53 protein-coding genes are annotated in these 55,837 nt (G+C 59.1%); 26 read left to right on the top strand and 27 right to left on the bottom strand.

Annotated features, from left to right (window positions below; genetic code table 11):
• Window positions 1–444 precede the first annotated feature (444 nt).
• Entirely contained in the window at window positions 445–990 is a 546-nt protein-coding gene (locus ACTZWY_RS12870) for a YaeQ family protein (protein WP_444791134.1), read from the top strand.
• 279 nt (window positions 991–1,269) lie between these two features.
• On the opposite strand, the gene ACTZWY_RS12865 is transcribed toward ACTZWY_RS12870, so the two are convergent.
• Window positions 1,270–1,629, bottom strand: coding sequence for a hypothetical protein (locus tag ACTZWY_RS12865; RefSeq protein WP_444791117.1), 360 nt, complete (start codon window positions 1,627–1,629; stop codon window positions 1,270–1,272).
• A 219-nt stretch (window positions 1,630–1,848) separates the two neighbouring features.
• On the opposite strand from ACTZWY_RS12865, the gene ACTZWY_RS12860 reads away from it, so the two are divergent.
• Window positions 1,849–2,064 carry a hypothetical protein gene (locus tag ACTZWY_RS12860; protein ID WP_444791116.1) on the top strand — a complete coding sequence of 72 codons (216 nt, stop codon included), beginning with the start codon at window positions 1,849–1,851 and terminating at the stop codon, window positions 2,062–2,064.
• 19 nt (window positions 2,065–2,083) lie between these two features.
• On the opposite strand, the gene ACTZWY_RS12855 is transcribed toward ACTZWY_RS12860, so the two are convergent.
• From ACTZWY_RS12855 to ACTZWY_RS12845, 3 genes are all read right to left on the bottom strand, one after another.
• Window positions 2,084–3,073 (bottom strand): LacI family DNA-binding transcriptional regulator, encoded by a 990-nt coding sequence (locus ACTZWY_RS12855; protein WP_444791133.1) that lies wholly within the window; start codon window positions 3,071–3,073, stop codon window positions 2,084–2,086.
• 83 nt (window positions 3,074–3,156) lie between these two features.
• Window positions 3,157–4,050, bottom strand: coding sequence for an NAD(P)-dependent oxidoreductase (locus tag ACTZWY_RS12850; protein WP_444791115.1), 894 nt, complete (start codon window positions 4,048–4,050; stop codon window positions 3,157–3,159).
• Between the two features lie 24 nt (window positions 4,051–4,074).
• Complete coding sequence (locus tag ACTZWY_RS12845) at window positions 4,075–4,830, bottom strand: SDR family oxidoreductase (RefSeq protein WP_444791114.1); 756 nt, start codon at window positions 4,828–4,830, stop codon at window positions 4,075–4,077.
• Between the two features lie 106 nt (window positions 4,831–4,936).
• On the opposite strand from ACTZWY_RS12845, the gene ACTZWY_RS12840 reads away from it, so the two are divergent.
• From ACTZWY_RS12840 to ACTZWY_RS12820, 5 genes are all read left to right on the top strand, one after another.
• Window positions 4,937–5,887, top strand: coding sequence for a 2-hydroxyacid dehydrogenase (locus ACTZWY_RS12840; protein ID WP_444791113.1), 951 nt, complete (start codon window positions 4,937–4,939; stop codon window positions 5,885–5,887).
• Complete coding sequence (locus ACTZWY_RS12835; RefSeq protein WP_444791112.1) at window positions 5,884–6,921, top strand: L-idonate 5-dehydrogenase; 1,038 nt, start codon at window positions 5,884–5,886, stop codon at window positions 6,919–6,921. Before ACTZWY_RS12840 ends, ACTZWY_RS12835 begins: the two co-directional genes overlap by 4 nt.
• A 954-nt stretch (window positions 6,922–7,875) precedes the next feature.
• Window positions 7,876–8,370: a TRAP transporter small permease gene (locus ACTZWY_RS12830; RefSeq protein ID WP_444791111.1), complete on the top strand. Its 495-nt coding sequence runs from the start codon at window positions 7,876–7,878 to the stop codon at window positions 8,368–8,370.
• A complete protein-coding gene (locus ACTZWY_RS12825; protein ID WP_444791110.1) occupies window positions 8,367–9,647 on the top strand; it encodes a TRAP transporter large permease subunit in 1,281 nt (426 codons plus the stop codon). The genes ACTZWY_RS12830 and ACTZWY_RS12825 overlap by 4 nt, the downstream gene beginning before the upstream one ends.
• 21 nt (window positions 9,648–9,668) lie before the next feature.
• Complete coding sequence (locus ACTZWY_RS12820) at window positions 9,669–10,643, top strand: DctP family TRAP transporter solute-binding subunit (RefSeq protein WP_444791109.1); 975 nt, start codon at window positions 9,669–9,671, stop codon at window positions 10,641–10,643.
• Window positions 10,644–10,959: 316 nt separating this feature from the next.
• Here the strand turns inward: ACTZWY_RS12820 and cysG are convergent, their stop codons facing one another.
• The 12 genes from cysG to ACTZWY_RS12760 form a co-directional block, all read right to left on the bottom strand.
• Window positions 10,960–12,381 carry a siroheme synthase CysG gene (cysG, locus tag ACTZWY_RS12815; protein WP_444791108.1) on the bottom strand — a complete coding sequence of 474 codons (1,422 nt, stop codon included), beginning with the start codon at window positions 12,379–12,381 and terminating at the stop codon, window positions 10,960–10,962.
• Window positions 12,378–13,370 carry a glycosyl transferase family protein gene (locus ACTZWY_RS12810; protein ID WP_444791107.1) on the bottom strand — a complete coding sequence of 331 codons (993 nt, stop codon included), beginning with the start codon at window positions 13,368–13,370 and terminating at the stop codon, window positions 12,378–12,380. Before ACTZWY_RS12810 ends, cysG begins: the two co-directional genes overlap by 4 nt.
• A complete protein-coding gene (locus ACTZWY_RS12805) occupies window positions 13,367–15,967 on the bottom strand; it encodes a molybdopterin-dependent oxidoreductase (RefSeq protein WP_444791106.1) in 2,601 nt (866 codons plus the stop codon). The genes ACTZWY_RS12810 and ACTZWY_RS12805 overlap by 4 nt, the downstream gene beginning before the upstream one ends.
• Window positions 15,964–16,296: a nitrite reductase small subunit NirD gene (gene nirD, locus ACTZWY_RS12800; protein ID WP_444791105.1), complete on the bottom strand. Its 333-nt coding sequence runs from the start codon at window positions 16,294–16,296 to the stop codon at window positions 15,964–15,966. Before nirD ends, ACTZWY_RS12805 begins: the two co-directional genes overlap by 4 nt.
• Entirely contained in the window at window positions 16,293–18,734 is a 2,442-nt protein-coding gene (gene nirB / locus ACTZWY_RS12795; protein WP_444791104.1) for a nitrite reductase large subunit NirB, read from the bottom strand. Before nirB ends, nirD begins: the two co-directional genes overlap by 4 nt.
• Window positions 18,734–20,395 (bottom strand): ABC transporter ATP-binding protein, encoded by a 1,662-nt coding sequence (locus tag ACTZWY_RS12790; RefSeq protein WP_444791103.1) that lies wholly within the window; start codon window positions 20,393–20,395, stop codon window positions 18,734–18,736. The genes nirB and ACTZWY_RS12790 overlap by 1 nt, the downstream gene beginning before the upstream one ends.
• A 5-nt stretch (window positions 20,396–20,400) precedes the next feature.
• Window positions 20,401–21,471, bottom strand: coding sequence for an ABC transporter permease (locus tag ACTZWY_RS12785; protein ID WP_444791102.1), 1,071 nt, complete (start codon window positions 21,469–21,471; stop codon window positions 20,401–20,403).
• A 24-nt stretch (window positions 21,472–21,495) separates the two neighbouring features.
• Window positions 21,496–22,860 carry a CmpA/NrtA family ABC transporter substrate-binding protein gene (locus ACTZWY_RS12780; RefSeq protein WP_444791101.1) on the bottom strand — a complete coding sequence of 455 codons (1,365 nt, stop codon included), beginning with the start codon at window positions 22,858–22,860 and terminating at the stop codon, window positions 21,496–21,498.
• 258 nt (window positions 22,861–23,118) lie between these two features.
• The gene (locus ACTZWY_RS12775) at window positions 23,119–24,288 is read right to left on the bottom strand and encodes a CmpA/NrtA family ABC transporter substrate-binding protein (RefSeq protein ID WP_444791100.1); all 1,170 of its coding nucleotides are present in this window, start codon (window positions 24,286–24,288) and stop codon (window positions 23,119–23,121) included.
• Window positions 24,285–24,860 carry an ANTAR domain-containing response regulator gene (locus tag ACTZWY_RS12770; protein WP_444791099.1) on the bottom strand — a complete coding sequence of 192 codons (576 nt, stop codon included), beginning with the start codon at window positions 24,858–24,860 and terminating at the stop codon, window positions 24,285–24,287. The genes ACTZWY_RS12775 and ACTZWY_RS12770 overlap by 4 nt, the downstream gene beginning before the upstream one ends.
• Before the next feature lie 318 nt (window positions 24,861–25,178).
• The gene (locus tag ACTZWY_RS12765; protein ID WP_444791098.1) at window positions 25,179–26,543 is read right to left on the bottom strand and encodes a flavin monoamine oxidase family protein; all 1,365 of its coding nucleotides are present in this window, start codon (window positions 26,541–26,543) and stop codon (window positions 25,179–25,181) included.
• A 556-nt stretch (window positions 26,544–27,099) separates the two neighbouring features.
• Window positions 27,100–27,561, bottom strand: coding sequence for an Lrp/AsnC family transcriptional regulator (locus tag ACTZWY_RS12760; protein WP_444791132.1), 462 nt, complete (start codon window positions 27,559–27,561; stop codon window positions 27,100–27,102).
• Between the two features lie 175 nt (window positions 27,562–27,736).
• On the opposite strand from ACTZWY_RS12760, the gene ACTZWY_RS12755 reads away from it, so the two are divergent.
• From ACTZWY_RS12755 to ACTZWY_RS12745, 3 genes are read left to right on the top strand one after another with little or no spacing between them, the layout of a single operon-like run.
• Window positions 27,737–28,777, top strand: a complete 1,041-nt coding sequence (locus tag ACTZWY_RS12755) for a pyridoxal-phosphate dependent enzyme (protein WP_444791097.1) — start codon at window positions 27,737–27,739, stop codon at window positions 28,775–28,777.
• Entirely contained in the window at window positions 28,770–29,936 is a 1,167-nt protein-coding gene (locus tag ACTZWY_RS12750; protein WP_444791096.1) for a M24 family metallopeptidase, read from the top strand. The genes ACTZWY_RS12755 and ACTZWY_RS12750 overlap by 8 nt, the downstream gene beginning before the upstream one ends.
• A complete protein-coding gene (locus ACTZWY_RS12745) occupies window positions 29,933–30,652 on the top strand; it encodes a maleate cis-trans isomerase family protein (protein ID WP_444791095.1) in 720 nt (239 codons plus the stop codon). The genes ACTZWY_RS12750 and ACTZWY_RS12745 overlap by 4 nt, the downstream gene beginning before the upstream one ends.
• Window positions 30,653–31,023: 371 nt before the next feature.
• Here the strand turns inward: ACTZWY_RS12745 and ACTZWY_RS12740 are convergent, their stop codons facing one another.
• Window positions 31,024–31,467 (bottom strand): winged helix-turn-helix transcriptional regulator, encoded by a 444-nt coding sequence (locus ACTZWY_RS12740; protein WP_444791094.1) that lies wholly within the window; start codon window positions 31,465–31,467, stop codon window positions 31,024–31,026.
• 47 nt (window positions 31,468–31,514) lie between these two features.
• Here ACTZWY_RS12740 and ACTZWY_RS12735 point away from each other — a divergent pair, with 47 nt between their 5' ends.
• Window positions 31,515–32,360 carry an SDR family oxidoreductase gene (locus ACTZWY_RS12735; RefSeq protein WP_444791093.1) on the top strand — a complete coding sequence of 282 codons (846 nt, stop codon included), beginning with the start codon at window positions 31,515–31,517 and terminating at the stop codon, window positions 32,358–32,360.
• 221 nt (window positions 32,361–32,581) lie between these two features.
• Window positions 32,582–33,082, top strand: a complete 501-nt coding sequence (locus tag ACTZWY_RS12730; protein WP_444791092.1) for a hypothetical protein — start codon at window positions 32,582–32,584, stop codon at window positions 33,080–33,082.
• A 141-nt stretch (window positions 33,083–33,223) separates the two neighbouring features.
• Here ACTZWY_RS12730 and ACTZWY_RS12725 read toward each other — a convergent pair whose 3' ends face one another.
• The 6 genes from ACTZWY_RS12725 to ACTZWY_RS12700 all read right to left on the bottom strand — a co-directional run bounded on the left by ACTZWY_RS12725 (window position 33,224) and on the right by ACTZWY_RS12700 (window position 39,691).
• Complete coding sequence (locus ACTZWY_RS12725; RefSeq protein WP_444791091.1) at window positions 33,224–35,572, bottom strand: hybrid sensor histidine kinase/response regulator; 2,349 nt, start codon at window positions 35,570–35,572, stop codon at window positions 33,224–33,226.
• Between the two features lie 491 nt (window positions 35,573–36,063).
• Entirely contained in the window at window positions 36,064–36,738 is a 675-nt protein-coding gene (locus ACTZWY_RS12720) for an NAD(P)-dependent oxidoreductase (RefSeq protein WP_444791090.1), read from the bottom strand.
• 111 nt (window positions 36,739–36,849) lie between these two features.
• Window positions 36,850–37,248, bottom strand: coding sequence for a DUF4149 domain-containing protein (locus ACTZWY_RS12715; RefSeq protein WP_444791089.1), 399 nt, complete (start codon window positions 37,246–37,248; stop codon window positions 36,850–36,852).
• Window positions 37,245–37,952, bottom strand: coding sequence for a bifunctional 2-polyprenyl-6-hydroxyphenol methylase/3-demethylubiquinol 3-O-methyltransferase UbiG (gene ubiG / locus ACTZWY_RS12710; RefSeq protein WP_444791088.1), 708 nt, complete (start codon window positions 37,950–37,952; stop codon window positions 37,245–37,247). Before ubiG ends, ACTZWY_RS12715 begins: the two co-directional genes overlap by 4 nt.
• Complete coding sequence (locus ACTZWY_RS12705) at window positions 37,942–38,757, bottom strand: methyltransferase family protein (protein ID WP_444791087.1); 816 nt, start codon at window positions 38,755–38,757, stop codon at window positions 37,942–37,944. The genes ubiG and ACTZWY_RS12705 overlap by 11 nt, the downstream gene beginning before the upstream one ends.
• Window positions 38,747–39,691 (bottom strand): NAD(P)/FAD-dependent oxidoreductase, encoded by a 945-nt coding sequence (locus ACTZWY_RS12700; protein ID WP_444791086.1) that lies wholly within the window; start codon window positions 39,689–39,691, stop codon window positions 38,747–38,749. Before ACTZWY_RS12700 ends, ACTZWY_RS12705 begins: the two co-directional genes overlap by 11 nt.
• A gap of 118 nt (window positions 39,692–39,809) precedes the next feature.
• Between ACTZWY_RS12700 and ACTZWY_RS12695 the strand changes: the two genes are divergently transcribed.
• Both ACTZWY_RS12695 and ACTZWY_RS12690 read left to right on the top strand, forming a co-directional pair.
• Window positions 39,810–40,022 carry a DUF2805 domain-containing protein gene (locus tag ACTZWY_RS12695; protein WP_444791085.1) on the top strand — a complete coding sequence of 71 codons (213 nt, stop codon included), beginning with the start codon at window positions 39,810–39,812 and terminating at the stop codon, window positions 40,020–40,022.
• Window positions 40,019–40,588, top strand: coding sequence for a pyridoxamine 5'-phosphate oxidase family protein (locus ACTZWY_RS12690; RefSeq protein ID WP_444791084.1), 570 nt, complete (start codon window positions 40,019–40,021; stop codon window positions 40,586–40,588). Before ACTZWY_RS12695 ends, ACTZWY_RS12690 begins: the two co-directional genes overlap by 4 nt.
• Here the strand turns inward: ACTZWY_RS12690 and ACTZWY_RS12685 are convergent.
• From ACTZWY_RS12685 to ACTZWY_RS12675, 3 genes are all read right to left on the bottom strand, one after another.
• Window positions 40,570–40,995 (bottom strand): dihydroneopterin aldolase, encoded by a 426-nt coding sequence (locus ACTZWY_RS12685; RefSeq protein WP_444791083.1) that lies wholly within the window; start codon window positions 40,993–40,995, stop codon window positions 40,570–40,572. The two genes, ACTZWY_RS12690 and ACTZWY_RS12685, sit on opposite strands and share 19 nt — an antisense overlap.
• A complete protein-coding gene (locus ACTZWY_RS12680; protein ID WP_444791082.1) occupies window positions 40,992–41,189 on the bottom strand; it encodes a hypothetical protein in 198 nt (65 codons plus the stop codon). The genes ACTZWY_RS12685 and ACTZWY_RS12680 overlap by 4 nt, the downstream gene beginning before the upstream one ends.
• Window positions 41,190–41,460: 271 nt before the next feature.
• Window positions 41,461–42,369 carry a LysR family transcriptional regulator gene (locus tag ACTZWY_RS12675; protein WP_444791081.1) on the bottom strand — a complete coding sequence of 303 codons (909 nt, stop codon included), beginning with the start codon at window positions 42,367–42,369 and terminating at the stop codon, window positions 41,461–41,463.
• A gap of 173 nt (window positions 42,370–42,542) precedes the next feature.
• Here ACTZWY_RS12675 and ACTZWY_RS12670 point away from each other — a divergent pair, with 173 nt between their 5' ends.
• The 5 genes from ACTZWY_RS12670 to ACTZWY_RS12650 all read left to right on the top strand — a co-directional run bounded on the left by ACTZWY_RS12670 (window position 42,543) and on the right by ACTZWY_RS12650 (window position 47,267).
• Window positions 42,543–43,544, top strand: coding sequence for a hydroxyacid dehydrogenase (locus ACTZWY_RS12670; RefSeq protein ID WP_444791080.1), 1,002 nt, complete (start codon window positions 42,543–42,545; stop codon window positions 43,542–43,544).
• A 1-nt stretch (window position 43,545) separates the two neighbouring features.
• Entirely contained in the window at window positions 43,546–44,226 is a 681-nt protein-coding gene (locus tag ACTZWY_RS12665; protein ID WP_444791079.1) for an RraA family protein, read from the top strand.
• A 37-nt stretch (window positions 44,227–44,263) separates the two neighbouring features.
• On the top strand, window positions 44,264–45,226 hold the full coding sequence (locus ACTZWY_RS12660; protein ID WP_444791078.1) for a Bug family tripartite tricarboxylate transporter substrate binding protein: 963 nt from the start codon (window positions 44,264–44,266) through the stop codon (window positions 45,224–45,226).
• 74 nt (window positions 45,227–45,300) lie between these two features.
• The gene (locus ACTZWY_RS12655; RefSeq protein WP_444791077.1) at window positions 45,301–45,774 is read left to right on the top strand and encodes a tripartite tricarboxylate transporter TctB family protein; all 474 of its coding nucleotides are present in this window, start codon (window positions 45,301–45,303) and stop codon (window positions 45,772–45,774) included.
• Window positions 45,771–47,267 (top strand): tripartite tricarboxylate transporter permease, encoded by a 1,497-nt coding sequence (locus ACTZWY_RS12650; RefSeq protein ID WP_444791076.1) that lies wholly within the window; start codon window positions 45,771–45,773, stop codon window positions 47,265–47,267. Before ACTZWY_RS12655 ends, ACTZWY_RS12650 begins: the two co-directional genes overlap by 4 nt.
• 293 nt (window positions 47,268–47,560) lie before the next feature.
• On the opposite strand, the gene ACTZWY_RS12645 is transcribed toward ACTZWY_RS12650, so the two are convergent.
• A complete protein-coding gene (locus tag ACTZWY_RS12645) occupies window positions 47,561–48,178 on the bottom strand; it encodes a TetR/AcrR family transcriptional regulator (RefSeq protein ID WP_444791075.1) in 618 nt (205 codons plus the stop codon).
• A 178-nt stretch (window positions 48,179–48,356) separates the two neighbouring features.
• Here ACTZWY_RS12645 and ACTZWY_RS12640 point away from each other — a divergent pair, with 178 nt between their 5' ends.
• The 7 genes from ACTZWY_RS12640 to ACTZWY_RS12610 all read left to right on the top strand — a co-directional run bounded on the left by ACTZWY_RS12640 (window position 48,357) and on the right by ACTZWY_RS12610 (window position 55,681).
• Window positions 48,357–49,187: an FAD binding domain-containing protein gene (locus tag ACTZWY_RS12640; RefSeq protein WP_444791074.1), complete on the top strand. Its 831-nt coding sequence runs from the start codon at window positions 48,357–48,359 to the stop codon at window positions 49,185–49,187.
• Between the two features lie 19 nt (window positions 49,188–49,206).
• Window positions 49,207–49,719 carry a (2Fe-2S)-binding protein gene (locus ACTZWY_RS12635; RefSeq protein WP_444791073.1) on the top strand — a complete coding sequence of 171 codons (513 nt, stop codon included), beginning with the start codon at window positions 49,207–49,209 and terminating at the stop codon, window positions 49,717–49,719.
• Window positions 49,716–52,097, top strand: a complete 2,382-nt coding sequence (locus tag ACTZWY_RS12630) for a xanthine dehydrogenase family protein molybdopterin-binding subunit (protein WP_444791072.1) — start codon at window positions 49,716–49,718, stop codon at window positions 52,095–52,097. The genes ACTZWY_RS12635 and ACTZWY_RS12630 overlap by 4 nt, the downstream gene beginning before the upstream one ends.
• Window positions 52,098–52,153: 56 nt before the next feature.
• The gene (locus ACTZWY_RS12625; RefSeq protein WP_444791071.1) at window positions 52,154–53,218 is read left to right on the top strand and encodes a C4-dicarboxylate TRAP transporter substrate-binding protein; all 1,065 of its coding nucleotides are present in this window, start codon (window positions 52,154–52,156) and stop codon (window positions 53,216–53,218) included.
• Between the two features lie 93 nt (window positions 53,219–53,311).
• Complete coding sequence (locus tag ACTZWY_RS12620) at window positions 53,312–53,854, top strand: TRAP transporter small permease subunit (RefSeq protein ID WP_444791070.1); 543 nt, start codon at window positions 53,312–53,314, stop codon at window positions 53,852–53,854.
• Entirely contained in the window at window positions 53,851–55,182 is a 1,332-nt protein-coding gene (locus ACTZWY_RS12615; RefSeq protein WP_444791069.1) for a TRAP transporter large permease, read from the top strand. Before ACTZWY_RS12620 ends, ACTZWY_RS12615 begins: the two co-directional genes overlap by 4 nt.
• Window positions 55,183–55,210: 28 nt before the next feature.
• Complete coding sequence (locus tag ACTZWY_RS12610) at window positions 55,211–55,681, top strand: CoxG family protein (RefSeq protein WP_444791068.1); 471 nt, start codon at window positions 55,211–55,213, stop codon at window positions 55,679–55,681.
• Window positions 55,682–55,837: the final 156 nt, after the last annotated feature.

Raw genomic sequence — 55,837 nt, 5'->3', positions numbered from 1 at the left:
GGCAGCCTGATTGCCTGATCCTTTTGTAAGTGCCCAAGAGGGCGCTGTTTAGGAATACCCCGTTCGTGGTATTGCCTGTCTGAAAGCATTCCTGGCAGCCCATCTCAGCGCCTGATGAGCGGACCGATCCATGTGCCTGCTTGGTGGGGCGCCACTCATCGGGCCCTCTCATGATGATTTTGCGATGATATCTCTTCGCCTTTTCCCTCTGCGCCACGGCACCAGACGCGGATCGAAAGGCAGCTCTGGACCAGGCTCGTCAACGCCAAGCCCACCAGCGCACCGGGCGTCAAGCAGCCTCGCAACAGGGCAGCCGCGCCATGCAGCGGAAGCGGTCAGTCATTCTTCCCTGTTCGCCCTTTCACCGTCGTGAAACCGTTATCTGCTTTCACAACGTCGCCAGACGCAGTAGGTAGCGCAATGTCCGAAAAACTGGGACCAGTCATGGCGCAAAATGCTACCATTTATAAAGTTGAACTTTCCGTCTCCGACATGGATCGTCACTACTATGAGACGCATAAACTGACCGTTGCCAAACATCCCTCGGAAACAGATGAACGCCTGATGGTGCGCCTTGTTGCTTTTGCGCTGAATGCGCATGAAAACTTGGAAATGACCAAGGGTCTTTCAACAGATGATGAGCCGGACATCTGGCAAAAAAGCCTGAGCGGCGAACTTGATGTGTGGGTGGCTCTGGGCCTTCCGAGCGAGAAGGTGATGCGTCAATCCTGCAGCAAAGCGGTAAAGGTGATTGTCTATCCTTATGGCGGCAGGACGGCCGAGATTTGGTGGGACAAGATCAAGAATACCGCAACCCGTTTTGACAACCTTCAAGTCATCAATTTTTCCGCCAGCGACACTGGCGCGCTCGCTCAGCTGGCAAGCCGGGGGATGAAACTCAATGTCAACATTCAGGACGGCGAAGTGATGGTCAGTGTCGGCGACAGCGTCCTTTACCTTACCCCGTTGAAGTGGAAAACTGCTGCGTAACGCCAGGATCCGGCAACCCAGATCGCAGACCTCACCACGACCAGCCGTTCGGTAGACGAATCCGGCGACGATTACCCTGAATATACATATCGCCATCGACAGCCCGGCCTGGCCCGCTTTTTACCTGCAGGCTCAAACGCCTACTTCGGGCCGCGTGTGGACGACAGGAATGACTTTGCGACCAGCCTATAAGAATGCACTCGCGGCAGCCCGACCAATTCCTTGACTGGTCCCAGGGAAAAGCACAACTTTCGCCGTCGTCATGGTATATTTTCCTGTTCAGGTCGGGCGCATTATCAGTTCCCCCGCGGGAATAGGAAGCTGATCACCTGAAAACACTGTGTGGAATACATCACCGTCAAACATCTCAAACAGCGGCATTGAAGCGGCCTTGCTGGCATGTCTTGTGTCTGACGCCAATGCTTCGGCAATCGCCTCGCGCGACGGGAATTTCAAAGCGATGATCAGTTCAAAATGCACATCTGGCCGGTCACTCTCCACTTCGCGCAGCAGACGCACTTCCTCGACATGAGGAAAGCGTGTCCACAATGCATGCAACTCGTCCCTGATATGGGCATCAAAGGCTTCTTGCTGTCCGGGTTTGACATGACCCTGAAAAAAGGCACAGCGAATATACACGGGCGAGTCCTTCTTGATTGGGTCAACTTCTTGCCAAGCGCTTATCGTCGGAATTTTAGCATTGATAACCTATATGATAACGATATCATATGATCAAGTTCAAGCTTCGGGGGTTTTGTGTTCACACGCAGTGCAATTTTTTGCGGTCGCATACATACAGGCATGGAGGAAGCTTTTTTTGACGCGGTGCGCGCGCGTCTGATACCTGCATGGCAACAAATGCTGCACGCACAAAATGTTCGGGTCTATCGTCCTTGGAGTATTGAAGCGCCCGGCGCAGATGTGTTTCTGGTGCAGGAAATAGACTACCCCACGCGCGAGTCAATTTCGGAAGCACTTGCCTCTGACCGGCGCATCATGGCTATGAAGGCACTTGCGTCAGTGCAGCATATGTATACGGGCAGCCATTATCATATCATTTATGAGCGGCTTTGATCTTGGCATTTGTCCAGGCCTACAGCGTCGATTCTCTGATCAAAAGCTGTGGCAGGATTTCGCGGCGCACTGGAATCAATGCGCCTTGATCCAGAATTTCGCAAAGCAATTCTGCGGCCTGTTGACCAATTTTGCGCGGCGAAGGGTCGATGGTGGTGATTGATGGGACACAAATCGAGCCAAGCTCATAATTGCCGAAACCCGCGATCGAAATCTGTTCAGGCACACGCACGCCACGTCGCTGACATGCGCTGAGTGCGCCGAAAGCGGACAAGTCAGACACGCAAATGACAGCTTCTGTGTCCGGATCGGTGTCAAGCAGGTGACTCATTGCATCCGCCCCTTCCCGCATTGAAATTGGTGGGGGTCCAGCCGCAACAAGTCGGTTTGCATTCAGTCCATGCCGCTGCATCGCCGCAACAAATCCGCGACGCCGGTCAAGCCCGCGCGTATCACGATCCGCATCGCCGCCGATAAACGCTATCCGTGTCAGCCCCTTGGCCACAAAATGATCGACCATGACCTGCACTGCCTGAGCGTTGGAAAACCCGATAACATGGTTAATTGGCGCATCGGGCAGATCCCATGTTTCGATTACCGGAACAAGGGCGTTCTCCAGCATTCGCCGTGTGCGAGGTGTGTGTTTCCCACCAGTGACAACTATTGCTTGTGGCTTGCGGCGCAGCAATTGTTCGATCAAGCGTTCTTCTTCTTGAATGTCGTAATTCGTGTATCCAAGCAGAATTTGCAACCCACGCGCCTTCAGCCCCTCGTTCAAAGCCCCGACCGTATCGGCAAAATTGGCATTGTTGATCGATGGAATGGTGACCGCGACAAAGTCGGTTTTCTGCGATCGCAAGCTTGAGGCAGTACTGTCGAGCAGATAGCCCAATTCCTCGGCCGCAGACAATATGCGTGCGCGTGTCTGATGGTTAACCAGACGGTCCGATTTCAATGCCCGACTGACTGTCATGGGCGACACGCCCGCAAGCCGGGCTACATCGGTCATTGTCGGAGGCTTGCGTGCGGTGTTCATGGCTATGCAATACCCTGAGAGCCGTGCAGAATCCAGTCTGTTGCGCCTGCGCCGGTTTATGACATGTCTGGTAGATATCGCCCCGCACCAGAGAAGTATTCCATCACCGCAGCCTGATCTTCCCCACCCAGTCCCGCAGCTGTCAGCATACGGTGAATTTCAGCACATAGGGCCGTAAGGGGCATGGATGTATTGCCCAGCCTTGCAAGATCCTGCGCACCATTCAGATCCTTGACCATGTTATCAATACGACCGGTGCGCTGGTAATCGCGTGCGACAAAGCGTGGCATATACTCTTGCAATATTGCTGAATCCGCCCGCCCGCCGCGCAACGCGTCTGGGATGCGGGTAGCATCGACGCCTGCGGCCTCGGCCAAGGCTGTCGCTTCGGCCACAGCAATAAAGCCCAGGCCGCACAATACCTGGTTAATCAATTTGGTGGTCTGACCTGTCCCTGCAGGCCCCATATGGGTCTGGTTTGCTGCAATATTAGCAAGCAGGCGTTGCGCCTTGGCGACATCCGCTTCTGCCCCGCCCTGCATCAATGTCAGCGCGCCAGTGGCAACTTTGGGAATGCCACCGGAAAGCGGGCTGTCAACCCATGCAAGACCACGCTGTGCCGCGCGCTCGGCAAGCGCTTTTGTCGCCGTCGGATCTATTGAGGACATATCGATGACAAGTGTGCCCGGACCCGCGCCTTCGGCCACACCGCCCGATCCGAACACTGCTGCCTCTACAATTCCGGGGCTGTTCAAACTCAGGATAACCGCCGCAGCACCCTTTGCGGCTTCGGCCGCACTTTGCGCCGCCACAGCGCCTTTCTGAACCAGTGCATCCAGCTTTTGCGGGTCAAGATCGAACACGGCCAAGGATGTGCCTGTTTCCACCAGACGCGCGCCAATTGCTCCGCCCATCGCGCCTGCCCCGATCAGTGCAAGTTTCTCAGACATCAACCTCTCCTGATTGTGTTGCGGCTACAATGCCGATGTTATACCGCCATCCACATAAAGCGTATGGCCGTTCACGAAGCTTGCCGCATCCGAGGCAAGAAAAATGCATGCGCCCTGCAGTTCCTCAACATTGCCCCAGCGCCCTGCGGGGGTGCGCTTTTCCAGCCAAGCAGAAAACTCCGGGTCTGCAACAAGGGCAGCATTCAAGGGGGTGTCGAAATAACCCGGCGCAATGGCGTTGCAATTCAACCCATGTGGTGCCCAATCGGTCGCCATGCCTTTGGTCAGGTTGGTCACTGCGCCCTTGGTGGCCGTGTAGGGCGCGATTCCGGGGCGGGCCAGCAGGGATTGAACGCTGGCAATGTTGATGATGCGCCCTGCGCCGCGCGCGATCATGTGGCGCGCGACGGCTTGTCCGACATGGAACACACTGGCGATGTTTGTCTGCAACAATTTCTCGAACATTGCGGCGGGGAAGTCCTGCAAGGGCGCGCGATGCTGCATGCCCGCATTATTGACCAGAATGTCGATGGCCCCTTGCTGCGCTTCAAATCCGTCGATGGCCGTGCGCGCGGCGTCGTGATCGGTTACGTCAAAGGCCAGCGTTTGAGCATTGTGCAATTTCGCTGCGGCTGCGGACAACTTGCTTTCATCGCGCCCATTCAGCACAACATTCGCACCGGCCGCCGCCAATCCACTCGCCAAGGCAAAGCCAATGCCTTGAGAGGATCCGGTGATCAGAGCGCGTTTGCCAGTCAGGTTAAAGAGTTCAAGACTCATCTGTTCCTCCGCTGTGTTTCTGCTGGACAAGCCAGTTTCTCCTTGTTTATGTTATCGTTATCATACAAGGTCAACACCAAACTTTCTCAGTGAAATGGATAGTCTCATGACGAAGCCACAAATTCTGCAAATGGGCGCACTTCCCGAATGGGATGAAACACCGTTGAATGACACCTATGAAGTACATCGTTATTTTGACGCCACTGACAAGGCCAGTTTTCTGGCGCAGGTTGGGCCCGGAATACAAGCCATTGCCACCCGAGGAGATCTGGGTGCAAGCGACGATGTAATTGCGGCCTGTCCCGCGCTGAAAGTGATTTCTGTCTACGGTGTAGGCTATGATGCGGTCGATCTGGCGGCCTGTGAGGCGCGCGGTATCGCCGTGACAAACACCCCAGATGTGCTGACCGATGATTGCGCTGATCTTGCCCTTGGGATGTGGCTTGCACTGTCGCGGGGCATTGTCGCAGCGGAAGCGTGGGCGCGGTCGGGCGATTGGGCGCGCAAAGGCGGCTTTCCGTTGCAGCATCGCGCATGCGCCAAGCGCGCGGGTGTCCTTGGGCTGGGGCGCATCGGTATGGCAGTTGCGCAGCGCCTTGAAGGCTTTGGCATGCAGATTTCCTATACCACTCGCACCCCGCGCGCCGAAGCGGGTTCATGGCAGTATATTCCAGATGCAAAACAGCTGGCAGCGCAATCTGACGTTTTGTTTGTAACGCTGGCGGCCACGCCACAGACCCATCATATTGTGGATGCGGATGTGCTGCAGGCGTTGGGGGCAGAGGGGCTGCTGATCAATATCTCGCGCGCACAGAATATAGATGAACGCGCCCTTCTGGATGCGCTTGAACAGGGCCGCTTGCGCGGCGCTGCGCTGGATGTTCTCGAGGGCGAGCCAGCACTCGACCCTCGCTTTACCCGGCTGAGCAACGTGCTGCTGCAGCCCCACCATGCCAGCGGCACGTTCGAGACGCGCCGTGCAATGGGGCAATTGCTGCGCGATAATCTTGCGGCACATTTCGCTGGCCGCCCGCTGCTGACGCAGGTTAACACATGAAAGCGATCGTCATTCATGATGCAAGGGATCTAAGGATAGAAGCCTTTCCCACAGCCCCGCTTGGTAACGGCCAATTGCGCCTGCGACTAGCTTCAGGTGGGGTGTGCGGGTCGGACCTGCATTACTATAACCACGGCGGTTTTGGTGCTGTGCGCCTGCGCGAACCTATGGTGCTTGGGCATGAGGTGTCGGCCTATGTAGCGGAGTTGGGCGCAGGCGTGACAGGATTTTCGGTCGGCCAGCTTGTGTCGGTTTCACCCAGCCGCCCCTGCGGCGCATGCGCCTATTGTTTCGAAGGGCTGCCCAATCAATGCCTGAATATGCAGTTTTATGGCTCTGCCATGCCATTTCCCCATATTCAGGGCGCATTTCGTGAGGAACTGATTGCCGATGCCTCGCAATGTGTCGATGCAACGGGATTGACTGCAGGTGAAGCGGCCATGGCCGAACCCTTGGCCGTGACGCTTCATGCCACGGCGCGCGCAGGCCAGATGATGGGAAAACGCGTGCTGGTCACAGGCTGTGGCCCGATTGGTGTGCTCTCAATCCTATGTGCGCGGCGTTCAGGTGCCGCTGAAATTGTGGCAACGGACCTGTCTGATTTCACCTTGGACTTGGCGCGTGCCTGCGGGGCAGATGTTGCATTGAACATAGCCAATACCCCTGATGCCCTGAACGACTATACGTCTGATAAGGGCTATTTCGATGTGCTTTATGAATGCACGGGGGCGGCGCAAGCTTTGGCTGGCGCGATCCGGGCGCTGCGTCCGCGCGGTGTAATCCTGCAGCTGGGGCTGGGCGGCGATATGAATCTGCCGATGATGGCCATCACCGCTAAGGAACTTGATCTTCGCGGTTCATTCCGATTTCACGCAGAATTTGCAACAGGCGTTGGGTTGATGCAGAAGGGGCTAATTGATGTAAAGCCGCTTATCACGCAGACTGTTCCAATGGCAGATGCGGAAGTCGCGTTCCAACTTGCCTCGGATCGCAGCCAGGCGATGAAGGCACAGATCGTGTTCTCGGAGGGGTGATCCGCGTCATGTCACAAAAGGCAGATTCGTGTATTGGGCCGGATTGGCCGTATGGTCGCGCTAGGTTTTAGAGTGTGTCGCGTTGATCCGCATGCACGCGACACACTATAACCTTATGATGTCGCATGTCTTTTGGCGCAAAACCGGTTCCCAATGTTGCGCGACATACTCTAAGTAGTGGCGCGGGCAGTCAGCGGCACTCCAAATGATGAACAAGCCCGATAACCTTTGAATGGCAGCGCTGCTCTATCTGGAACGGTATTGCCCTCAGGCATATACACGCGGTGCAGTTCACGGTAGACGTCCGGTGATCGGGATTGCCCACACCGGCACCGACCTTGCCGCATATAACAAAATCCACGTCTTTCTGATGGACCGCATCAAGGCCCGAAATCCGCGATGCAGGTGCACGACAGACAGAACTTTTGGTCCATCCGTTTGGGAAATCCGGCCATCAGCCCCAAGCCGCGTTGGACCACAACCTGGCAGATCTGTCGCTGGTTGAAGTCCTGCACGGCTAGACAAACCCTGCCGGGATATTCCGCCCCCCCCCCCCGCGCCGTTCCGCGAGCGGATGACAATGGCTTACGAGGCTGGACGGCGGATCACGATGATAGCGCATGCGCGCCTCAGGCCATCTGATATATAGATCCCGCAATTGATAGGACCAGCATTGCACCGCCCCATCTTCCGGCGATTGCGCGTCATACAGGCGTTGATCTGCATGTAAACAGCCAGCAAAGGCACGGGCTTGATGGGCCGCGATTGTGTCTGGAACATGCCACTGCCTGTAAACGGGTTTGCGACGATCTGCTTGCCCCCCCTGACACAGTGTGACGGGTCAGGGGTGAAAATTCGCAAGGCAGGAAATTTTGCTTGCAGCTATGTTATCGTTATCATATCGTTGTTGTGGCACTGTTGCAATGCAACAGACTTCTGGGGAGGAGAGCAGGAATGTGGCGGTTTATCCGGCTTTTCTGGAAGAGCATTGATGTATTTCTGGCGCTGCTACTGGCCGCGATGATCGCAATGGTTTTCACGAATGTAGTCCTGCGCTATGGATTTTCTTCGGGCATGCGACAATCTGTGGAATTGGCGCGCCTGTTGTTTGTCTGGGTCGTCATGATTGGCGCAGCGGTCACCTTGCGTCGTGGCGAACATCTTGCGCTCAGTGAATTTGCAGAAACATTTGCGCCGCGCGCCATTAAGGTGTTGCGGCGCCTGACATGGCTGGTTGTGCTGGGCGCTGTGGCCATGCTGTTTCAGGGGACATTGAAACAGGTCGGTGCGAACTGGAATAACATCTCGCAACTGACAGGGCTGCCATCGGCACTGTTTTATCTGGCGGGCGCGGTTTCAGCCGTGCTGATGGGCTTTATTGCCGTCATTCGTCTGATTGATCCGATGGGTGTCAGTCGTTTCCTTGATATGGAAGAGGGCGACACATGATCCTTCTTTTGTTCCTTGCGGTGCTGTTTATCGGTATTCTTGCGGGGCTACCTATCGCATTTGCATTGCTGCTGGCCGCCGTCGCGCTGATGGTGCAGATGAATCTTTTCAGCTCGGACATACTCGCGCAGGCACTGATAAACGGCGTCGACAGTTTCCCGCTTCTGGCCATTCCGTTCTTTCTTGTTGCAGGCGAGGTGATGTCACGGGGGGGATTGTCCAATCGTATTGTTCGAATGGCAATGACCCTTGTGGGGCATCGGCGCGGCGGGTTGGGATATGTCGCGATTCTGACGGCGATCTTGTTGGCCGGACTTTCCGGTTCTGCCGTCGCAGACGCTGCCGCACTTGTGTCCATCCTGTATCCGATGATGCGCAATGCGGGCTATCCGGAAGGACGCAGCCTTGGGCTGCTGGCATCTGGCGGGATTATTGCACCGATCATTCCACCATCATTGCCGCTTATTCTTGTTGGGGTGGCGGGCAATATCTCTATCGCAAAACTGTTCATGGCGGGGATATTTCCCGGACTTGTCATGGGCCTGACCCTGATGCTTGTCTGGTCCATTGTCATTCGAGGCGAAGATATTGCGACATTGCCCAAAGCAACCCGGCCGGAGCGCCGCAAGGCCCTTAAGGAAGGGGTCTGGGCACTGATGCTGCCTGTTATTATCATTGGGGGCATTCGCACCGGTGCCTTTACCCCTACAGAAGCGGCAGTGGTTGCTGCTGTCTACGCGATCCTTGTGTCAATGCTTATCTACCGCGAAATGGACTTCCGTCAGTTGTATCTGGCGCTGGTTGTGTCCGCACGCGCGACGGCAATGGTCATGTTTTTGGTCGGTGCGGCTATGGTTGCGGCATGGATGATAACCATAGCCCAACTGCCGCAGCAACTGGCCGTGTTGCTTGGTCCGTTGGTCGAAAGCCCGCGCATGCTGATGCTGACAATCATGATTCTGGTCCTGATGGTCGGCATGGTCATGGATCTTGCACCGACCGTGCTGATCCTGGTGCCACTTCTTATGCCTGTTGTCACGATGGCCGGGATAGACCCTGTTTATTTCGGGCTAATGTTTATTCTGAACTGTTCGATCGGTTTGCTGACCCCGCCTGTGGGCAATGTGCTGAATGTCGTTTGCGGTGTCAGCCGGGTCAAACTCAGCACTGCGATCACAGGCGTTGCGCCATTCATCCTTGCCTATGTGGGGCTAATGGGACTGTTCATCGCCTTTCCAAAAATCATCACGATCCCCGCCAGAATTCTTGGCGGATAACACCTAAGGGAGGAAACGACTATGAACCTTTTGAAATCACTTGGGCTGGCCTCGGCAATGTCCATCGCAGCGTTAACAGCGAATGCACAGACAACGTTGCGCTTCGCTCATCCGGTCGCTGAAGCGGACGTACAGCACACAATGGCACTATTCTTCAAAGAGCAAATCGAAGAGCGTAGCGGTGGCGCGATCAATGTGCAGATCTTTCCGCAAGGCCAATTGGGGAATGACAGTGCCATGATCGATGGCGCGCGCTCTGGCATCATCGATATCGTGCTTGTCGGATTGAATAATTATACGGGTCTTGTGCCGGTTGCCGGGGTATTCGAGCTGCCCTTTATGTTCCCCACACGCGATCTCGCATATCAGGCGCTGGACGGTGAGATCGGTCAGGGCATCGCTGCAAAGTTTTCTTCTTCCGGACTTCATGTTTTGGGCTTTCCGGAGAATGGATATCGCAACATGACAAACAGCCGCGGCCCAATCCGGGTACCGGATGATCTGGCTGGGATCAATATGCGCACCAACAACTCGCGCGCTCTCAATGACATGTTTGCAACCCTTGGCGCAAATCCTATCCAGTTGCCGATCGCAGAACTCTATACAGCATTGGAAACAGGTGTCGTGGATGCGCAGGATCACCCTGTCGGGATCGTTCTGTCGTTCAAGTATGACGAAGTGCAGCAATATCTGACAATGACAAATCACGCTTATTCTGCATTGGGCCTGATGATGAATCAAAACCGCTTCAACGGTCTTGATGAGAGCGAGCAAGTGATCATCAGCGAAGTTGCGGCAGAAGCCGTTGCGATGCAGCGACAACTTGCTGCGGACAATGAAGCAAACATGATTGCCGAATTGGAGAGCCGCGGCATGTCCGTTAACGATGACGTCGATGCAGCAGCCTTTCAGGCCGCGATCACTTCAGTCTGGGATGCGTTCATATCTGAGAATGGAAACGCAGAGGTCGAAGCCATATTGGCGCTGCAACGATAACACAGCCAAGGATTAGCGGGGCAGCTTAGGCTGCCCTTTTCAGAGCATGTCGCGCAAAAGTGGGAACCGGTTTTTCGAAAAAAGACACGCGAAAGCATAAGGTTAGAGTGGGTCGCGTGAATGCGAATAAACGCGACACTCTTTAATATGCGCTTTTCCAACGGTGACCTTGATATGACTGCTAGAATGCTGGGCCACCACACAGATGTGTTGAGACTGACAAAGCTGAGACGAGAACTTCAACAAACCGGGGCAGCACCTCGCCGTTCGGCGCAGAAGACCATTTGGCATCGCTGAATGACCTCGGCTTTGCATATCATTTGGCGAAGCATAGCGCCTGTTCCATGCGCATGATGCGGTCAGGCGGGATTTCCTGATGTTTCCGGTCTGGCGCCTCTTTTGGCCACTTAACCAGAATTACGGCCGGGTTTTCGACCTTCTCATCGTGGATGGTTTCCGCCAACGATTCTAACTGGCAACGGGTGATTTTTTCACGCGGCGTCGAGGCTTGGCTCACAATCTCGACCTCCAGTGACATTGGAACGCGGGCTGCCCGAAGCGACTGCGTAATCGAATGGGCCTGCCGCACGCCCATGTAAATGGCAAGGGATGTGCCGGGCTGAAGCATCTGCGCCCAATCAGGCTCTGGATCACCCGGCTTGCATGCCGCCGTCGCCAACATAAGGCGGTCTGTCATCCCCCGCTCGGTCAGCCCGCGACCAAGGCTGGCGGCAGCACAACTTGCAGCGGTCACGCCCGGTACGATCTGGATCGGAATGTCGGCATCCTGCGCCGCCCTCAGCTCTTCGGTCAGACGGCCAAAAATACCCGGATCACCAGACTTCAGGCGGACCACTTTCTTTCCTTGCCGCGCGGCTGCCACGATCACTGCGTTGATCCGATCTTGCGGCCAGGCGCATGCCCCCACTTCCTTGCCAACGAAGACGCGCTCGGCATCACGACGGGCCAACTCCAAAACACCCGGATCCACAAGGCGATCATAGTAGATCACATCTGCCTCTTGCAGCAGTCGCAATGCGCGAAGGGTCAGCAAATCCGCCGCCCCCGGGCCTGCCCCCACAAGTGCAATGGCACCTTGCACTGCAGGCGTGCAGCCAACGGCAAGCGCATCCTTGACCAAGGTCGCCGCGTCCCGTTCGGCCCCGCGGGCCATGGCTTGGCGCGGCGGGCCATTGAACACCCAGTCCCAGAAGAACCGCCGCGCGCGTTGCGGAATGCGTTGGGCAACTTCGGGCCGCAACCGACCGGCCAGCGCGGCCAGATCGCCCAGCGCCGGTTCCAGAAGCATTTCCATCTTCGACTTGATCTGCCGCGCCAGAACCGGCGCGGTTCCTTCAGTCGAGATCGCCACAACGACGGGGTCGCGGTCCACGATTGAAGGCGTGGTCGCATCGCATAGCGCGGGGCGGTCCACGACATTGACCAGCGCACCCGCTTCCTTGGCCAGCGCATGCGCGGCGTAATCCAGGCCGACACAGCCGGTGGCGACAAAAACCAATGCGGCCTCGCGGAACACGCCAACCGACAAATCGCTTACTTGCGTGGCGCGCCCTTGGGCGACCAGCGCAGAGAGTTCCGCATCCAGTTCAGGCGCAACAAGCACAATCCGGGCTTCGGTTTTCAGAATAAGCCGCGCCTTTTGTGCAGCCTGTTCGCCACCGCCGACGATCACCACATGACGTCCAGCCATTTGCAGGAACATGGGAAAGGTTTTCATGAGATCAGGCTCCTTGCGGTGGCTTGGGGATGGGTGAAGCGTCTGGCCCAAAGATCGTTTGCAAGCGCGTGCGCGGCTTGGGGCGCATGGCCCAGAGCGATCAGTGCGGCGGTGGCCGTGCCTGTGACGATGCTTTCTGCAAATTGATCATGCAGCGTGCCGTCCCACAGCGCGTCCAACGCCCGTGGCGGATAGCTGGCATCGGCAAGTTTGCGCGCCTCTGGCAGCAAGGGCGGCAACAGCGTTTCCAACGGCGCGCCACTCTCTAGCTGGAATAACTGCGCATCCTTACCGGGGTTGCGCTCGAATTCGCCACCACCGCCTTTCAGGATGCACAGGTTCTGTTGCCCAAGGATTTTGCACGCCGCTTGCTGCAAGGGGCGATAGGGCGGATGGAACACGCCTTGCACCGCTGCCGTTGCCTGCGCGGGGTTCAGCACGCGGCAAACTGTGTTTATGCAAGACCGCAGGCCGAAAACCTCGCGCAGGCGCAACAGCTCCAGCGCGCGGGGGGCGAAGCATTCCAGCGGCAGATAGGCTATACCATCGCGGTCCAGCACGCGCGCGGCATGTGCGGCGCTGTCGGCGCGCGCGATCCCGGCATGGGCCAGCATGCTGCGCACATCTGCCCTTTCGGACTGGTGCGAATTCCAGCCATGCAGCAACACCCGCGCGCCGCTTTGGGCCAACAGCCGTGCCGCAAGCAGGAACCACGGCAGGCCGCGTGTGCGCCCGGCGGCATAGCTGGGCCAGTCCAGATCGACCTGCGGCAGCGGCGGCAGGCTGGCCCGAAGGGCCTGTGCAAAGCCGGCAATCTCGGGCGGTGTTTCGCCGCGATAGCGCATCAACATCAACAATGCGCCAATCGCATGGGGGTCCGCCCTGCCCAAAAGGATCAGGCGCATGGCTTCCTCGGCCTCTGCCCCTGTCAGATTGCGCGCGCGCCCCGGCCCGCGCCCCATAGCGTGGATATATGGCGCAAGGGTCATTCTGCTGCCTCCAGCCGTCCGGCCAGAAGGGCGGCCAGTTCAGGCTTGCAAGACCCGCAGGATGTGCCAGCTTGCAGCGCTGCACCGATCTGCTCAACCGTGGTCAGGCGTTGCGCCGCAATCGCGGCCGTGATGGTGTTCAGCCCCACATTCAGGCAAGCGCAAACTGTAGGGCCGGGATCGACCATGCCGCCCCCCGGACGCCCGGCCAGCAATGCAGCGCCGGGCTGGCCCACCTGTGCGGCCAGATGCCCGCGCGCAAGCTGCACAGGATCTGGCGCGATGAACAGCGCCGCCAGCGTGCGCCCGTCTTGCATCAGCGCCAGCCGGTGGGTGCCGCGCACGCGGTCCTCGACGCTCAGGCAAATGGCGTCGGGCAGGTTGAACAACCCGCGGGCATAGCCCTCCCAATTGGCAGGCGGCTCCATACCGGCCAATTCGCTGCGCCAGCCGCCCGCATGGCGCGCGCGCGCCCAATAGGCCGCCTCGGGGGCCTGCGCATCAACAGAAACCGCGAACCCATACCACGCGGGGTTCAACGGCGTGATGGCAACAACGGCGGCTTTGCTTTCGGGCTGGCCGGACACCGGGTCTGTTACGGCCGCGACCAGCGCATCCACGCGGCCCGTCGGTGCCGTGTCGCCGGTCCAGTGCATTGGCGCGAAAACATGACCGCGCTGCACGCGGTCGGTGATCGCCACGCGCAAGATTGCGCGGCCCTGCGGGCTGGTGACGCGGGCCAATGTTGCCGGGCCAAGACCAAGCCCCGCCGCATCATCTGGGTGGATTTCAACGAACGGCTCGGCGATGTGCTGGTTCAAGCGCGGTGCCAATGCCGTGCGGGTCATCGTATGCCAGTGGTCGCGCACGCGCCCCGTATTCAGGCGGAACGGGTAGCGCGGCGCGGCCTGCGCCACGGGCATACGCGGTGTAATAGGCAGCATACGCGCGCGTGCGTCCGGGGTGAAAAACCCACCCTGCGCGAAGAACCGCCCCCCCTTTTGCCGCGCGCTGACGGGCCAGCGGGTCGGGGGCAGCGCATCGTAATCGGCCTTTGCCAGTTCCGAGATGTCGAAATCGCGGCCCAGATCGCCCGCAATGCCAGACAGCGCGGCATATTCCGCGAACACTTCTGCCGCACTGGCCCAATCGAAAGCTGCGCCCCAGCCCATGCGCGCGGCGACATCTGCGATCATGCGCCAATCGTCCCGCGCCTGCCCCGGCGCGGGCAGGAATGAACGCTGGCGGCTGATCATGCGGTCGGAATTGGTAACAGTGCCGGATTTTTCGCCCCATGCGGTCGCGGGCAGGATCACATCGGCCAGTCGTGTGGTGTCAGTGTGGGTCACATCGCTGACCACCACGAAATCACAGCCTTTGATCGCCGCCGCGACCGCATCAGCATCAGGCATCGACACGGCCGGGTTGGTGTGGATGATCCACAATGCCTTGATCTGGCCTTGGGCCACCGCGCGGAACATCTCAACCGCTTTCAGGCCCGGTTGCTCCGGCATGGCCGGGCTGGCCCAGAACCCCTGAACCGCCGCGCGGTGAGCGGGGCTTTCAATATCCAGATGACAGGCCAGCATATTGGCCAAGCCCCCCACCTCGCGCCCGCCCATCGCGTTGGGCTGACCGGTCACGCTAAATGGTCCCGTTCCGGGACGTCCAATGCGGCCTGTCGCCAAATGACAATTCAGGATCGCATTGACCTTGTCTGTCCCACTGGAGGATTGGTTGATCCCTTGGGAATAGACCGTCACCACCCGCTCGGTCGTGGTGAACCAAGTCAGGAATTGCGCGATATCTTGGTCTGCAAGCCCGGTCAGGGCGGGATCGCTTGCACGCGCGGCTGCAAGCGCATCCTCGAACCCGCTGACATGGCGCGCCACATACTCGGTGTCGACTGCCCCGCGATCCGCCAAGGCCACCAGCAGCGCGTTGAAGAGCGCCGCATCAGAGCCGGGGGCCAGCGCCAGATGCAGGTCCGCGATATCGCAGGTTGCCGTGCGGCGCGGGTCCACCACAACAACTTTGGTGCCACGCGCCTTCTTTGCCGCAACCAGCCGCTGATACAGCACCGGATGGCACCATGCGAGGTTACTGCCCACCAGCACCACCAGATCGGCTTGATCCAGATCGTCATACGTCCCCGGCACAGTATCGGCCCCGAACGCGCGTTTATGACCCGCGACCGAGGACGCCATGCACAACCGCGAGTTGGTGTCCACATTCGCGGTGCCGAAATAGCCTTTTATCAGCTTGTTGGCGGCGTAATAATCCTCGGTCAGCATCTGGCCCGAGAGGTAAAAAGCCACCGAATCCGGGCCGTGGTCGCGGATCGCTGATTGAAAGCGCTGGGCCACCAGATCAAGCGCCGCGTCCCATGTCGCGGGCTTGCCATCCACAACGGGTGACAGGATGCGCCCGTCCAGCCCCAGCGTTTCGCCCAGCGCCGTGCCCTTGGAACACAGCCGTCCGTAATTCGCCGGATGGTCGGGGTCGCCTTTGACTGTTGCGCCCCCCTGCCCGTCCGGGGCCATCAGCACCCCGCAGCCCACGCCGCAATATGGGCAGGTGGTGCGCACAGTGCTCATGCTGCTGCCCCCCGGATCAGGCGCTTGGCATCCAGCAGAATGCGCCCGCCCTCGACCCGCGCGGGGTAAGTGGCCACGGCCCCGTCATCCGCGCCCTGTGCAATGCCGCTTTCCAGCGAAAACACCCAGTTATGCAGCGGACAAGTCACCGCATGGCCATGCACGATCCCTTCGGACAGCGGCCCGCCCTTGTGCGGGCAACGGTCATCAATAGCGAAGACCTGATCATCGCCGGTGCGAAACACGGCAACACACCCATGCATTGTTTTGACCAGTCGTGCCCCGCGCTGGGGGATGTCGTTCAATGCGCCGATATCCAGCCAGCTCATTGCGCCGCCTCCTGTGTCAGATCGGCAAGCGGGGCAAAATCCGCCTGTGCCTGTGGGGTTGCGCGGTCCGCCCATGGGTCACGTTGGTAGATGGATTGCGACAGATCGAAGCGCGCAATCAGCGCGGCGCGGTTGGCCGTATCCTCGACCACCTGCGCCTGCACCCATTCCAGCCCCACCTTGGCCAGCCATTTATAGGGCCGGTCCAGATATTTGGCGTGTTCGCGGTAAAGCTGGATGAAGGCAACGGTCAGATCGATAGCCTCTTGCTCACTTGTAACTTTGGCCAGACGCTCGACCTCTTTCAGGTCCATACCAGCCGCGCCACCAACACCGATTTCATACCCGCTCTCGACGGAAATGATGCCCACATCCTTGCAGGTCGCCTCGGCGCAATTGCGCGGGCAGCCTGAAACCGCCAGCTTCACCTTATGCGGGGTCCATGACCCCCAAAGTCGCTGTTCCAGCTTGATCCCAAGCCCCGTGCTGTCTTGTGTGCCGAAACGGCAGAAATCCGTGCCCACGCAGGTTTTGACCGTGCGCAGCCCTTTGGAATAGGCGTGGCCACTGACCAGCCCCGCCTCGTTCAGATCAGCCCAGATATGCGGCAGGTCTTCCTTGCGCACGCCCAGCAGGTCAATGCGCTGCCCGCCCGTGACCTTCACCGCCGGAATAGCGTATTTATCCGCCGCATCCGCAATCGCGCGCAATTCGCGCGGGTTGGTCATGCCGCCCCACATGCGCGGGACGACCGAATAGGTGCCGTCCTTCTGGATATTGGCGTGGTTGCGTTCATTGACGAAACGGCTTTGCGCGTCATCGGTGTAATCTTCGGGCCAATCGGCCAGCAGGTAGAAATTCAGCGCTGGGCGGCAGACATGGCACCCGCAGGATGTTTTCCAGCCCAGTTCCTGCATGACAGCCGGCATGGATTTCAGCGCGCGCGCCTTGATCAGGCGGCGCACATCCTCATGTGTCAGATCGGTGCAACCGCATATGGGCTGGGCAGCAGGCATCTGGAATGCGTCGCCCAGGGTGCTGGCCAGAACCTGTTCCACCAGCCCCGAGCAGGTGCCACAAGACGCGCTGGCCTTGGTGTGTGCTTTGATATCGGCAAGGGTCGTCGCGCCCCCTTCGATCGCCGAAACGATGGTGCCCTTGCAAATGCCGTTGCAGCCGCAAATCTCCGCCTCAGGCGGCAATGCTGCAACGGCTGCCAAAGGGTCCGCGCCGGTCCCCCCCTGATAGGCAGGCCCGAAAATCAGGGTGTCGCGCATGTCCGAAATATCGGTGCCGTCCTTGATAAGCCCGAAGAACCACGACCCGTCTGCGGTATCGCCATACATGACCGCACCCATCAGGCAGTCATCCTCGATCACCAGCCGCTTGTAGACACCGCGCGCCGGGTCACGATAGACAACATCCTCGCGCCCTGCCCCATCCGCAAAATCGCCTGCGCTGAACAGATCAACACCCGTGACTTTCAGCTTGGTCGCTGTCTGAACAGGGGCAAAGGCCGCGTCCTGCCCCAAAAGCGTGGCCGCAACCACGCGTGCCTGATCATAAAGCGGGGCGACAAGGCCGAAAAGCTGGCCGTCATGTTCCACGCATTCGCCAACTGCCAGAATGTCAGGGTCCGATGTCACCATCTGGTCGGTCACGGTTATCCCGCGCGCCACGTCAAGGGCTGCATCCGTGGCCAGGCGGGTTTCGGGGCGAATGCCCACCGCCATGCACACCATATCCGCAGGATAGACAGTTCCATCTTCCAGCAGCACAGCTTCAACATGGTCCTTGCCCAGAATGGCCTTGGTGGCCCCTTTGCAATGCACGGCAATTCCGCGCGCCTCCAGATCCTTTTGCAGCAGATAGCCTGCGGCGGGGTCAAGCTGGCGTTCCATCAGGTGGCCCATCAGGTGAATGACCGTCACCTCCATGCCGCGCGCCTTCAGCCCTGCGGCCGCTTCCAGCCCTAACAGACCGCCGCCGATGACCACAGCCCTGCCCCCGGCTTTATCTGCGGCGGCCATCATCGCGTTGGTATCATCAATGTCGCGGTAGGTTACAACACCGGCCAAATCCTTGCCCGCAACCGGAAGGATAAAGGGCGCAGAACCCGTGGCAATCAGCAGCCTGTCATAGGGCGCGCCGCCTGCGTTGGAATAGACGATCTTGCGCGCGCGGTCGATCTTGACCACAGCCTCCCCAAAACGGCAGGTGATATTGTGGCGCGCGTAGAAGCCATCGTCGTGGGTGACGATGTCTGCATAGGTCTTTTCGCCTGACAGCACCGGCGAGAGCAGGATGCGGTTATAGTTTCCGCGCGGTTCGGCATTGAACACGGTAATGTCCCAGCCGTCGGGATCGGCGGCCAGCAGGTGATCCAGCACCCGCCCCGAGGCCATGCCCGCGCCGATGATGACGAGTTTGCGTTTCATCACGCGGCCTCCTTCTTCTTGTGGGCGCCGTGTTCGTAATCCTCCAGGAATTGCAGAACCTCGGCGCGGTAATTGTAGTAATCTGGGTGTTCCAGCAGCGCCTTGCGGGTGCGCGGGCGGGGCAGGTTCACATCTACAATCTTGCCGATGCGGGCGCGCGGGCCGTTGGTCATCATCACCACGCGGTCGGCCAGAAGAATGGCTTCATCCACGTCATGGGTCACGCAAATCGCAGTCACTTTGGTGCGTGACCACACTTCCATCAGCACTTCCTGCAATTCCCAGCGCGTCAGGCTGTCCAGCATGCCGAAGGGTTCATCCAGCAACAACAGTTTGGGCGACAATGCGAAGGCGCGGGCAATGCCCACGCGCTGCTTCATGCCGTTCGACATCTCGGATGCCTGACGGTCCATGCTGTCGCCCAAGCCAACACGTTCCAGATAGTATTCGACAACATCCTGCCGCTCGGCGCGCGACGCGCGCGGATAGACGCGGTCCACGCCCATGGCCACGTTTTCCTTGGCTGTCAGCCACGGAAACAGGCTGGGCGCCTGAAACACCACCGCGCGTTCAGGGTCCGCGCCGCGCACTTCCAGACCGTCCAGCTTGATTGCACCGCCCGAAATCTCGTTCAAGCCGGCCGCCATGGTCAGCACGGTAGATTTGCCGCAGCCCGAATGCCCGATCAGGCTGATGAATTCGCCCTTCTTCATTTTCAGATCGAACCGGTCGACCACGGTCAGCGGTCCTTCCGGCGTGGGATACACCTTGGACAGTTGCGAGAATTCCAGATACTTGTCGGCCAGCGGGCTTTTCGCGGCCTCTGCATAGGCTTTGGGGGCACCGTGAATGGGCGTGACCTGTGGCAGCACGCGCGTTTCTGCCACCTTGGCGGCAATGCCCACATCCATCAGGTATTTGGTGATATCAGCGCGCAGTTTCTTGAAACAGGGGTCATTGTTCATAGCGGTGCGCACGCGCGGGCGCGGGATGGAAACCGTAAACGCCGCACCCAGCGTGCCGTCCGGGTTCAGCGGAATGATCCGGTCCGCCAGCAAAAGCGCTTCATCCACGTCATTGGTAATCAGCACCACGGTTTTCTGATCGGCCTGCCAGATTTCTGTGATCTCATCTTGCAGGTTGGCGCGGGTCAGCGCGTCCAGCGCGGAAAGTGGCTCATCGAGCAGCAGCACTTCGGGGTTCATGGCCAAGGCGCGGGCCACTGACACGCGCTGGCGCATTCCGCCCGACAATTCCGCCGGACGGCGGCCCTTGGCGTGGCTAAGGCCCACCATCGCGATGAACTTGTCCACCATGGCGGCGCGTTCAGCCCGGCTGGCGGATTTGTGCACGGCATCCACCGCCAGCGCGACATTGCCCGCAACAGTCAGCCACGGCATAAGCGAATAGGACTGAAACACCAGCCCCCGCTCTGGCCCCGGCCCGGTGATGGGCTTGCCCTTGAACAGCACCTGCCCGCTATCGGGTTGCGCGAGTCCCGCGATCTGGTTGATCAGCGTGGTCTTGCCGGTGCCGGAAAAACCGAGGATCGCCAGGAACTCGCCTTCTTCCACCGAGAGCGTGATATTTTTCAAAACCTCCTCACGGTCCAACCCAGTGCCGAAACCCTTGCAAACGTTTTTGAATTCCAGAATTGTCATGGTGCTCACCGATTATTCGAGAAGGTGAAAAGCGATTGCAGCGCATACATCAGCCGGTCCAGCAGAAAGCCGATGATGCCGATGGTCAGCACCGCCACCATAATCGCCGCCAAGCTGCTGGAGGATCCGTTCTGGAACTGGTCCCAGACAAATTTGCCCAGGCCAGGGTTCTGGGCCAGCATTTCCGCCGCGATCAGCACCATCCAGCCCACGCCCAGCGACAAGCGCAGGCCCGTGAAGATCAGCGGCAGGGCCGATGGCAGCACCAGCCGCGTGATCTTGGTCCATGTGTTCAGCTTCAGCACGCGACTGACAGAAATCAGGTCGCGGTCGATGCTGGCCACACCCAGTGCCGTGTTGATCAGCGTGGGCCAAAGCGAGCACAGCGTAACCGTTATTGCCGAGGTCAGGAACGAGCGCGAGAACATGCCGTCCTGCGTGACATAGACCGCCGACACGACCATCGTCACGATCGGCAGCCATGCCAGTGGACTGACCGGTTTGAAGATCTGGATCAACGGGTTTAGCGCAGCATTGGTGGTGGGCGACAGGCCCGCCGCAATACCCAGCGGCACCGCGACAGTGGTCGCGATCAGAAAGCCGAAGAACACGGTCTGAACAGAAGTCCATATCTGGTCGTAATAGGTGGGCGACCCGGTATAGACGCGTTCGCGCACACGATCTTCCTGTCCGGCGGCGATCAGTTCGGCATTGCGCGCGGCCTGACGTTCCAGAAACGCGGACTGGCGCTCGCGCTCTGCCAGATGGTCACCATGCAGCACCTTAGCCTGCTCCCAGACCTGAACAGGACCGGGAATAGCACCAAGCGAGGTTTCCACACGCGGGGCCAGATTGCCCCAGAGCAGCAGAAACCCGATGATCGCCAGAACCGGCACGCCCAACAGCTGCCAAATCTGCTTGACCTGCGCCTTGGGATTGTCGCCCGCGGCTGCGCGTAACAGCGGTGTCATGAAGGACAGGCCCAGAACCTTGAACCAGCCATCCAGCTTGTTGATCCTTGTGAACAGCCGTGCACGGCGTTCGGCTTGAAGTTGGGTCGGCTCGATTGCAGTCATATCGCGTCCTCTGAAATCCGGGCCTTAGCCCTGCACCTGTGTTCCCACGACCACCTGTTCCCCGGTCAGACCAAGGGGAAAGCTGTCGATATAGGCGTTGGGCGCGCGGCCATCGAAAGGCAGCCCGTCAATGGCGTGATCCACCACATCGCGGAACCCGTCGGTGCCAAATGGGAACATCTCTGCGGGGGCTAGCCCGTCAGCAACCAGTGATTGCGCGGCCTCCTCGAACAGGTCAGACAGGAACACGCTTTTTGCGGTCTCGATATACCACTCATCGCTCTTGGCCTCGGTGATCTGGCCCCAACGGCGCATCTGGGTCAAATACCAGACGGCATCTGACGTGAACGGGTAATTGGCGTAATAACGCGAGAATACGTTGAAATCCGGCACAGGACGCACATCGCCCTTTTCATATTCGAACGTGCCAGTCATGGAATTGCGCAGCACTTCCGGATCTGCGCCCACATAATTGGGGCTGCTGATGATCTGCACCGCTTCTTCACGGTTCGCGTTGTCGTTCTCATCCAGCCAGATTCCGGCGCGAATCATCGCACGCGTCAGGGCGCGCACCGTGTTGGGGTTTTGCGCGACAAAATCGGCACGCAGGCCCAACACCTTTTCGGCACGCATGGGGAAGATATCAAGATCGGTCGCCACAGGAACACCGATCCCCATGGCCACGGCCTGCTGGTTCCACGGCTCACCCACAGTGTAGCCGCTGATCGTGCCTGCTTCGAGTGTCGCAGGCATTTGCGGCGGTGGGGTAACGGACAAAAGCGCCTCAGCCCCGATCTGTCCGGCAATGTTGTCGGCGCTGTAGAAACCCGGATGGATGCCGCCCGCGGCCAACCAGTAACGCAATTCGAAATTATGGGTCGAGACGGGAAAGACCATCCCCATGTTGAACGGGCGCCCCTGATCGGCGAACGCTTCAAGTGCCGGGCGCAGCGCTTCAGCGGAAATGGGATGGACGGGTTTGCCATCAGCGTCAGAGGGGATGGCCGGACGCATCAGTTCCCACACCTCATTCGACACAGTCGTGGCATTGCCGTTCAAATCAAAGACAAAGGGCGTGACGATATGCGCTTCGGTTCCAAAACCGATGGTTGCAGCCAATGGCTGACCTGCCAGCATATGAGCGCCGTGCAGGTTACCATCGATCACACCGTCGATCAGCACTTTCCAATTCGCTTGCGCTTCCAGCGTAACGAAAAGACCTTCATCCTCGAAATACCCGCGCTCGTAGGCGATGGCCAAGGGCGCCATATCGGTCAGCTTGATGAACCCAAGGGTCAAGTCTTCGATTTCCGGGAAGGTATCAGCATGAAGCGCGGTTGTGCCGACGACTGCGATGACAGATGTAGTTGCAAGAAGATTACGGATCATAATGCTGTGTCCTTTGACTGAAGCCCGACGTTTCGCGGGCCGGAAACGAAAAAAGCCGCCGACCTATATTGCGCAGGGGTTGCGCAATCAGGTCAGGCGGCTGTGCCCATAAGAGTTCATCATTGAACCCTGATTTTGCGAATCGACAGCGTTGCCGATCCGGTTGCCTTCATCCTTTCTTCCAGACTGGCGCGAAACAAGCTGAAATCCGGCGGGACAGCGCCATTTTGCGCCTGCAGCAATTCAGTGCTGAAAAAATCAGCGCGAATATTGGCTGGCGTCGAAAACCTGACCATCGAAGAAAGCATCTGGCGCCAGGATCATCTGCCCGCGCTCAGAAGCAACTGCTGTCGGGTGGTGCAGACTACCTTCCAGCTTCTCGGACGCTCCGGGTAAATCAGCACCAGCCATGCGCAGGTTCTGGCGGTACAGGTCAGTGCGGCAGATTGCCTTGGCCGTAACTATGCTTCGCGTCAGATCAAGGTCATGGCGTGCCGCCAGCTGCGCAGCAAACCAGGCCGCTTGTGACCGCCACGGGAAACTTGCAGCCCCGTCAAAAAACCGGATCATGTCGGGCACCTGCCGCAGTTCGCCTTGCGCAGAAATTACCATCTCGCCCCGCAAGGCACGGTCCAGAAGCTCCACCGGGGCGTTAACGTATTCGGGGCGGGCCAGAATGTCAGACGTGATAGACCGGTTTGCCGGCACGCCAAGCCATTTGGCAGCGCGCCAGATCGCGCGCATCAAACGCCCTGTTAGCGCAGGGTTGTCCTTGACCCATTCGTGCCGTGCGGCCAGCACTTTTTCCGGTGCAACCGCCCAGATCGTACGACTTGGCAACAAGAGCGTGGCCGCACCCAGCTCTACTGCTACAGACCCCCAAGGTTCGCCAACGCAGAACGCATCTACCTCGCCCGCCGCAAGGGCATCGGCCATGCGGGGCGGCGGAATTGTGCAGAGTTCATATTCAATGCTGGTTTCGCGCAGCCAATAGCTTACCAGTTCAACATGGGTTGAAAACGGAAACGGCACGCCGATCCGCAAGGGACGGTCAATGGCACGCACCAGATCATCGCGCGCGCGCGATGCATCACAAAACCCGAAATCATGACCCGCGCGGCGCAAGCGTCCGGCTACGTCCTGCGACACGCCGATCACATCGCCATTGATCGACAGAACCTGCAGGATATCCAGCCGCGCCACCGCCCCGCCCAGCCCCATGGCCATGGCCACGGGGACAGGGGCCAGCATCTGCGCTGCGTCGACCTGCCCCCACAGCAGCATGTCCCGCAGGCTTGACCAAGACGGGGCGCGCATCAGTTCCAGTCCCAGCCCCTCGGCCTGCGCAAAACCCATTTCGCGGGCTATCACAATCGGGGCCATGTCAAGCAAAGGCACGAATCCCAAGCGCAAAGGGGTCAGGTTCATGACAAAAGCCCCGCCGCCGTGACCAATGCGCTGGCAACTTCAGCCACCTTGCGCCCTTGGTCCATCGCGGTCTTGCGCAACAAGGCATAAGCCTCGTCTTCACCAATACTGCGTGCCTTCATCAAGATGCCCTTGGCGCGGTCGATCAACTTGCGCTCTTCCAGCGCGCGACGCGTGGTCTCCAACTCCACGCGCATACGACGAAACATCTGGAACCTTGCAATGGCGGCATCCATCACTGTGGCCACACGTTCTGGCTGCAGACCGTCAACAACATAGGCAGACACCCCGGCCTCAATCGCTTGCTGCGTCAGGTCACGGTCCGTGCGGTCCACAAAGAACGCCACAGGGCGCTCCAACGGGCCAGATGCCAGCGCCATTTCCTCCAGCGTGTCGCGCGATGGGTCCGACATGTCGATCAACACAATATCAGGTGCAATCTCACGCACGCGTCTTGCAAGTCCGGACACCTCAGCGATCACCGTTATCTGGTGGCCAAGGGGCTGCAAGCTTTCCATGACAAGCTTGGCGCGGGCTTCATCTGGTTCGACGATGACGATGTGAAGTTTCATTGGTCTTTGCGGCAACGTTTCCGCCCACAGCACACCGACAGCGAGACATCGCAACAGATGTTTGCTGACGGATCTGGCAGAATGTGGCGCATGATTAAAAATCCAGCGCTTTCCGTGCATTTGCCTTATTGGACACCAGTTAAAAGAAAAGTGCTTTCATCCCAGCTGCAGCGACCAGGAACTGAAATACCCTAGCATGCACCGTTCCATACAATGTCAGCGGGACTGAAAGCTGATACGGTGAAAGCTTGCCGACCTTGCAACGCACAAATCATGTAGGGAATCTCTGCAATATCCAGAAGGACAGCTCAGCGCATATCAGCCATGGGACAAGATCCTGCGGGCTGTTTCACGTCCCGACAACACTGCCCCATGCGCAGTACCAAAGTGGGTTGGCGATGTGGCCTCGCCCGCGAACCAAAGATGTCCGTCCCAGTCCGACCCGGCCAATGCATTTCGGGTCGCGCTGCTGGTGCCGACAGCGTTGAAGCTGTAACTACCGACTGCGTATCGATCCTGCCCCCAACGCGTGATTTGCGCAGCAATCGGTGCGGGGAAACGCGTGCCAAACATCGCGCGCAAGGCCGCGTGCGCATTGGCGATCGTTGCGCGGTCATCTAGCGTTTCAATGTCTTTGGCCGCATCGGCGGCATTCAGTCCCAGCAGAACTGACGCGCCTGTGGCGCGTGACAGTGACACCCATTCGCCCCAATAGCCTGCGCGCGGCCCAAGCCAGCCGATCCAGTCCACATCATCGGGCCAATGGACGCGGTCGAACCGCAGCCAGCACTTGTTCACAAGCCCCACGCCCAGCCCGCTGATCGCTTGCATCCTTGCAGGGGCCAAAGGGCGTGCAAATTGCACCCGGCCCGATTTCAACACGCCCAAAGGTAGGGTGCAAATCACCCTGTCAGCCGGGAATCTGGTGCCATCAGCAAGACGTATCGCCCCCGGGGCAATATCGGTCACATCGGCTGACAGACGAATATCCAGCCCCTGTGCAAGATGGGCTGTGATCCGATCGAACCCATCCGGGAACAGGACATCTGGCCCGCCAAATTCCCCTGCCGCTTGTCCATACCATGCAGAGAGTTGGTTCGCCGCGCTGCCGTATTCCTGTTCGAGCGTGCTATTCACCAAATATGACACCAGCCGACGAAGTTCAGACGATGCGGCGCGCCAATCCTCTGACGCCTCCAAAGCAGCCATCACCGACACATCGCGCTCCAGCCGCGTGGTGCGCTGCAGCGCATGGGCCAGAATGCGTTCGGCCGGGCGCAGATCAGGGGCAATCGTGCCCCCCTGTGGGCCCAGCAACACCGCAGCATCATAGCTGGTTCGGATGCCTCGTGCGCCAGCCTCGCGCGCCAGATCCGTCAGGGGGTTGCCCTGTTGGCCATGAATCCAGCTTGCGCCCAGGTCCATGGGCAGACCGGGCCACAGGCGCGATGTATGAATGCGTCCGCCAATCCGCGCCTGCGCTTCAAGGATGGTCACATCCTGTCCAGCGTCCTGCAACGCGCGTGCTGCGGCCATTCCGGCAAGCCCTGCACCGATGATCACGATGCGCTGACACGGCTGCGCATTGACGCGTTTTCCGCCCAGTCCCAATAGTCCGGCGGCGCAGAGCCCGGCAAGTAGCCGCCGCCTCACTTTGAAGCGGCTCACAGGTCCATCATCCATTTTAGGCAAGGTGTCACAAAATGGTCCTTCTGCTATGACCACCATGATACCAGATTCAGGTCCTGGAAACGAGAATATCCCCAAACCCGTCTCGCGCGAGCTTCCTTTTGTCAATGTCGTCCAAAAACGACAGCAGTTTTATAAGGGGACTGTGCCATTTGGTATCCAAAAGACAAACAAGAGCAGCGGCTTCCGCTTTCAGAGTGTCCAGGCACGAGATAACTGACAGGACCACTCTGCGCAGAGTGTGCCAGTATATTCCACACTGACATGCCCGGCCCCTTGCTGCCGGTCGGTCCGGAAGGCGGCGCTCTGTGACGCGGTCACTCAGAATTATAGCAAGTCGCGCAAAAGTGGGAACCGGTTTTGCGCAAAACGACATGCGCCAACATAAGGTTAGAGTGGGTCGCGTGACTGCGAATGAACGCGGGCACGCTCTAGCGAACCGGGAATGGTTGCAGCCGGGACTTGAGTTTATTGATTGCTGTGGCTTGTATCGGGGTAGCCTCAAAACCAGCGTTGCGTTCGCGCCAAATCCACGGCTTTGATGACAGGCTCAATCCGTGACAACCGGCACAGCCAGCCCCGTTTTGACACGGTCCATGACAGCGCTTGTGCGAAACCGCAGAACGTTGTCTTCCGCGAAGAAATGGCGGCGGGTGAAGGCTTCGAAATCAGCCATGTCGTGGGCAGACAGGATCAGGATGAAATCCGCGTTACCGGTCACATAGTAGCATTGCATGACCTCGGGCGCGGCCAGCATGGCGGCCTTGAAACGGTCCAGATCGGCCTTGCGTTCGTTTTGCAGCGTAACCTCGACAATCAGGATCAGCCCGCGCCCAACGCTGGCGGGGTCCAGCACAGCGATCTCGGCCTTGATGATCCCCGAGGATCGCAGTCGCGCCATGCGCTTGCGGCAGGCATCAGGCGACAACCCGACGTGATGCGACATCGCCTCGGCGGTGGTTCGGGCATTTTGCTGAAGCATGTTCAGTATCAGCGCGTCGAATTTATCCATGATAGCAGATATGCGCAAAACCGGCGTCAGGGGAAGTTCGTTGTGAGAATCGCGCCGGAAATCGGCCTGATCTGGCCGCAATGCGCCGAATTCAGGCGCAGAATGGTTCAAATATTCCGACCCGCCCGTCGCTTGTTGCGATAGTTTGCAGTGAAGCAGAACGGGATCATCAGTGATGCAACGTATACAGAATCCTTGGCGTGGTGATGGGCTTCCGGTTGCCGGGCAGGCCCCGCTTGCGCATGCAGCCGATGTGACCGCGCTGTTGTCGAAATGTCCCGCCCATGCGCCAACACCGCTGCGCGATGTGCAATCGCTGGCAGCCGAATTGGGGGTTGCGCGCATCCACCTGAAAGATGAACGCGCGCGTATGGGGTTGGGCAGTTTCAAGGCGCTTGGCGCCGCGCACGCCATCGCGCGCGAAGCCGCTGCTGGCAAGACGGATGACATGCGGCAAGCGCTGCAAGGGCGCGTCTATATAACGGCCAGCGCAGGCAATCACGGGTTGTCGGTGGCGGCTGGGGCGTGGTTGTTCGGGGCGCGGGCCGTGATATATCTGTCTGATACGGTGCCAGAGGCATTTGCCGAACGTCTGCGTGCCAAGGGGGCAGATGTCGTGCGCGCCGGTGCGGATTACGAGGCCAGCATGCAGGCTGCAGCCGATGCGGCACAGGCGCAAGGCTGGACGTTGTTGTCCGACAGTTCATGGCCCGGCTACACCGAATTGCCACTGCGCGTGATGGAAGGGTATCTGCAACTGGCGGCCGAAGCGGCCGCGCAGATCGATACAGCGCCCAGCCATATCCTGTTGCAAGCCGGTGTGGGCGGGCTGGCGGCAGCTGTTGCAGCCCATGCGCGCCATGTCTGGGGGGACGGCCCGCAGATCATCGTTGTGGAACCACAAGCGGCCCCGGCCTTGATGGAAGGCATCCGCGCGGGACATGTGGTTGATACATCCGGCCCCGCGTCCTGCATGGGCAGGCTGGATTGCAAGACCGCATCGATGATTGCGCTGAATGGTCTGGCGCGGGATGCGGATGTCTTTGTGACCATCAGCGAAAGTGACGCGCGGCGCGGCGCAAACTTGCTGGCCGCGCATGGCCTACTGACAACACCTTCAGGCGGGGCAGGACTGGCGGCGCTGGTTGCGGGGCTGGAACTGCCCGCCGATGCGCATGTGCTGGCCATCCTCAGCGAAGGGCCAGAGGATGGCTGAGCGCTCCTTGATCTTTCCCGCGCAGGAATACCGCGCGCGCATCGTCCGCCTTCAGGCAGGCATGGCAGAACAAGGCTTGGACGCGCTGCTTCTGACCTCGCCCGCCGATATCTACTACACAACCGGCTTTCTGACCCGCTTCTGGGAAAGCCCGGCGCGGCCCTGGTTCGTGGTGGTCCCGCATGCGGGCGATCCAGTGGCGGTGATCCCGTCCATTGGGGCCGATCTGATGGGGCGCAGTTGGGTGCGCGATATCCGCACATGGGACGCGCCCGACCCGCGTGACGATGGTGTCAGCCTGCTTACCGATACCTTGGCGCAGGCCGTTGCGCCAAATGGCCGGATTGGCCTGCCCATGGGGCTGGAAACGCATCTGCGCATGCCGTTGCAGGATTTCGAGGCGGTGCGCATGCGGCTTGCCCCGCGCCGCTTTGTAGATGCAACCGCCTGCGTGCAACGCGTGCGTGAGGTGAAATCCGAGGCCGAGATTGCCAAGATCCGCGCCACCTGCACCATTGCCGCGCGCGCCTTCGCCCGCGTTCCAGAATTCGCGCAGGCGGGGCGACCATTGGCCGAAGTGTTCCGCGACTTCCAGATCGCGCTGCTATCCGAGGGGGCAGATTGGGTCAGCTATGTGGCAGGTGGTGCCGGGCGTGATGGCTACGGCGATGTAATCTCGCCCGCAGGGCCGGGCCCGTTGCAATGCGGGGATATCCTGATGTTGGACACAGGCGCGGTGAAGGACGGCTATTTCTGCGATTTCGACCGCAATTTCGCGATTGGCCCGGCATCTGACACGGCACGCCGCGCCCATGCGGCGCTGTGGCACGCGACCGAAGAAACCTTGGCCGCATTGCGCCCCGGCATGCTGGCGCGCGATATGCATCGCCTGCTGTCAGACGGGCTGCGAAAGCACGGAGTGACGCCGGGGGACGGACGGCTGGGGCATGGGCTGGGCATCACGCTGACCGAATGGCCCTCCTTCACCCCGCTGGATGACACCCCTTTGCGCGCAGGCATGGTTCTGACACTGGAACCCAGTTGCGTGACAAGTGAAGGGCAGATCATGGTGCATGAAGAAAACATCGTCTTGCGCGCGGATGGGCCAGAACTGCTGTCCCCCCGCGCGCCCGAGGAATTGCCGGAGATCAGGACATGACTGCTTTCCCCTATACCTTGCTGGACGACGATCTGCCACGTCTTGGTCTGATTGTCTTGCAGGTCGATGAAACCATCGAACAGGAATTCTGCCGCCTGTTTCCCCCGCATCTTGCACGTTTGCATGTCACGCGCGTGCCATCAGGCGCGGAACTGACGCCCGACACCGTTGCAAACATGGAACGCGCCTTGCCTGGTGCGGCCCGCTTGCTGCCCGCAACACAGCCGCTGGATGTGGTGGGCTATGCCTGCACGTCGGGCACGACGCTGATCGGCGCAGACCGGGTGCGCGGATTGGTGACAGGCGCGACACAGACCAAGGCCGTGACCGATCCGCTGACCGCCGCACTCGCCCAGTGCGCGCGGTTGGGGCTGGCGCGGGTGGGGATCGTTTCGCCCTATATCGCGTCCGTGGCCGAACCGATCCGCGCGGCATTTGAAACGGCGGGCGTTGCTGTCCCTGACATGCTGTCATTTGGGGAACAGGTCGAAGCCCGGGTCGCGCGCATCGCCCCCCGTTCAATCGCCGACGCGGCGCGGGCACTGGCGCAGCGCAGCAAGCTGCACGCAGTCTTTCTGTCCTGCACCAACCTGCGCACATTGGGCATTCTTGCCCCGTTGACCCGTGAACTTGGCCTGCCCGTGATTAGTTCGAACCAATGCCTTGCTGCGCATATGGGCGCGCTGGCACATGTTGCGCCGGTGACGGCTTCCTGACCGCCGCAGCCCCGTGACTGAAGACGCCTGAAGGCGAAAGCTTACGCTTTCTCTCTTGAATACCTACCTGAACACCCTGCGGGATTGTCTCAAGGCATCCCCCCCCAACACCCTCGTCATAGTTGGGGGGATACGCGACCTGGCCTGATGCTGTCGGCGCCAAGACGGGCTCGGCCCTTGACTGATGGTCAGCCCGTCATCCGGCCTGCTCTCAAACAGCCGCTCATGCTGGCGCAGTATGCGGCGGCAGTCAGCCTCTTTGCGGACGGTCGTGCAAAATACGGCATGTTTCGGGTGATCGACAGACAGGGCGGGAAGCGAAGGATCGCTGTATTTGATACAATCATTCATTTGAATTCAACAGCACAGGTTTATTCTGCCAAGATACCTTGCCGGGCCGACAATATCTCACTGGTGTTGTCTTCGATCCAGTCAGCTAGAACGCGCACATGCTGTGCTATGCCTTCGCCCAACGGCGTTAGGCTGTATTCCACATGGGGCGGCACAACCTTGAAAGCCTGCCGATGAACAAACCCGTCCGCCTCTAGCGTTTGGAGCGTCTGCGTCAGCATCCTGTCGCTGACCCCGCCAATCGTGCGCTTCAGGGCGGCAAAACGGATCGTCCGCCCCTGAAGCGCAATCAGCGTCAGAACAGCCCAGCGGCCGGTGACATGCTTCAGAATATCGCGTGACGGACATTCTTGTGCTTGCAGGTTGCCAACAAGCTTGCCCGAGCGGACGGCGTCACTGAGTTTCGGCATGGCGACCTCTAAAAACTTCATACTAACAAAATTGTATGTACTTACCTTTTGCATGTAAAGCCCTTAGATTTACCTCATCAAAACAAACGGAGACATGCACCATGACACTCGCAATCACCGGGGCCACCGGCCAGCTTGGCCGCCTCGTCATCGACACCTTGAAAACCAAAACAGCGCCCGAAGGCATCATTGCGCTGGCCCGGAACACCGACAAGGCCGCCGATCTGGGCGTTCCTGCGCGCGTCTTTGACTATGACGCCCCCAAAACGCTGGCATCGGCGCTGTATGGTATCGACACGGTGCTGTTGATCTCGGGCAGCGACATCGGCCGCCGCGTCCCGCAACATGCCGCCGTGATCGAAGCCGCCAAAGCCGCTGGCGTGCAGCATATCGTCTACACCAGTCTACTCAACGCGCCGAACAGCACGCTTGGCCTTGCCCCAGAGCATGTCGAGACGGAAAAGCTGCTGGCTGCGTCGGGTATTGGCCATACTGTTCTGCGCAACGGCTGGTACACGGAAAACTACACGATGGGCTTGCCGGCTGCACTGGAACACAACGCCTTGATTGGTGCGGCCAAGGATGGCAGGATTTCCTCGGCCACGCGGCAGGACTACGCGGATGCCGCTGCCATTGTGCTATTGAACAAGGCACTGCAGGGAAAGACCTATGAACTCTCTGGCGATGACAGCTACACCCTTACGGATCTGGCCGCCACGCTGTCAACGCAAGCTGGCAAGGAAATTCCCTATGTCGACATGCCAGAAGTCGACTACGCAGCCGCTCTGACCGGCGCGGGCCTGCCTGCCGAGTTGGCCGGCTTTCTGGCCCATTGCGATGTCGAGGCTTCCAAAGGCGCGCTTTTTGATGAAGGGACACAGCTTTCCGACCTGATCGGCCGCCCGACAACACCGCTTGCGACGGCAGTCACCGCTGCCATCGGCTAGCGCGTGTCGCGTTCATTCGCATTCACGCGACCCACTCTAACCTTATGTTGTCGCATGTCTTTTGCGCAAAACCGGGTCCCGTTTTTGCGCAACATGCGCTAACGCCAGCCTGCGGGGTGTCTGATCGCTCCCCGCAGCATATGCCTTGCGAAAACTCCGTGCTGCGTTGAATGAACCGCCCCGGTTTTACCGGAGGGTGAAACTCTCAGGAGATGGACCCCATGGACAAGAAGACGCAAACCCCGAGATATACCACCGAATTGAACGATCAGCGGTCTGATAACAGCAACGAGTTCAAGCTGGTCCGCGCTGCGGATCAAGGGCCGAATGTCCATAAATCGATCCGGGGGATCGATTTCCCGAAGGACGCCGATCTGCCCTGTGCTGCAGATTGCCCCATCCCGCCCTATGCGCGTGCCGCGATTGCCCGCTATCGTGACTTGGCCCGCGACCGGGCCAAACAGAATGCCCATGATTTGATAAAGCTAAAGCAGGTTTATCAAAAAATCAGCGTGCGTTATGCCTTTACGCGGTTGGCCCCTATATCGTGCTCTGAGCCAATGCCGACAAGTTGCCTGAACTTCCCTTTGCCTGCCAGAAGCCCATGCGGATCGTTGAACTGGCCTACCGACCATTACCGGGGATCAATGACGCTATGTGCGGCTTTCGCATTATTGCCGTTCACGCAGGGTGCAGCATTTGTGACTGACGGATTATGGTAGTGCGGGCGTCCACCTGATGGCCGCTGTCGCTTCAGGACCAAGGCCGTCGTAAACGTCCGGGACACAAACACCTGAATTCTGTTTGTAGCGACGGCGACGAGGCGCGCATGCCGTGCGCCCGGATCGCACAGGCGGGGGTCGTTACCCCCCGCTGTGCAGATTGGTCTTCTCAATCAGATGGTCGACCTGCACCCGCGTCTGGGCCATGACGTTATCGATCCATTCAAGCGCCCCTTCCAGAACTTCGATATCGTCATCACGGATCAGATCTTCAAACTTGCGCAACTCGCTGGACAGCGTCCGTGCGCCAAGGAAATCACCAAACCCGACCAGCTTGTGAACCAGACGACCCGCCTTGAAGGTGTCGCGCTTGGCGATCAGTTCTGCCAGGTCACTCCGGGTCGTGTCGATATCAGCTGCAAAGCCATTGAGTGTCCGCGTGAGCAACGCCCCGCCGTCGATCGCGCGCAGCTGCGTCAGGTTGTCAGCCTCGAAGTCCTCAAGGGAAATTATAGCCGCCGAAGACGGCGGTATGCCCTGCATGAGGGCCGCCAGTTGTTGGACGTCAAGCGGTTTGCGGACGCAAGCGTCAAAGGCCAGATCACTCAGCATCAAGGCGATCTCGGGGGATTGATGCGCAGTCACGCAGATGATCCGTGCCCGTGCCGAAGGCCCGCCGCCGCCCCGAATGCGCACTGCCGCCTCATCCCCGTCGAGATGAGGCATCTGTAGGTCCATCAGGATCAGGTCGAATTCCTGGGCCTGGGCCAACTCAACGGCGATTGCACCGTCGGCTGCCTCTGTCGGTCGCATGCCGGCGCGCGCCAGATTTGCGCAGGTCAGCTGCCGGATGATGTCATGATCCTCGGCGACCAGCACCTTGAGGCCGGCCAGCACGGCGGGGGCGGCATCCGTTTCACTGTCTGCCTCGGATATAGCGCTGTCTGCCTCGGGCAGTGTCACTCTCAGCCAGAAACGCGACCCCTCCTCAAGGGTGCTCTCAACACCCACCTCGCCGCCCATGGCTGTCGCCAGCCTGCGGCAGATGGCAAGGCCAAGGCCGGTCCCGTCCGCACGGGTGCTGTCGCGTTCCAGCATGCCGAAATCACGAAACAGTCGCGGTATGTCCTCGGGCGCGATGCCGCAACCGGTGTCGGTGACCGCAAAGGTCACTGTGCGACCATCCGTGCCAGCCGAACCACACATGGCGGAGAGCTGGACGCTGCCGCCGCGCGTGGCCTTGACCGCGTTGGTCGCAAAGTTCAGCAGAACCCGCCGCAGGGACGCGACATCGCCGATCAACAAGGGCAAATCATCGCCCTGAACCACAACTTCCGTCCCGTGCCGCTCCGCCGACGACCGGACCAGATCGCCAACCTGCGTCAGCAGCGCGATTGGTGCAAACGGCTCCGGCCGCAGCCGCGCCTCCCCTGCGCCCAGCCGGGCCAGTTCCAGCACATCGTCTATCAAGGTCAGCATTCCATGGCCGTCGGCCTTCAGGCGATGCAGTATTTTTTTCTGTGGCGGCTTGTCCAAATGCGGTCGAAACAGATCGAGGCACCCCAGCATGGCAACCAGCGGCGTGCGCAGATCATGCGCAAGCACCGCCATCAGGCGTGACTTGCGGGTATCTGCCGCGCGGACCTCTGTCAGCAGCTTTTCACGTTCCGCGACCTCGCGGGCTGCACGCTGGGCTTCATCCCGGGCCCGGCTGCGGTCAAGCGACAACGCCGCGATGCTGCCGCTCAGCAACAGGACCATCAACCCCGAGAGCGCAGGCCAGGCCGAGTGATACAGGGCAGATAGCGAAGACGGCAGCGGCTGGGAGACCGCGAGCGTCCAGCCCGGCGCAACCGAAAGGCGATGCATCGCGAACAGTCTGGGTGCCCCGCCGTGCGACGGGGCGCCGACAGCGACACCGCTGTCGCGCCCCTCTGAAAAGGCGATGTACCAGTCCGGCAGGTCTGCCAGCAGGAAATTCTCGTTGTCGTGCGAGCGCGCAATGACCCGGTGCGAGCCATCTGCAATGGCGGCAAATTCGCCTTCCGCCAGTTCGGCGTCCATCAGCCACGCGGTGATGTCGTTCAGGGTGGTGACGAAACCGAGAGTGGCCGTCGTATCGTCCGGCAAGGTGATCGCAGTCACGGTGCTCACGATCAGCTCGCTCGCCAGTCTGCCGAAGAAGGCATCGGAGGTCACGCTGCGGCTCAGGTGCAGGCTCTCATCCTCGGCGCGTATCAGTTCCGGGCGATCGGTGCGCGGATAGGGGCCAAACAAGGTCCCTTCAGGCGTAAGGGTGTTCATGAGTTGGAAAACCTGCTGGTCCTCACTCGTGATGACGAACCACCCACCGAATACATCACCGACGCGGCGCGCCAACCGTTCGATCCGCGCCAGATCGAACCCTTCGCGCAGCGCAGATGATTCCGCGACGGTCAGCACGGCCGCATGGTAGGCTGACAATTTCAGATCAATGGACCGCGCGATCATGTCGGCGCGCCTTTGCAAGGCGTCCTCTTTCGCGCGCAAAGTATAACTTCCGAGAACGTAGGTGGTCGCTGCGGTCGTCGCAAACGCAAGTGCAAGCACCAGCGCGGCTGACACAAAAAAACGCCGGCTAAGACCAGTATCTGGCGCACCATCGGCTAACGGCGAATTTCGTGCCTTGAGTTCTGGAGCGCTCTTCCGCATCGGCCCACCTATCTTCATGAGACAACCCGCATTCCAATAGGTAGCTTGCCTATCGTCATGATCTAACACAAGCACCTCATTTTCAAGCTGACCAAAAGATAACCGGGTTTACGGAAGATGGCATTGCTCCACGCCTTGAGACGGCGCCCTCAGGTATGAAACGCGCACAGGACCCGCAAATTTCTTCAGACCGATGATGATGACGACGGACATATGCGCCACATGATCTGAAGATCATCACGGCGTATGTTATTGAGCAGGGAAAAACATCTAGGGTCCCAACGCTGCAATTATCGCGCCAGCACCACATCCTCATGGATATTCACCCCCTCAACCACGGAGCGGACCAGATATTCGCCCACATCGCTGCGCGAGATCAAGCCGTTGCGCCAGTCCGAGGGCCTGGAAAGAACCTTGACCTGCCCTGTCCGCGCGCCCTTTGTAAGAATGACCGGGCGCGCGATCGTCCAATCAAGTGCGCTGTTGCGGATCAGATCTTCCTGTCGGGATTTATCGGCATAGACCCGACCCAACAGCACCCCGTGACCAAGCTTTTCCACGCTGCTCATTGCCGCACGGCTGCGACCGGCACCGAAACCCGTGACAGCGACAAGCCGTGTCACGCGGGCCTTGCCCATCACATCAAGAAGGGCTTTGGTGCTTTCGGAAAACAGGGTCTCATGATGCCACACCATGGCGGGTCGTTCCTTGATTCCCAGCGTGTAGATCACCGCGCGCGCGCCCTGCACCGCGCGCGCCAGATCATCGGGGTTTCGGGCGTCGCCGGTGACCGGCTCCAGCCCGTCGCGCGGTGCCATCTGGTCAGCACTGCGGGCAAACCCGCGCACCGGCAGGCCACGTCGCAACGCTTCATCGACCACCCGCGCGCCAATGCCGGATGTTGCGCCCAGAACGACAACTGGCGCGCCCTGTGCCGCATTTTCGTGCTTGCTATCCTGTGACATGGCGTTCCCTCGTATCTTTGCTTCCGGATGATGTGTCGTGCGCAGGACATAGCGCATGGCGTGCATATGTCGCGACTTTGACACAGGCCCGGCGCAAGCCGACACTCCCGGTCACGCCAGCGGTATGAACCGGGCCAGCACCCACCCGCTCAGGCCGATATGCATCAGCGTGATGATGACAGATGCGCCATGCAACCATTTGAACCGGGCTTTTGCCCCGGTATCCGTTGCCGTGTTGATGGCAGGCATCAGAATTTGACGTGCGGGGATTGTGGATGCGGCGATAAACACCAGTAGGGCAGCGCTGAACGGATCGCCCGGCCAGACCAGTCCCGCGGCGATTGCCGCCGCTACAATCACGAACAGATAGAAATGCGGAAAGGCGCGGCGGATGGTTGGTCCCGCCACATCGGCGGGCAAGGCCGTGAACAGGAAGGCTGCGAACCCGAAGGAGTAAAGCACCATTCCGCCAAACAGTAGCGCCGTCATCAGAAGTGCCAGTATTGTCATGCGGGCTCCGTCGCCTTGCGGGCCACGCCCATATACAGGATCGCTGTCAGTGGAAGCGGCCCGAATGTCAGATCCAGCCGCCGGTTCAGTCCACGCGGTCCCAGCCCGGTGAAGCGGCCCGGTTCCAGCCCCGCGGTTTGCATCGCGGCGCGCAATTCGGATGGTTTAATGAACATGGACGGATCATGCGTGCCTTTGGGAAGTAGCCGCAGAATATCTTCGGCAACCGTGATGGTGGCCAGACGGGCCAACAGGTTGCGGTTGATCGTATCGAACAGGAACAGCCCGCCGGGGCGCAAACAGCGCGTCACCCCTGCCAGCACGCGCGACAGGTCCTGGACATGCTCCAGCACGTCAACACAGACAACAGCATCGAAGCTTGCATCCGGATATGGCAAATTCTCGCCCACGCCGACATCATAGCGGATGCGCCGCCCTTGCTGCGCAGCATGCGCACGGGCGGCGGCGATGGCATCAGCGGCGGGATCAATACCTGTCACACAGGCGCCACGATCATCGAGCGCTTCGGCCATGAAGCCCCCGGCACAACCCAGATCGAGAACGTCACGCCCGGCCCAGTCGATCTGCCGATCCATCCATGTCAGCCGACCCGGCACAAGGTTTTTAAGCGTCCGCACCCAGCGGATTTCATCGGACCACCACTGATCGGCCACCTTGTCATAGATCGTCAGATCATTGCGCATCCGGGGTCCTTCGGGTCAGTCTTGGAACGGCATAGGGCACGGCGGCGCGATATCGCGCGAAGCGGTCGCCGTATCGGGCGGCAAAGCGGCGTTCCTTCAGGCGGGGCGCGAACAGGCAATAGGCTGTGTAGCTGGTGGCCAGCAACACCTGGTCCGGGGTCCAGACCGGCACGGTCCAGAGCGTCAGCGCGAAGGCCACATAGATCGGCTGCCGTATGACGCGAAACAGACCCCGCGTGGGCATATCAGGAAAGCGGGGCTTGATCCGCGCCATCAGCGACATCCAGCCCAGGGCGCCCGATTGCACTTCAGCCCCCGCATCGAAGCTTGCTTTCAGAAGCAAGAGCCATGACAGCGCATAAGCGGTGCAGAGGGCCCAGAACACCGCCCCCTCGGCCTGCCACCAGATGATGCCAGAGGGCGTCCAGAGCGTGAACAGCGCCAGCAACTGCACGGACGCGATCAGCGCATAGGTCGTGGTGGACAGCGTTGCACCATGTGGGCCGGGGACAAGCCGCGCCAACAGCTTCCCACCCTGCCTTGTCAAAAACAGTGAGTGCAGCAGCGGAAACTGCACGATAAGCATGGCATTGGCCAGCCACGCCCAAGGCTGCGGCACCCGGCCCAAGCTTTCGCTCATTCCGAAGAACATCGCCGCGATCATGGCCAGAACACCTGCGGCAAAGGCCAGATGCGTGATCGCGCCAAAAGCCAGCGCAAGTGCAATGCGCCTCAGCCCCGGCGCGGGGCGTAGTGCGGCCAGCATCAGGTTCAGAAATCCGGTGATGCGCGGGTCAGTCCACATCGGCATCGTCCAGAACATCACGGGCGATTGCGCGCCCGCTATGCCAGGCATCTTCGGCGCGGGGGCCGAGGCACCAGTCGCCACCGACATACAGCGTCCGGTCACGGCTGCGCAGAAATGGCTGCCCCAATGGCGTGCTGGCCTGCGCATAGCGCCAGCGATGGGCGCGTGCATAAAGCGCAAGCGCAGGGTCTACGTCCAGAACGCCCGCCAGCAATGGCAGCATGCGCGCGGCGATATCGTCAGGGCTGGCTTCAAGCTGTTCACGAGAGAACGCCGCGCTTGCCTGTGCAACCCAAGTCACGGCCGTCTGCGGGCGGCCCGGCTTCGTGCTGTCCTGCGCGATCCATGCCAGCGGATGTGACGGGTCCAACCGGTTGGTAAACGGACGCGGGCTATCTGGCGGGAAGGCGGCCATCAGGGTCAGGCAGGGCTCCATCACCACGCGTGCAAGGTGGGCGGCGAATGGGTGCGTGTCGCCAAGAAGGGCCGTGACTTGCGGCGCCGGGATGGTCAGGATTATGCGGCTGGCCTGTATGTCGCCAGTGCCTGTGCTCAGATGCCAGACCCCATCCCGCCATGCAACCGCCGCCACCTCTGTCTGCTGTGTGACCGTCAATCCATCAGCTTGCGCGCGCAGCACCCCGGACATGCCGGGCATGCCAACCTGCCTGCCGTGATCCGGTCCATCTGGCCAGGCGCGCGCGCCTGCCTGCGCCAGTATCTGCGCAAATGAGGGGTCGCGCGGTCGCAGATATTGCGCGCCATGATCAAAGGTCAGGCCACCTGCAGCCGTGGCCACAGAGCGCGTCGCCATGCGCCCCCCGATCCCGCGCCCCTTGTCCAGCACGCGCACAGCCGCGCCCGCACCCGCCAGAATGCGGGCACAAGTGGTCCCTGCCATACCGCTGCCGATGATGATGATCTCATCCATACATTGTTCGCCAACCCTTTGCCGCACCTTGAAGATATGCCGCAGTGCCGGATCGTCAATTGACTTAACAGGTTGGTGCATCATCTTGTCACACTGCCCTTGAACCCTGCGCCACATCATGAAAAAACAAGTTCTCGATATCGAAACAGTCAGCGAAATTGTCGAAATGGCCTTGAGCGACAAGGCAAGTTTCCACGATATTCTCACTCTGCATGGGCTAGGCGCGGATGAGGTGAAATCCCTGATGCGGCGCAGCTTGAAGCCGGGAAGTTACCGCGCCTGGCGGAGGCGGGTGCGTCAATTCTCTGACCGGCGCGAGGTATATAAATGACGACAGACCCGTTTGGCTGGGCCCGGTCGCTGGAGACATTGTTCGATCAGGTCTGGACCCGGCTTTCGCGCGGCGTGCATGATCGCCATGCCCCCGCCCGTCACCCGACGCTGGCCACAGTCTCAACCAGCGGGCGGCCACAGGCGCGCACAGTTGTATTGCGCGCGGCGGATAAAGGAAATGGAACAATCCTTGTCTATACTGACTTGCAGTCGCACAAGGTGGCAGAATTACGGACCTCACCCTTTGCAGCGCTGCATATCTGGGACAGCGGCGCGCATTTACAGATCCGTCTTGCCGCGTCCGCATCCATCCTGACGGGAACGGATGTGGCAGAACTCTGGCGAAAGATGCCGGATCACGCTCGCATGGCCTATGGCAGCACACCCTCACCCGGAATCCCCCTGTCAGATGCGCTTGGCTATACCAAAATCCCTGACCCGGAAGCGTTCGCAGTGCTACATTTGACCATCGACAGCATCGATGTCGTCCATCTTGGTCCGAACCATCGGCGTGCCGAATACTGCCGGGCGGGTGGTTGGGCTGGTCACTGGTTGGCCCCCTGACCGTCTGGTTCGGCCTGGTCCGCATTCAAGGCCCGCAATTTCTCCAGATCCTCGGATTTGAGGATCAGCTCGACCCCGACGGTGCCGCCGCCCACTGGACTTTTGCGCAACTTCGCCTCCAGCGCAGTGATCTGCTTATAGGCCGCGCAAACCCGCACGATCCGTGTCAACAGATATTCTTGGGTGACATAATGCCGGGCGCAGGCAATTCTCGAAATCTGCGCCAGCAACGGGTCGTAATCGAAGACCTGCGCCATCTCATCTGCCGCAACAAGGACATGCTCTGACGAAATGGTCAGGATAAGATCCAGCAGGTGCAGATCGGGCGCAACTGTCCCGGTCGGATAGTGCCCGATGGTGCAGGGCAAATGCAGGCCGCGCATCGCAATTCGGGCCTGTCCGGTCATGCCATATCACCCGCATCTGTTTCACCGCCATCCTTCACGAGTTGCTGGATCAGCAAGGTCTTGTAGCGGCGCTGGCGTCTGCGCGCCTTAGCTCCGGTCGCGCGCCAATCGGCGCGTTTGTCCTTGACGATCTCTTCAAGATCGGCGGCCTGCTCGATCAGCAGGGCATCTTTGGGATAGGTGCGTTTGGGCATGAAGGCGTTCCAGAATTCAAAATACAATCGACCCGACCAAAGATGTGCCCCGCTCGGCCCACGGCAAGTGCAGGCAAGCTGCCGGGTGCGCACCCGGCCCTTTGCGGGCTTTCAGTCAGTTTGGCGGCAGCCGTCCAAGCGGTCGCTTAGGCACATAGCAGCGACGGAACTCAACCAGCTGGTATGCGAACCGCAAAGCCGGATGCCACATGTGCGTGACGATCAGAAAATCAAGGCAAGAAAAATCGGTGATAGATTGTGACATCACCTTTCAAAGATAATTTTCGTTTGTCGCGTCGCGCACAACCCCATGTTCGCCGCATGTATCGGCCAAGATTCCATGAAAATGGTTGATAACCGCTGACCGGCTGGAATTAATCCGCTCAATCAGGCCGATCTGACGATAAATCTGCGGCTGACCAAAGGGACGGTAGATAAGATTTTCGGCATCTGGTTCGCGCAGCGCTATGTCCGGCACAATTGAAATGCCCATCCCTTCTGCCACGCAATTGATGATGGATGCGATCGAATCCATTTCCGCGATATCCTGCGTTGCGATCTGCAATCGGGCCAGTTCGGTGTCGATAAGTCCCGCCAACGGAACCGGGCTGTGAAAGCGCACAAAGGGCAGGGTTTTGAGCATTGTGACAGGGTCATCTGAAGCAAGATCCCTGGACGCTATGACCCACAAAGGTTCGCGCAGGAAGGGACTCCAGCGTATCAGTTGCGGGATACTCATGTTTTCTGCGACAACAGCGGCATCCAGTCGCCCGGCCGCAACTTCAGCGATCAAGCTGGAGGAATTGCCAACACGAAGATTAATCTTGAGTTGCGGATATTTCGTGCGCATTTTCATGATCGCGCGCGGCAGAACCCCCAGCGCACTGGTGCGCACCGACCCAAGCAAAAGCGTGCCGTTCACCTGATTGCCTGACAAATCGGTGCGCGTCTCAGCGACCATACGCAGAATATTCGTCGCCATTTCGACCACTTGCAGGCCCTGTGGCGTCAGCGATGGGGGGCGGCTGCTGCGTTCGAACAGCGTTGCGCCCAGTTCCTGCTCCAGGGCTTGAATTTGCTGGCTGACCGCCGATGGGGTGATATGCACAGCTTCAGCCGCTTTGGCGAAACCGCCGTGCTGGACGATGGCCAATAGGGTGCGAAGCTGTCTCGTGTCCATATTAATCCAGTTTTTCTAAACTTAATATGCTAAAATTGGCGTTTTTGTAAAGCATTATTCTCCGATATGATAGGTCGCAGGAGAATGCCACCCCCTTGGGAGAGGGGTCCGGCCCAATCACTTATGAGACTCAGAAACGGCAGGGCACCAAGCTCTCTGCGCCAAGGAACATTATGTCGAAATCCATCCTCGTTACTGGACCGAACCTACACCCGGACGCTGTCAGGTTGGCAGCGACATCAGGATATGCGCTTCACTACGCCCCGCCCTATGCCAGCCCCGCCCAACTGGTGGGGGCGCTGGCCGATAGCGGCGCGACCGCGATCATCGCGCGGATGGGTCGGATTGATGCGGTCGTGATGGATGCCGCACCCGGACTGCGGGTTATTTCCAAACATGGTGCCGGGGTGGACAATATCGACCTGGACGCCGCCGCCGCTCGCGGTATTCCGGTTCTGGCCGCGACTGGTGCGAATGCCACTTCGGTGGCCGAACACGCGATTGCGCTTATCCTTGGCGTTGTTAAGCGACTGGGCCCCCTTGACGCTGGAATGCGGGCCGGTCGTTGGGAAAAACCGGGCTATTCAGGGCGGGAGCTGGCCGGTTTGCGGATGGGCCTGCTGGGGATGGGGGCCATCGCGCAGGCCACGGCGCGGATGGCATGTGGGCTTGGTCTGAAGCTGCACGCCTTCGACCCTTTCGCACCCGATGACACGTTTGAACGTATAGGTATTGACCGCTGCAACACCTTGGCAGACCTGTTGCGCAACTCGGATATACTTAGCCTTCATTGCCCGCTGAACGACGCCACACGCGCGGTTGTAAATGCCGTGAACATCGCGCAGATGCCCGCGCAGTCCTATGTGATCAATACCGCGCGCGGCGGGTTGATTGACGAAGATGCCCTGCTGGATGCGATCAGGTCAGGCCACCTTGCGGGGGCGGGATTGGATACATTCGCGGTGGAACCCCCGCCCGCGAACCATCCTTTCCTGTCCGATCCGCGCATTCTGGTCACACCCCATATCGGTGGTGTCACCGATCAGGCCAATGCGCGTGTAGGTCAAGAAGCCTTGCGCGGGATAATCGACATGCTTGAAGGGCGCGATATCCCTGAGCACCGTATCATGAACCGGCACTTGCTGGCCGAACTGGCCCCGGCGACAGGAGAATAATATGTCCATCGGTTTTCGTATTCTCAACCGTGAACGCGCGGTTTCCACTGATCTGATTGCCCGTTTCGCCGCATTACCTGTGGCGAATGTCAGCGATGCGATGCACCGCATGACAGGGGCAGGACCGCGCCTGATGCGGATGCATCGCAGCGGTGGAATGGCCGGACCGGCCATCACGGTCAAGGCACGACCGGGCGACAACCTGATGCTGCACAAGGCCATCGACATGGCTATTCCCGGCGATGTGATCGTCGTTGACGGGGGGGGCGATCTGACCAATTCACTAATGGGCGAACTGATGCTGGCCCATGCCATCAACCGCGGCGTTGCTGGCTTTGTGATAAACGGCGCAATCCGCGATGCAGATGCGATTGCCGAAGCGAACCTGCCGCTTTGGGCTGCGGGAATTACACATCGCGGTCCCTACAAGGACGGCCCCGGCGAAATCAACGTGCCCATTGCCTTGGATGGCATGGTCATTGAGCCCGGCGACCTAATCATCGGTGATGGTGACGGGGTTCTGGCCGTGCCCTTTGCGGTTGCTTCCGAAGTTCTGGAAAAAACCGAGGCCAAACAGATGGCTGAGGGCAAACTTATGGCGCAAATCACCGCGCAAACAAACGACCGCAGCTGGATAGATGAAACATTGCGCCGCCTTGGCTGCACAATTCCAGCGGCATGAGGAAGACACTATTGATTACCATAGGAGGAGAGAGACTATGAAAACCAAACTTTTCGCACTGGCAGGCGCAGCATGCATCGCCTTGGGGGGCAGTGCTTTTGCACAATCCTATCCTGCCGGCAACATTGATTACATTGTGCCTTACCCGCCAGGGGGTGGCACCGATGTGCTTGCCCGGCAGCTGAATGACCAGATTGCGCGCTCTACGGGCTGGAATTTTGTCATTCTGAACCAGCCCGGCGCTGGCGGGACAATCGGGATGGACCAGTTGTCGCGTGCCGATGGTGACGGGCAGACCATTGGTATGGGGCAGACATCGAACCTGGCCGTCAATCCGGCACTGAACCCAGAGGTGCAATACGATCCGCTAGCGGACTTCACCCCCATCGCCCTGATCAACGCCCAGCCCATGGGAATCATCACCCATAACGACAGCCCGTTTGCGGATTTTGCGGCGGTGCTGGAGGCTGTGCGCGCAGAACCCGGTTCTGTCCTTTATGGCACGCCCGGCACAGGAACCGTGTCCCACATGTCGATTGAACGCCTGATGGCGCAGGACGATCTGGTGTTTGAACATGTGCCCTATACAGGTATTGCGCAGGCGATTTCTGATGTGATGGGCGGCGTGGTCGATATCTATGTGGGCTCGCTGCCCAGCGTCATGCAGCATGTGGAATCGGGCAATGTTCGCCTGCTGGCCGTAACTTCGGCGCAACCGCACCCGCTGGTGCCTGATGTGCCGACGGTTGCCTCGCTTGGGTTTGACGGGTATCTGGCCGAAGACTGGAAGGCCGTCGTGGGTCCGGCCGGTATGCCCGAAGAGGCCGTCGCGGAATTGAACCGTGCGGTTAACGAAGCGCTGGCAGAACCCGAATTGCGTGCAGCGCTTGAGGCGCAGGGCAGTGTTGTCCTGGGCGGTACTGCAGAAGAGTTCCGCGCCTTTCTGGCTGATGAAGTCGCCACTTGGGCCAATGTTGTCGATGCGGCGGGCCTGCGCTAGAGCGGGATGCCAGAATGCGGGCCGTGGCTGTCATGCTGCGGCCCGCAAGACGTTTCCAATCGGGAGGGGGAGAGATGATTCAGAACGCGCGCGCCGACATGGTTGCAGGTCTGCTGATTTGCGCAGTTGGCATTGTTATCGTCATATACGCCCATGGAAACTATCCGATGGGAACCCTGCGCCGTATGGGGCCGGGCATGTTCCCTGCCGGATTGGGCGCGGTCCTGTCTTTGCTTGGGCTGGTGCTTGCGATGAACAGCTGGCGCAGCCTGCGGGCGAATGCGGGGCATGACTGGCCGCCCGTGCAGTTTGAATTGCGCACAGCCGGCCTGACAGTGGCCGGCGTGGTGGCTTTTGCCATATTGTTGCGCCCCATGGGGTTGATCCCCGCCGTAATAGCGGCGGTGTGCATTTCCGCACTGTCGGACGCACGAAACAAGCCGCTTGGTATCGCGGTGCTGGCGCTTGTTCTGGTCGTGCTTGCGACGGTGATATTCAAATTTGGCCTTGGCCTGTCCTTCTCCCTGATCGCGTGGAACTGGTCATGACGTTTTTTGACAACATCTTGCTGGGCCTGGAAACTGCGCTGTCGTTGAACAACCTGATGTGGTGTTTCGTCGGTGTGTTCATGGGGACACTTCTGGGTGTTATTCCCGGAATTGGCGTTCTGGCCGCAATCTCGATGTTGTTTCCGCTGACCTTCCAGCTTGAACCGACGGCGGCCCTCATCATGCTCGCGGGCATTTGGTATGGCACCACCTATGGCGGCAGCACCGCGTCAATTCTTCTGAACGTTCCGGGAACCCCGTCAAGCGCCATCACCGCGCTGGATGGATACCCGATGGCACAGCAGGGCCGCGCGGGCGTTGCGCTGCTGATGACAACTGTTGCGTCGTTCTTCGGCGGGTCTGTCGGAATTATCCTGCTGATGGGGTTTTCCGGCACAATCAGCCAGATGGCGTTGCAGTTTTCCTCAACCGAGTATTTCGCGCTTATGCTGCTGGGCCTGATTGCGGCATCAGGCATGTCGAACGGGGCGATGATCAAAGGGTTGATCATGGTGTGTCTGGGGGTTCTGTTCGGTTTGGTGGGGTCCGATATATATTCCGGCGCGCGGCGCTTTACCTTCGGACTTGTCGAACTTGCAGATGGTATTGCGCTGGTGGCGCTTGCGCTTGGGCTTTTCGGAATATCCGAAGTGATCGCAAGTGTCGGCAAGATCAGCGCAAAAGGGGTAGACCCGGACGCAGTGCGCTTCAAGGCAATGAAACCCACGCGCGATGACATGCGCCGGTCATGGTTTCCAATGCTGCGCGGCTCTGCCGTTGGGTCATTTTTCGGAACCTTGCCGGGGACGGGGCCTTCGATTGCCGCGTTTATGTCATATGCCTTGGAACAGAGGGTAGCCAAGGAACCTGAACGCTTTGGCAAGGGTGCGATTGAAGGGATCATGGGGCCGGAATCGGCCAACAATGCCGCTGACCAGACTGCATTCATACCCACGCTTGCGCTTGGCATTCCCGGATCGGCCACAATGGCGTTGATGCTGGGGGCCCTGATGATCCACGGTATCGCACCCGGTCCGCAACTGATGACAGAACAACCCGCGTTGTTCTGGGGCTTGATCATGAGTTTCTGGATTGGAAACCTGCTTCTTCTGGTTCTGAACATCCCGCTGATCGGACTTTGGGTTCGCCTGCTGACGGTCCCCTATCAATGGCTGTTTCCTGCTGTCCTGATGTTTGTTTGCATCGGCACCTACAGCGTGAATAACAGCAGCTTCGATGTGCTTCTGGTCGCATTCTTCGGCATTTTGGGCTATGCGTTGCGCTACCTGTCCTTTCCTGCCGCGCCAATGATATTGGGCTTCGTCCTTGGCCCCTTGATGGAGGAGCATTTCCGCCGGGCCATGCTTCTGGGCCGGGGGGATCCGATGACATTCCTTCAGCGCCCGATAAGCGCGAGCGTTTTGTTCATTACATTCTGTCTGCTGATCTGGGGCGTGTATTCAGCGATGCGCAAACCTAGCACACGACCTTAGCCGAGCAAGGAACCGGCAGCTGCTCTTCCGCCCCTTGCGAAGTGACGACAGGATCAACGCACCCGGCCCTTTGCCGTCGGCCAGATAATCACGCCATGTTTACCGAAGCGGCCACTTATGCATGACGCAGTGACCGAACGCAAATGTCCTTATAACTGCCATTTTGTTTTGCCTTGCAGTGCAGGATAACCATCAGTGAGCAGGCGACTTGCGGTAGGCACTCCGTGGCGCGTGATACCCAGCACCGCTCAATAAACCTTCAATCACAAGACATTGTTATATCTTAAGTGATTTCAGTCCGAATCAATCGGGATGCCGAAATCTCTTAGAAAACGCTCTACTGCGCGAGCGATTAACTCCGCATCGGGATCTGCAGTGGGCATTTGGTATACATACTTGCGGATTCCAACATAAACTATCCCACCGTGCAGATTCCACACATCCTCGAAATCGGGCACCCGCAGGGACGTGGCCTCTGCCTTGATCTGGGCAAGGGTGGGTTCCAGAATCAGCGTACTGAGATGGTCCAGGTAGCGACGATTGAGTTCGGCACCGGCCAGTCCCGAAAACATGAAGATGCGCATCCATTCATAGGTAAAGATCGCCTGCGCATATTCAGTGTAGAACTGCACAAGTCGATCACGCAGCGGCCGAGTGGAATCGTTAATCAATTCAGGCCAGTGCGGGGCAATACGGTCCAGATATACACGGTTATATACCGCTTCGATCAGCTCTGCCTTGGTTGCGAAATACTTGAAGATCAGCGACTGGGTCACGCCCATTTGCTTGGATAGGTCACGCGTATTCCCGTCAAGTCCATGCTCTGCGAAATATGCAACAGCAGAGTCGAGAATCTGTTTGTGGCGCTCTTCTGGCGAAAGGCGCTGGCGGCGTGACGTGGCTGTATCCATGCGTATTTCCGAACTGCCTTTATCGAGGAAGTAACAACAAGAAAATTTCTCTTCGCATGAATTTCTCCCCTTGCCAAACCTGTCTTCTTTATAGATCATTTGCTCAATAAGATGCAATGTCGAAGCGCAGCACCCTTGGAGGAGGGGCGCGCGGAGGCCGAAATACCTGGGAGGGAACATGAAAGCGTCAGTCGCTGGATATGCGCGTGCGCAGTCACTGGGCCATGCCTTCGACCTGCTGCAAAGCGTGCAGGGAGATGCTGTGGTCATTGCCGGGGGGCAGTCCCTTGTGGCATCCCTGAACCTGCGCCTGTCCGAGGAAGCGCTGCTTGTCGATATCAGCCATCTGCCCGAATTACGCGGGATTGGCTTGCATGATGGGCGCTTGCGCCTTGGCGCATTGACCCGCCACGCAGAACTGGCAGAAGCAGCGCTGGTTGCAGAACATGCACCGCTGCTGGCGCATGCAGCCCCTCTCATTGCGCATGCGGCGATCCGTTCGCGTGGGACGCTGGGCGGATCCTTGGCGAATGCGGACCCGGCGGCGGAACTGCCAGCCTGCATGATTGCCCTTGGCGCCGAAATTCTTGTGCGCAGTGCCAAGCGCGAGCGCCGCATAGCGGCCGATGCGTTCTTTGAAGGGCTGTTCACCACCGCCCTTGAAGAAGGTGAGATCATCATCGCGGTCGATATTCCGCTGAAAGCCGCAGGTGATCGGCATGTGATCCGAGAGCTTACAAGACGCTCTGGCGATTACGCAATTGTAGGCCTTGCAGGGGTGAAATCTGCCGATGGCGTTCGGCTTGCCTATTTCGGAGTGTCCGACAGGCCCGTTCAGGCTACGGCTGCAATGGCCATACTGAATTCAGGCGGGTCGCCAGAGGATGCTGTTAGCGCCTTGCGCGATGATCTTGCCCCGGAAAGCGACCCTCATGCCAGCGCTGAATACAGGCGACACCTTGCAGCAGTCCTGTTGCGCAGGGTGCTGGCGGAAATGACCAACTCTTGAAGCAGATGGAGTATAGATTATGACCCAAGCAGCGTTTGAAAAGTTGGTCGATATATCCCTGACCGTAAACGGGGAGCGTATTGACGCGCGCGTTCCCGCCGGTCGGCATGTGGTAGATTTCCTGCGCCTTGATCTGGGGCTTACTGGCGCTCATGCCGGGTGTGAACATGGCGTCTGTGGTGCCTGTACATTGCAGATCAATGGTGAAATAGCGCGCGGCTGCCTTGTCCTTGCCGCGCAGATGGACGGGGCTGAAATCTGGACTATCGAAGGCGTTACCGATAGCAAGGAAATCGCCGATCTTCAGGATAACTTTGTAGAACGAAACGCCCTGCAATGCGGATTTTGCACGCCGGGCATGATCTTTGCGGCGCGCGATATCCTGACCCGTCATGCGGGTATTCCCAGCCGCGCCGATATCCGGGAGCATATCTCGGGGAATTACTGCCGCTGTACGGGATACGAGGCCATAGTCGATGCCATCGAGACCACAGCGCGCGTGCGAAATTCCGAACAAGAGGCCGCAGAATGAGTATTCGTTTTGACAATCCCGACCGCCCCAACAGCTATATTGGCCGCACTGTTCCGCGCCCCAATGCACGGCGGCTGGTCGAAGGACGCGGCCGTTATGTGGACGATGTTGTTCTGCCGCGCATGTTGCATGCCGTGTTCGTGCGCAGCCCCTATGCCCATGCTCGCATCCAGTCGATAAACACCGAGGCCGCGCGCGCGGCGCCCGGTGTGCGCGGGGTGTTTACTGGCGCGGATCTGGCCGAGCATTGCACACCGTGGGTTGCCGTTCTGGCGCATTTGAAAGGGCTTAAGTCTGCCCCCCAACACCCGATCGCAGTCGATCGCGCGACGTGGAGTGGCGAAGCCGTGGCCGCAGTGGTGGCCGATACCCGCGCACAGGCAGAAGAAGCCGCCGCACTGATCGAGGTGGAATACGAGCCGCTGCAACCGGTCACTGACATGCGCACTGCTCTCGACCCGGAAACCCCTGTCTTGCATCCTGATCTGGGTGATAACCTTACTTTCCAGCGCGAGCATTTGTCAGGCGATCCGGCGGAGGTCATGCGCACGGCCCCTGTCATAGTCGAAAGCCGCTTCAAGACAGGCCGCCACACCGGTGTATGCGTTGAACCGCGCTCCATTCTGGCTGATTACAACCGCTCCGAGAAGCAGCTGACTGTCTATCATTCAACGCAAGCGCCACATATGATGCAAGTTGTCTTTGCAGAGCATCTGGGCCTGCCCGAGGGGGCGGTGCGGGTCATTTGTGGTGATGTCGGGGGGTCATTCGGCATCAAGGTACATGTCTATCCTGATGAAGTTGCGACGGCCACGATCTCGAAGATACTTGGACGTCCTGTCAAATTCATCGCCGACAGGCTGGAATCCTTCGCAACAGACATTCATGCACGCGATCATGAAATTGATGCGCGCATGGCGCTGGATGAAGATGGTCGCATTCTTGCGCTCGACATTGAAGATCTGACAGGAATAGGTCCATATTCGGTCTATCCGCGGACTTCGGCAATCGAGGGCAATCAGGTCGTAAACCTTTGCGGTGGCCCCTATGACTTTGCCAACTATCGCGCCAGAACAACGGTCGTGCTGCAAAACAAATCCCCGACATGCCAGTATCGTGCGGTGGGCCACCCCATTGCAGCTGCGGTCACCGAGGGTATGGTCGATCTGGCGGCAGAAAAGCTTGGCCTTGACCCGATCGAGATCCGGCGCCGCAATCTGATTGCAGATGATGCCTATCCCTACACCTCTCCGGCCAATATGCGCTTTGAGGGTTTGTCGCACCACAAAAGTCTGAACAAGCTTGTCGAGATGATGGATTATCCGGCCCTGCGGGCCGAACAGGCGGCTTTGCGTGAAAAAGGTGTCTATCGAGGCATTGGCATTGCCAGTTTCATCGAACTGACCAATCCCAGCCCTTTCATGTATGGAATTGGTGGTGCCCGGATTTCTGCACAGGATGGATGCACAGTGCGCATGGACCCCGATGGTTCGGTTGTGGCCATGTCTGGTGTGACCGAGCAGGGTCAGGGCACTGAAGCGATGCTTGCGCAGATCACCGCAGAAGCGGTTGGTGTGCCTGTTCAGCGCGTTCGTGTCATCACAGGAGATACCCAGACAACCCCCTATGGCGGGGGGACCTGGGCATCGCGCGGCGCTGGAATCGGGGGCGAGGCCGCTCTTCAGGCCGGGCGTTCGCTGCGTGAAAATATTCTGACTGTGGCGGGTGCTATGCTGCAATGCACCCCTGAAACGCTTGATATTGTGGATGGTAGCATCGTTGATCTGGGAACCGATACAGAGCGGATGCCGTTGTCGGAACTGGGTCGCGTTGTGTATTTCAGGGGCGACACTTTGCCCAAAGACTTGCCGCGCGAACTGGTCGTGACCCGCCACTATATCACCAGCGAGTATCCGTTTGCCTTCACCAATGGCATTCAGGCCAGCTATGTCGAGGTTGATCCTGAAACAGGCTTCGTGAAATTGCTGAAGCACTGGTGCGTCGAGGATTGTGGCCGGGTCATCAACCCCCAGCTTGTGGATGAACAGATCCGCGGTGGCATTGTCCAGGGCATTGGCGGGGCACTTTATGAAGAAAGCCTCTATGACGAGGAAGGCCAGTTGCTGAATGCCAACATGGCTGACTATCTGGTGCCGATGGCGTCCGAGATGCCAGACATGATCATCGGGCATGTTGAAACCCCGACGCGCGAATCCGAACTTGGTGCCAAAGGCGCGGGCGAGGCAGGAACTGCGGGCGCACCTGCGGCTGTCATGAATGCGATCAATGATGCAATCCGCCCCTTGGGCGGGCGCGTCACCTCAATGCCCATGACGCCAGAGCGCATCCTGCGCTCCATCCACCACCTGCCAGAGTGATGCGTGCATTTCGGCAGGACTGAATGACTTCACCGCTGTCTATAGGGAGGAACAGCATGACTATTAGACTTGGCTTTACAACATCGGCCTTCGCCTTGGCATTTGCCTTTGCCCCCCCCGTTGCCGCACAACAGACGATTACGATCAATATCGGCTCCAGCCATCCAGAGAGCAATATCTGGGCCTATGCGATGAAGAACGCATTTCAGCCGACTGTTGACCGGTTGCTGGAAGAAGCCGGTGGCGAATTTCGCGTTAACTGGGTCGAGTCCTACGGCGGCACGCTTTACCGCTTTACCGAAACGCGCACTGCGGTTCGTGACGGTATTGTGGATATCGGGATGGTTGGAACAGTCTGGGAAGGCTCTGCAATGCCACTCCAGAATGTGACCTATTTTACCCCTTTCGCAACAGGTGATCATGAATTGCTGATCGACATCTTTGACCAGTTGACAGAGGAGCTGCCAGAGTTGCGCGATAGCTGGGCAGAGCAGAATATGCTGCATTTGTCGTCACTGATCACCGACAGCTATGACATCTATTCAAACTTTCCGATCAATAGCCTTGCCGATATCAACAACCGTCGGATCAATGCGCCCGGCACATCGGCCAATTGGCTGCAAGGGACAGGGACCACGCCATTGGATGGCGCGCTGACAACATATTACACCGATATCCAGACCGGTGTATCCGAAGGCGCGCTCAGCTTTGCTACCGGCATTCAGCCCACCCGCGTTTATGAGGTTGCACCTCATCTGACGCAGGTCGGCATCGGCGCAATGTATTTTGGCGGCATTGCGGCCAATCTCGACAGTTTCGGTTCCTGGCCCGAAGCCGTGCAGGACGCTGTGCGTGAAGCAGGACGCGCGACGTCACGGGCGCATGGTGATTATGTGTCCGAACGTGCCGAGGTCGCCATGTCGGAGATGGAGGAGGCCGGACTGCAAGTGTCCGAATTGCCAGAGGCCGATAAACAGGCCTGGGTTGACGGATTGCCCAATATTATCGAGCCTTGGCTGGAAGATGGCGGCGATGCGGCTGTAACTGTGTTGAAAGCGTATTTCGACGCTCTGCGCGAACGTGGGGTCCAGCCGTTGCGGGATTGGGATCAGGGGCTCTGATCCCGATTTGATTGATACGAAGTTGCACGGCGCAGGCTTTGTGCCTGTGCCGTGCAATGCAGCCCCCTACCATCCGCAAGGAAGGAATTTCTGGTGAACGCGACGACGCAGCAAGTTAAACATCGTGGCGCGGTAGGCAAAACCCTTCATTGGGTCGCCGCCGCTTTGTCCATGATCGGAACCATCTGGATCGCGCTTTTGATGTTCGTGATTGTCGCCGACGTCCTGGGGCGAAATTTCTTCAATTCCCCAATCACGGGTGTGGCCGAAGTCGCGGCCCGGTCTGTTGTGGCGATTGCCTTCTTACAAGTTTCAGCAGCGGTCTTGAATGGCCGCATGACCAGATCTGACATGTTGTTGCGGGTGTTTTCACATTTCTCGCCACGCATGTCGGCGATGCTTGAGCTACTGTTTGCATTGGTCGGGGCGATGGTCTGTCTTGCGGTGGCTTATGCCGTCTGGCCTGATACGGTTCGCGCCTACAATACCAATGAATACTTCGGCGTTCGGGGCGTATTTACGGTTCCAACGCTGCCGTTTCGCGCGATTATCATCATCGGCGCAGTGTTTGCAGCTTTGTCCTATCTGTCAGTCGCCATTGAACATTTACGCCAGATCGGAAGGCCGCAGTCATGACAAGTCTGACGATAGGTATGCTGTTGATCCTTGGCCTTGTCGTGGTGGTGCTTCTTGGGATGCATATCGCCGTGGCACTGCTCGCTACCGGGTTCATTGGAATCTGGATATTGCGCGACAATATCGATCTTGCGTTCCGTTTGTTGGGTATGGCCAGCTATAACGGGATTGCTGATTATCTGTTTGCGACGATCCCGCTATTCGTTCTTATGGGGATACTTGTCAGCATATCCAATGTTGGGCGCGATACATTTGAAGTGGCCGAAGCGTTGCTGCGCAAGCTGCTTGGCGGCCTTGGGGTTGCGACTGTTGCCGCCAATGCCGTTTTTGCGGCTGTCACAGGCGTTTCCATTGCATCGGCCGCCGTTTTCACGCGCGTTGCTGTGCCTGAAATGGGGCGTCACGGATATCGTTTGCCATTTGCGGCAGGCATTGTAGCGGGCAGTTCGGTGCTGGGTATGCTGATTCCACCGTCATTGCTACTGATCATCTACGGCGTGCTGGCAGAGGTGTCTATCGGGGCGATGTTTCTGGCCGGAATCATTCCCGGCCTGCTGCTAAGTTTCGGCTTTGTGGCGCTGATCATGTTGCTTGCGCGGTTTCGCCCCAGCTTTGTCTATACAGATGTCGAGGCAGCGCGCGTGCGGCAATCTGAAGCCCGCGATGAAAAAACCCTTTCATGGGGCGAGATCTTGAAAAAGCTGGTGCCAATCATGGCGCTGGTTACGCTTATCCTGGGGGGGCTTTACTCTGGCTTTTTCACCCCAACAGAGGCAGGGGGAGTGGGTGCTTTTGGTGCGCTGCTGATCGCACTGATGCGGCGGCAACTGGACCGCCCGCGCATGTGGCAGGTCCTGTATCAGACAGGTCTGGTTTCTGTGGCAATTCTGGTGCTGCTGATCGCGGCGGGCTATTACAGCCGTATGCTGTCCATCGCGGGCATTCCGAATGCGATTGCCCTGCTGGTGCAGGATTCCGGCCTGGGTCCCTATGGGTTCTTGCTGATCTATGTTGTGATTGTGCTGTTGATGGGCATGATCCTGGATTCAACATCGATCTTGCTGATCATGGTCCCCATCTCGGCCCCAATTGCGCTGGGGCTTGGTTTCGATCTGATCCATTTCGGGGTCATCACGGTAATCGCAGTCGAGATCGGATTGTTGACCCCGCCCTTCGGAATATCAGTGTTCACTGTTCATACGGCACTTGCCGACCCGAAAACCAAGGTTGAGCAGGTCTTCATGGGAACGTTGCCCTTTGTTCTGGTCATGGCTTTGTCGCTTCTTCTGATCGCGGCGTTCCCAATCCTGTCGACGGCGCTGATCTGACCAGCCAAGAACGCAATCTGGAGATATCATGGAACTAACCGACGAAGTCACTATCCCTGCCCGAAGCGCACAGGTTTATGCGGCGCTGAATGATACAGATGTCTTGCGCAAGTGTATTCCCGGCTGTCAAGAAATCACGCGCCATTCAGCCACAGAACTGGAGGCGAAAGTTGTGTTGAAGATAGGCCCGGTCAAGGCACGGTTCACGGGGGCCGTTGTTCTGGAACCTGTCGATCCACCCCGTGAATTTCACCTGACAGGCAGCGGCACCGGCGGGGCAGCAGGGTTTGCCAAAGGCGGCGCGCAAATTATCCTTGAGGAAGACGGCGACCAAACCCTGTTACGTTATACAGCCCGTGCTGATGTTGGCGGCAAGCTGGCACAATTAGGTAGCAGATTGATCATGGGCACAACACGCAAATTGGCGGCGCAGTTCTTCGGCAATCTTGCAGCAGAATTGACCGACATTGACGCAGGGACACCAAAAGCTGATGCATAGAGGCCGTCAAAACGTTACCCAGCATTCACAAAGCTTGACTGAACACGGGTGCTGGAGGGGTAATCCCCCCCGAAATTAAGGGGCTGCAAAAGTAGAATTTTCTCGGCAAGATGAACGAGGAGAATTCGAATGAAGACAAGCAGATACACAGAAGCG

The organism is Roseinatronobacter sp. NSM (genome assembly GCF_052379845.1).
Taxonomy (GTDB): domain Bacteria; phylum Pseudomonadota; class Alphaproteobacteria; order Rhodobacterales; family Rhodobacteraceae; genus Roseinatronobacter.
The sequence above is the reverse complement of the archived record's forward strand: the minus strand, read 5'-3'. Positions and strand labels throughout refer to the sequence as shown.

What these genes read in the sequence shown, in the direction of transcription:
- ACTZWY_RS12755 (WP_444791097.1), top strand. Translation starts at nt 27,737, where the DNA reads ATGCAACGTATACAGAATCCTTGGCGTGGTGATGGGCTTCCGGTTGCC.
- ACTZWY_RS12870 (WP_444791134.1), top strand. Translation starts at nt 445, where the DNA reads ATGGCGCAAAATGCTACCATTTATAAAGTTGAACTTTCCGTCTCCGAC.
- ACTZWY_RS12615 (WP_444791069.1), top strand. Translation starts at nt 53,851, where the DNA reads ATGACAAGTCTGACGATAGGTATGCTGTTGATCCTTGGCCTTGTCGTG.
- ACTZWY_RS12630 (WP_444791072.1), top strand. Translation starts at nt 49,716, where the DNA reads ATGAGTATTCGTTTTGACAATCCCGACCGCCCCAACAGCTATATTGGC.
- ACTZWY_RS12715 (WP_444791089.1), bottom strand. Translation starts at nt 37,248, where the DNA reads ATGACAATACTGGCACTTCTGATGACGGCGCTACTGTTTGGCGGAATG.
- ACTZWY_RS12770 (WP_444791099.1), bottom strand. Translation starts at nt 24,860, where the DNA reads ATGAAACTTCACATCGTCATCGTCGAACCAGATGAAGCCCGCGCCAAG.
- ACTZWY_RS12860 (WP_444791116.1), top strand. Translation starts at nt 1,849, where the DNA reads ATGCTGCACGCACAAAATGTTCGGGTCTATCGTCCTTGGAGTATTGAA.
- ACTZWY_RS12730 (WP_444791092.1), top strand. Translation starts at nt 32,582, where the DNA reads ATGGACAAGAAGACGCAAACCCCGAGATATACCACCGAATTGAACGAT.
- ACTZWY_RS12790 (WP_444791103.1), bottom strand. Translation starts at nt 20,395, where the DNA reads ATGACAATTCTGGAATTCAAAAACGTTTGCAAGGGTTTCGGCACTGGG.
- ACTZWY_RS12670 (WP_444791080.1), top strand. Translation starts at nt 42,543, where the DNA reads ATGTCGAAATCCATCCTCGTTACTGGACCGAACCTACACCCGGACGCT.
- ACTZWY_RS12745 (WP_444791095.1), top strand. Translation starts at nt 29,933, where the DNA reads ATGACTGCTTTCCCCTATACCTTGCTGGACGACGATCTGCCACGTCTT.
- ACTZWY_RS12660 (WP_444791078.1), top strand. Translation starts at nt 44,264, where the DNA reads ATGAAAACCAAACTTTTCGCACTGGCAGGCGCAGCATGCATCGCCTTG.
- ACTZWY_RS12735 (WP_444791093.1), top strand. Translation starts at nt 31,515, where the DNA reads ATGACACTCGCAATCACCGGGGCCACCGGCCAGCTTGGCCGCCTCGTC.
- ACTZWY_RS12635 (WP_444791073.1), top strand. Translation starts at nt 49,207, where the DNA reads ATGACCCAAGCAGCGTTTGAAAAGTTGGTCGATATATCCCTGACCGTA.
- ACTZWY_RS12700 (WP_444791086.1), bottom strand. Translation starts at nt 39,691, where the DNA reads ATGGATGAGATCATCATCATCGGCAGCGGTATGGCAGGGACCACTTGT.
- ACTZWY_RS12775 (WP_444791100.1), bottom strand. Translation starts at nt 24,288, where the DNA reads ATGAACCTGACCCCTTTGCGCTTGGGATTCGTGCCTTTGCTTGACATG.
- ACTZWY_RS12645 (WP_444791075.1), bottom strand. Translation starts at nt 48,178, where the DNA reads ATGGATACAGCCACGTCACGCCGCCAGCGCCTTTCGCCAGAAGAGCGC.
- ACTZWY_RS12810 (WP_444791107.1), bottom strand. Translation starts at nt 13,370, where the DNA reads ATGACCCTTGCGCCATATATCCACGCTATGGGGCGCGGGCCGGGGCGC.
- ACTZWY_RS12655 (WP_444791077.1), top strand. Translation starts at nt 45,301, where the DNA reads ATGATTCAGAACGCGCGCGCCGACATGGTTGCAGGTCTGCTGATTTGC.
- nirD (WP_444791105.1), bottom strand. Translation starts at nt 16,296, where the DNA reads ATGAGCTGGCTGGATATCGGCGCATTGAACGACATCCCCCAGCGCGGG.
- ACTZWY_RS12640 (WP_444791074.1), top strand. Translation starts at nt 48,357, where the DNA reads ATGAAAGCGTCAGTCGCTGGATATGCGCGTGCGCAGTCACTGGGCCAT.
- ACTZWY_RS12720 (WP_444791090.1), bottom strand. Translation starts at nt 36,738, where the DNA reads ATGTCACAGGATAGCAAGCACGAAAATGCGGCACAGGGCGCGCCAGTT.
- nirB (WP_444791104.1), bottom strand. Translation starts at nt 18,734, where the DNA reads ATGAAACGCAAACTCGTCATCATCGGCGCGGGCATGGCCTCGGGGCGG.
- ACTZWY_RS12675 (WP_444791081.1), bottom strand. Translation starts at nt 42,369, where the DNA reads ATGGACACGAGACAGCTTCGCACCCTATTGGCCATCGTCCAGCACGGC.
- ACTZWY_RS12840 (WP_444791113.1), top strand. Translation starts at nt 4,937, where the DNA reads ATGACGAAGCCACAAATTCTGCAAATGGGCGCACTTCCCGAATGGGAT.
- ACTZWY_RS12705 (WP_444791087.1), bottom strand. Translation starts at nt 38,757, where the DNA reads ATGTGGACTGACCCGCGCATCACCGGATTTCTGAACCTGATGCTGGCC.
- ACTZWY_RS12830 (WP_444791111.1), top strand. Translation starts at nt 7,876, where the DNA reads ATGTGGCGGTTTATCCGGCTTTTCTGGAAGAGCATTGATGTATTTCTG.
- ACTZWY_RS12750 (WP_444791096.1), top strand. Translation starts at nt 28,770, where the DNA reads ATGGCTGAGCGCTCCTTGATCTTTCCCGCGCAGGAATACCGCGCGCGC.
- ACTZWY_RS12625 (WP_444791071.1), top strand. Translation starts at nt 52,154, where the DNA reads ATGACTATTAGACTTGGCTTTACAACATCGGCCTTCGCCTTGGCATTT.
- ACTZWY_RS12820 (WP_444791109.1), top strand. Translation starts at nt 9,669, where the DNA reads ATGAACCTTTTGAAATCACTTGGGCTGGCCTCGGCAATGTCCATCGCA.
- ACTZWY_RS12845 (WP_444791114.1), bottom strand. Translation starts at nt 4,830, where the DNA reads ATGAGTCTTGAACTCTTTAACCTGACTGGCAAACGCGCTCTGATCACC.
- ACTZWY_RS12780 (WP_444791101.1), bottom strand. Translation starts at nt 22,860, where the DNA reads ATGATCCGTAATCTTCTTGCAACTACATCTGTCATCGCAGTCGTCGGC.
- ACTZWY_RS12760 (WP_444791132.1), bottom strand. Translation starts at nt 27,561, where the DNA reads ATGGATAAATTCGACGCGCTGATACTGAACATGCTTCAGCAAAATGCC.
- ACTZWY_RS12825 (WP_444791110.1), top strand. Translation starts at nt 8,367, where the DNA reads ATGATCCTTCTTTTGTTCCTTGCGGTGCTGTTTATCGGTATTCTTGCG.
- ACTZWY_RS12805 (WP_444791106.1), bottom strand. Translation starts at nt 15,967, where the DNA reads ATGAGCACTGTGCGCACCACCTGCCCATATTGCGGCGTGGGCTGCGGG.
- ACTZWY_RS12785 (WP_444791102.1), bottom strand. Translation starts at nt 21,471, where the DNA reads ATGACTGCAATCGAGCCGACCCAACTTCAAGCCGAACGCCGTGCACGG.
- ACTZWY_RS12765 (WP_444791098.1), bottom strand. Translation starts at nt 26,543, where the DNA reads ATGGATGATGGACCTGTGAGCCGCTTCAAAGTGAGGCGGCGGCTACTT.
- ACTZWY_RS12680 (WP_444791082.1), bottom strand. Translation starts at nt 41,189, where the DNA reads ATGCCCAAACGCACCTATCCCAAAGATGCCCTGCTGATCGAGCAGGCC.
- ACTZWY_RS12695 (WP_444791085.1), top strand. Translation starts at nt 39,810, where the DNA reads ATGAAAAAACAAGTTCTCGATATCGAAACAGTCAGCGAAATTGTCGAA.
- ACTZWY_RS12690 (WP_444791084.1), top strand. Translation starts at nt 40,019, where the DNA reads ATGACGACAGACCCGTTTGGCTGGGCCCGGTCGCTGGAGACATTGTTC.
- ACTZWY_RS12835 (WP_444791112.1), top strand. Translation starts at nt 5,884, where the DNA reads ATGAAAGCGATCGTCATTCATGATGCAAGGGATCTAAGGATAGAAGCC.
- cysG (WP_444791108.1), bottom strand. Translation starts at nt 12,381, where the DNA reads ATGAAAACCTTTCCCATGTTCCTGCAAATGGCTGGACGTCATGTGGTG.
- ACTZWY_RS12650 (WP_444791076.1), top strand. Translation starts at nt 45,771, where the DNA reads ATGACGTTTTTTGACAACATCTTGCTGGGCCTGGAAACTGCGCTGTCG.
- ACTZWY_RS12850 (WP_444791115.1), bottom strand. Translation starts at nt 4,050, where the DNA reads ATGTCTGAGAAACTTGCACTGATCGGGGCAGGCGCGATGGGCGGAGCA.
- ACTZWY_RS12855 (WP_444791133.1), bottom strand. Translation starts at nt 3,073, where the DNA reads ATGACCGATGTAGCCCGGCTTGCGGGCGTGTCGCCCATGACAGTCAGT.
- ACTZWY_RS12665 (WP_444791079.1), top strand. Translation starts at nt 43,546, where the DNA reads ATGTCCATCGGTTTTCGTATTCTCAACCGTGAACGCGCGGTTTCCACT.
- ACTZWY_RS12740 (WP_444791094.1), bottom strand. Translation starts at nt 31,467, where the DNA reads ATGCAAAAGGTAAGTACATACAATTTTGTTAGTATGAAGTTTTTAGAG.
- ACTZWY_RS12685 (WP_444791083.1), bottom strand. Translation starts at nt 40,995, where the DNA reads ATGACCGGACAGGCCCGAATTGCGATGCGCGGCCTGCATTTGCCCTGC.
- ACTZWY_RS12610 (WP_444791068.1), top strand. Translation starts at nt 55,211, where the DNA reads ATGGAACTAACCGACGAAGTCACTATCCCTGCCCGAAGCGCACAGGTT.
- ubiG (WP_444791088.1), bottom strand. Translation starts at nt 37,952, where the DNA reads ATGCGCAATGATCTGACGATCTATGACAAGGTGGCCGATCAGTGGTGG.
- ACTZWY_RS12725 (WP_444791091.1), bottom strand. Translation starts at nt 35,572, where the DNA reads ATGATCGCGCGGTCCATTGATCTGAAATTGTCAGCCTACCATGCGGCC.